The organism is Paracoccus sp. P2, assembly GCF_046335115.1.
In the GTDB taxonomy this organism is placed as follows: domain Bacteria; phylum Pseudomonadota; class Alphaproteobacteria; order Rhodobacterales; family Rhodobacteraceae; genus Paracoccus; species Paracoccus pantotrophus.
The window spans coordinates 165,747-222,088 of sequence record NZ_JBGOSN010000003.1 but is presented as its reverse complement, the minus strand read 5'-3'; the positions used below and the strand labels follow the sequence as shown (position 1 = coordinate 222,088).

53 protein-coding genes (2 of these 53 cut by a window edge) are annotated in these 56,342 nt (G+C 68.1%); 37 read left to right on the top strand and 16 right to left on the bottom strand.

The genetic code is table 11. The features are described from left to right. From ACDP63_RS03450 to lpxB, 7 genes are all read left to right on the top strand, one after another. Positions 1-780 carry the final stretch of a BatA domain-containing protein gene (locus ACDP63_RS03450; protein ID WP_409927688.1) on the top strand. 1,140 nt of this gene lie to the left of the window's left edge, so 780 of the gene's 1,920 nt are visible here — the last part of the coding sequence; the start codon falls outside the window, past its left edge; the stop codon is at positions 778-780. Further along, entirely contained in the window at positions 777-1,622 is an 846-nt protein-coding gene (locus tag ACDP63_RS03445) for a DUF4159 domain-containing protein (protein WP_333483977.1), read from the top strand. The genes ACDP63_RS03450 and ACDP63_RS03445 overlap by 4 nt, the downstream gene beginning before the upstream one ends. Beyond that, positions 1,619-3,721, top strand: coding sequence for a membrane protein (locus ACDP63_RS03440; RefSeq protein WP_024843381.1), 2,103 nt, complete (start codon positions 1,619-1,621; stop codon positions 3,719-3,721). Before ACDP63_RS03445 ends, ACDP63_RS03440 begins: the two co-directional genes overlap by 4 nt. Positions 3,722-3,786: 65 nt before the next feature. Continuing rightward, positions 3,787-4,278, top strand: coding sequence for a 3-hydroxyacyl-ACP dehydratase FabZ (gene fabZ, locus ACDP63_RS03435; protein ID WP_051419448.1), 492 nt, complete (start codon positions 3,787-3,789; stop codon positions 4,276-4,278). After that, positions 4,271-5,056, top strand: a complete 786-nt coding sequence (gene lpxA, locus ACDP63_RS03430) for an acyl-ACP--UDP-N-acetylglucosamine O-acyltransferase (RefSeq protein WP_024843379.1) — start codon at positions 4,271-4,273, stop codon at positions 5,054-5,056. The genes fabZ and lpxA overlap by 8 nt, the downstream gene beginning before the upstream one ends. Beyond that, on the top strand, positions 5,053-5,850 hold the full coding sequence (locus tag ACDP63_RS03425) for an LpxI family protein (RefSeq protein ID WP_024843378.1): 798 nt from the start codon (positions 5,053-5,055) through the stop codon (positions 5,848-5,850). Before lpxA ends, ACDP63_RS03425 begins: the two co-directional genes overlap by 4 nt. A 166-nt stretch (positions 5,851-6,016) precedes the next feature. Further along, entirely contained in the window at positions 6,017-7,180 is a 1,164-nt protein-coding gene (lpxB, locus tag ACDP63_RS03420; RefSeq protein ID WP_074990331.1) for a lipid-A-disaccharide synthase, read from the top strand. Here the strand turns inward: lpxB and ACDP63_RS03415 are convergent. From ACDP63_RS03415 to ACDP63_RS03405, 3 genes are all read right to left on the bottom strand, one after another. Beyond that, positions 7,155-7,505 (bottom strand): RidA family protein, encoded by a 351-nt coding sequence (locus ACDP63_RS03415; protein ID WP_024843376.1) that lies wholly within the window; start codon positions 7,503-7,505, stop codon positions 7,155-7,157. The two genes, lpxB and ACDP63_RS03415, sit on opposite strands and share 26 nt — an antisense overlap. A 27-nt stretch (positions 7,506-7,532) precedes the next feature. After that, complete coding sequence (locus ACDP63_RS03410) at positions 7,533-8,279, bottom strand: sulfite exporter TauE/SafE family protein (protein WP_028709851.1); 747 nt, start codon at positions 8,277-8,279, stop codon at positions 7,533-7,535. An 87-nt stretch (positions 8,280-8,366) separates the two neighbouring features. Continuing rightward, the gene (locus ACDP63_RS03405) at positions 8,367-8,570 is read right to left on the bottom strand and encodes a hypothetical protein (protein WP_409927687.1); all 204 of its coding nucleotides are present in this window, start codon (positions 8,568-8,570) and stop codon (positions 8,367-8,369) included. Positions 8,571-8,606: 36 nt separating this feature from the next. On the opposite strand from ACDP63_RS03405, the gene ACDP63_RS03400 reads away from it, so the two are divergent. From ACDP63_RS03400 to ACDP63_RS03380, 5 genes are all read left to right on the top strand, one after another. Further along, a complete protein-coding gene (locus ACDP63_RS03400; RefSeq protein WP_409927686.1) occupies positions 8,607-8,882 on the top strand; it encodes a hypothetical protein in 276 nt (91 codons plus the stop codon). Between the two features lie 354 nt (positions 8,883-9,236). Then, complete coding sequence (locus ACDP63_RS03395) at positions 9,237-10,223, top strand: sulfate ABC transporter substrate-binding protein (RefSeq protein WP_028709852.1); 987 nt, start codon at positions 9,237-9,239, stop codon at positions 10,221-10,223. A gap of 3 nt (positions 10,224-10,226) precedes the next feature. Then, entirely contained in the window at positions 10,227-11,066 is an 840-nt protein-coding gene (cysT, locus tag ACDP63_RS03390; protein ID WP_024843372.1) for a sulfate ABC transporter permease subunit CysT, read from the top strand. After that, a complete protein-coding gene (cysW, locus tag ACDP63_RS03385) occupies positions 11,059-11,946 on the top strand; it encodes a sulfate ABC transporter permease subunit CysW (protein WP_024843371.1) in 888 nt (295 codons plus the stop codon). The genes cysT and cysW overlap by 8 nt, the downstream gene beginning before the upstream one ends. 8 nt (positions 11,947-11,954) lie before the next feature. Further along, complete coding sequence (locus ACDP63_RS03380) at positions 11,955-12,674, top strand: sulfate/molybdate ABC transporter ATP-binding protein (RefSeq protein WP_074990321.1); 720 nt, start codon at positions 11,955-11,957, stop codon at positions 12,672-12,674. 22 nt (positions 12,675-12,696) lie between these two features. On the opposite strand, the gene ACDP63_RS03375 is transcribed toward ACDP63_RS03380, so the two are convergent. Beyond that, complete coding sequence (locus ACDP63_RS03375; RefSeq protein ID WP_024843370.1) at positions 12,697-13,218, bottom strand: hypothetical protein; 522 nt, start codon at positions 13,216-13,218, stop codon at positions 12,697-12,699. Further along, positions 13,215-13,790 (bottom strand): helix-turn-helix transcriptional regulator, encoded by a 576-nt coding sequence (locus tag ACDP63_RS03370; protein ID WP_024843369.1) that lies wholly within the window; start codon positions 13,788-13,790, stop codon positions 13,215-13,217. Before ACDP63_RS03370 ends, ACDP63_RS03375 begins: the two co-directional genes overlap by 4 nt. A 735-nt stretch (positions 13,791-14,525) precedes the next feature. On the opposite strand from ACDP63_RS03370, the gene ACDP63_RS03365 reads away from it, so the two are divergent. From ACDP63_RS03365 to phoB, 11 genes are all read left to right on the top strand, one after another. After that, positions 14,526-16,361, top strand: a complete 1,836-nt coding sequence (locus ACDP63_RS03365) for a hypothetical protein (protein ID WP_256233516.1) — start codon at positions 14,526-14,528, stop codon at positions 16,359-16,361. Positions 16,362-16,467: 106 nt separating this feature from the next. Further along, positions 16,468-18,495, top strand: a complete 2,028-nt coding sequence (locus tag ACDP63_RS03360) for a hypothetical protein (protein WP_024843366.1) — start codon at positions 16,468-16,470, stop codon at positions 18,493-18,495. After that, complete coding sequence (locus ACDP63_RS03355; protein WP_024843365.1) at positions 18,492-20,486, top strand: type I secretion system permease/ATPase; 1,995 nt, start codon at positions 18,492-18,494, stop codon at positions 20,484-20,486. The genes ACDP63_RS03360 and ACDP63_RS03355 overlap by 4 nt, the downstream gene beginning before the upstream one ends. Next, complete coding sequence (locus ACDP63_RS03350; RefSeq protein WP_024843364.1) at positions 20,483-21,814, top strand: HlyD family type I secretion periplasmic adaptor subunit; 1,332 nt, start codon at positions 20,483-20,485, stop codon at positions 21,812-21,814. The genes ACDP63_RS03355 and ACDP63_RS03350 overlap by 4 nt, the downstream gene beginning before the upstream one ends. A gap of 208 nt (positions 21,815-22,022) precedes the next feature. Next, complete coding sequence (gene aroC / locus ACDP63_RS03345; protein WP_024843363.1) at positions 22,023-23,123, top strand: chorismate synthase; 1,101 nt, start codon at positions 22,023-22,025, stop codon at positions 23,121-23,123. 255 nt (positions 23,124-23,378) lie between these two features. Further along, positions 23,379-24,407 carry a substrate-binding domain-containing protein gene (locus ACDP63_RS03340; protein ID WP_024843362.1) on the top strand — a complete coding sequence of 343 codons (1,029 nt, stop codon included), beginning with the start codon at positions 23,379-23,381 and terminating at the stop codon, positions 24,405-24,407. Between the two features lie 64 nt (positions 24,408-24,471). Then, on the top strand, positions 24,472-25,662 hold the full coding sequence (pstC, locus tag ACDP63_RS03335) for a phosphate ABC transporter permease subunit PstC (RefSeq protein WP_409927685.1): 1,191 nt from the start codon (positions 24,472-24,474) through the stop codon (positions 25,660-25,662). After that, positions 25,659-27,002, top strand: coding sequence for a phosphate ABC transporter permease PstA (pstA, locus tag ACDP63_RS03330; protein WP_409927684.1), 1,344 nt, complete (start codon positions 25,659-25,661; stop codon positions 27,000-27,002). The genes pstC and pstA overlap by 4 nt, the downstream gene beginning before the upstream one ends. Before the next feature lie 20 nt (positions 27,003-27,022). Further along, positions 27,023-27,820, top strand: a complete 798-nt coding sequence (gene pstB / locus ACDP63_RS03325) for a phosphate ABC transporter ATP-binding protein PstB (RefSeq protein ID WP_024843359.1) — start codon at positions 27,023-27,025, stop codon at positions 27,818-27,820. Positions 27,821-27,838: 18 nt separating this feature from the next. Further along, on the top strand, positions 27,839-28,549 hold the full coding sequence (gene phoU / locus ACDP63_RS03320) for a phosphate signaling complex protein PhoU (RefSeq protein WP_024843358.1): 711 nt from the start codon (positions 27,839-27,841) through the stop codon (positions 28,547-28,549). Between the two features lie 3 nt (positions 28,550-28,552). Further along, positions 28,553-29,242 carry a phosphate regulon transcriptional regulator PhoB gene (phoB, locus tag ACDP63_RS03315; RefSeq protein WP_024843357.1) on the top strand — a complete coding sequence of 230 codons (690 nt, stop codon included), beginning with the start codon at positions 28,553-28,555 and terminating at the stop codon, positions 29,240-29,242. 848 nt (positions 29,243-30,090) lie between these two features. On the opposite strand, the gene ACDP63_RS03310 is transcribed toward phoB, so the two are convergent. The 3 genes from ACDP63_RS03310 to tldD all read right to left on the bottom strand — a co-directional run bounded on the left by ACDP63_RS03310 (position 30,091) and on the right by tldD (position 35,043). Then, complete coding sequence (locus tag ACDP63_RS03310; protein WP_024843356.1) at positions 30,091-32,157, bottom strand: OmpA family protein; 2,067 nt, start codon at positions 32,155-32,157, stop codon at positions 30,091-30,093. 106 nt (positions 32,158-32,263) lie between these two features. Further along, positions 32,264-33,517: a DNA-processing protein DprA gene (gene dprA / locus ACDP63_RS03305; RefSeq protein ID WP_374326787.1), complete on the bottom strand. Its 1,254-nt coding sequence runs from the start codon at positions 33,515-33,517 to the stop codon at positions 32,264-32,266. A gap of 104 nt (positions 33,518-33,621) precedes the next feature. Continuing rightward, on the bottom strand, positions 33,622-35,043 hold the full coding sequence (gene tldD / locus ACDP63_RS03300; RefSeq protein ID WP_024843354.1) for a metalloprotease TldD: 1,422 nt from the start codon (positions 35,041-35,043) through the stop codon (positions 33,622-33,624). A 160-nt stretch (positions 35,044-35,203) separates the two neighbouring features. On the opposite strand from tldD, the gene coxB reads away from it, so the two are divergent. The 10 genes from coxB to ACDP63_RS03250 all read left to right on the top strand — a co-directional run bounded on the left by coxB (position 35,204) and on the right by ACDP63_RS03250 (position 44,102). Continuing rightward, the gene (gene coxB / locus ACDP63_RS03295; RefSeq protein ID WP_024843353.1) at positions 35,204-36,100 is read left to right on the top strand and encodes a cytochrome c oxidase subunit II; all 897 of its coding nucleotides are present in this window, start codon (positions 35,204-35,206) and stop codon (positions 36,098-36,100) included. A gap of 9 nt (positions 36,101-36,109) precedes the next feature. Continuing rightward, positions 36,110-37,027: a heme o synthase gene (gene cyoE / locus ACDP63_RS03290; RefSeq protein ID WP_024843352.1), complete on the top strand. Its 918-nt coding sequence runs from the start codon at positions 36,110-36,112 to the stop codon at positions 37,025-37,027. Beyond that, positions 37,027-37,284: a hypothetical protein gene (locus ACDP63_RS03285; RefSeq protein WP_024843351.1), complete on the top strand. Its 258-nt coding sequence runs from the start codon at positions 37,027-37,029 to the stop codon at positions 37,282-37,284. The genes cyoE and ACDP63_RS03285 overlap by 1 nt, the downstream gene beginning before the upstream one ends. Continuing rightward, complete coding sequence (locus ACDP63_RS03280) at positions 37,281-37,865, top strand: cytochrome c oxidase assembly protein (RefSeq protein WP_024843350.1); 585 nt, start codon at positions 37,281-37,283, stop codon at positions 37,863-37,865. Before ACDP63_RS03285 ends, ACDP63_RS03280 begins: the two co-directional genes overlap by 4 nt. A gap of 34 nt (positions 37,866-37,899) precedes the next feature. Next, positions 37,900-38,724 carry a cytochrome c oxidase subunit 3 gene (locus ACDP63_RS03275; RefSeq protein WP_024843349.1) on the top strand — a complete coding sequence of 275 codons (825 nt, stop codon included), beginning with the start codon at positions 37,900-37,902 and terminating at the stop codon, positions 38,722-38,724. A gap of 65 nt (positions 38,725-38,789) precedes the next feature. After that, a complete protein-coding gene (locus ACDP63_RS03270) occupies positions 38,790-39,461 on the top strand; it encodes an SURF1 family protein (RefSeq protein ID WP_024843348.1) in 672 nt (223 codons plus the stop codon). A 9-nt stretch (positions 39,462-39,470) separates the two neighbouring features. Beyond that, positions 39,471-40,859: a threonine synthase gene (gene thrC / locus ACDP63_RS03265; RefSeq protein WP_024843347.1), complete on the top strand. Its 1,389-nt coding sequence runs from the start codon at positions 39,471-39,473 to the stop codon at positions 40,857-40,859. Further along, a complete protein-coding gene (locus ACDP63_RS03260; protein ID WP_024843346.1) occupies positions 40,856-42,121 on the top strand; it encodes a M16 family metallopeptidase in 1,266 nt (421 codons plus the stop codon). Before thrC ends, ACDP63_RS03260 begins: the two co-directional genes overlap by 4 nt. After that, positions 42,121-42,702, top strand: coding sequence for a GNAT family N-acetyltransferase (locus ACDP63_RS03255; RefSeq protein WP_024843345.1), 582 nt, complete (start codon positions 42,121-42,123; stop codon positions 42,700-42,702). The genes ACDP63_RS03260 and ACDP63_RS03255 overlap by 1 nt, the downstream gene beginning before the upstream one ends. Beyond that, on the top strand, positions 42,702-44,102 hold the full coding sequence (locus tag ACDP63_RS03250; RefSeq protein WP_024843344.1) for an FAD-binding oxidoreductase: 1,401 nt from the start codon (positions 42,702-42,704) through the stop codon (positions 44,100-44,102). The genes ACDP63_RS03255 and ACDP63_RS03250 overlap by 1 nt, the downstream gene beginning before the upstream one ends. Here the strand turns inward: ACDP63_RS03250 and ACDP63_RS03245 are convergent. Continuing rightward, entirely contained in the window at positions 44,065-44,976 is a 912-nt protein-coding gene (locus tag ACDP63_RS03245) for a LysR family transcriptional regulator (protein WP_024843343.1), read from the bottom strand. The genes ACDP63_RS03250 and ACDP63_RS03245 overlap by 38 nt on opposite strands. Before the next feature lie 111 nt (positions 44,977-45,087). On the opposite strand from ACDP63_RS03245, the gene ACDP63_RS03240 reads away from it, so the two are divergent. Then, on the top strand, positions 45,088-45,513 hold the full coding sequence (locus ACDP63_RS03240) for a DoxX family protein (protein WP_024843342.1): 426 nt from the start codon (positions 45,088-45,090) through the stop codon (positions 45,511-45,513). Between the two features lie 182 nt (positions 45,514-45,695). Continuing rightward, positions 45,696-47,198 carry an acetyl-CoA hydrolase/transferase family protein gene (locus tag ACDP63_RS03235; RefSeq protein WP_024843341.1) on the top strand — a complete coding sequence of 501 codons (1,503 nt, stop codon included), beginning with the start codon at positions 45,696-45,698 and terminating at the stop codon, positions 47,196-47,198. 109 nt (positions 47,199-47,307) lie between these two features. Here the strand turns inward: ACDP63_RS03235 and ACDP63_RS03230 are convergent, their stop codons facing one another. From ACDP63_RS03230 to ACDP63_RS03210, 5 genes are all read right to left on the bottom strand, one after another. After that, the gene (locus ACDP63_RS03230) at positions 47,308-48,090 is read right to left on the bottom strand and encodes a MetQ/NlpA family ABC transporter substrate-binding protein (protein WP_024843340.1); all 783 of its coding nucleotides are present in this window, start codon (positions 48,088-48,090) and stop codon (positions 47,308-47,310) included. Positions 48,091-48,106: 16 nt separating this feature from the next. Beyond that, positions 48,107-48,781 (bottom strand): methionine ABC transporter permease, encoded by a 675-nt coding sequence (locus ACDP63_RS03225; protein ID WP_024843339.1) that lies wholly within the window; start codon positions 48,779-48,781, stop codon positions 48,107-48,109. After that, a complete protein-coding gene (locus ACDP63_RS03220; RefSeq protein ID WP_024843338.1) occupies positions 48,771-49,817 on the bottom strand; it encodes a methionine ABC transporter ATP-binding protein in 1,047 nt (348 codons plus the stop codon). The genes ACDP63_RS03225 and ACDP63_RS03220 overlap by 11 nt, the downstream gene beginning before the upstream one ends. Before the next feature lie 132 nt (positions 49,818-49,949). Next, positions 49,950-50,693, bottom strand: a complete 744-nt coding sequence (gene tpiA, locus ACDP63_RS03215) for a triose-phosphate isomerase (RefSeq protein WP_024843337.1) — start codon at positions 50,691-50,693, stop codon at positions 49,950-49,952. Positions 50,694-50,794: 101 nt separating this feature from the next. Continuing rightward, entirely contained in the window at positions 50,795-51,166 is a 372-nt protein-coding gene (locus ACDP63_RS03210) for a HesB/IscA family protein (RefSeq protein WP_024843336.1), read from the bottom strand. A 196-nt stretch (positions 51,167-51,362) separates the two neighbouring features. On the opposite strand from ACDP63_RS03210, the gene rpsD reads away from it, so the two are divergent. Continuing rightward, the gene (rpsD, locus tag ACDP63_RS03205) at positions 51,363-51,983 is read left to right on the top strand and encodes a 30S ribosomal protein S4 (protein WP_024843335.1); all 621 of its coding nucleotides are present in this window, start codon (positions 51,363-51,365) and stop codon (positions 51,981-51,983) included. A 150-nt stretch (positions 51,984-52,133) separates the two neighbouring features. Here rpsD and ACDP63_RS03200 read toward each other — a convergent pair whose 3' ends face one another. Both ACDP63_RS03200 and acnA read right to left on the bottom strand, forming a co-directional pair. Continuing rightward, positions 52,134-52,748, bottom strand: coding sequence for a hypothetical protein (locus ACDP63_RS03200; RefSeq protein WP_024843334.1), 615 nt, complete (start codon positions 52,746-52,748; stop codon positions 52,134-52,136). 230 nt (positions 52,749-52,978) lie between these two features. Continuing rightward, entirely contained in the window at positions 52,979-55,738 is a 2,760-nt protein-coding gene (gene acnA / locus ACDP63_RS03195; protein ID WP_024843333.1) for an aconitate hydratase AcnA, read from the bottom strand. A gap of 258 nt (positions 55,739-55,996) precedes the next feature. Between acnA and ACDP63_RS03190 the strand changes: the two genes are divergently transcribed. After that, on the top strand, positions 55,997-56,342 hold the beginning of the coding sequence (locus tag ACDP63_RS03190) for a DUF1223 domain-containing protein (protein ID WP_024843332.1). Its footprint extends 752 nt past the window's final position; only the first 346 of its 1,098 coding nucleotides appear in the window; its start codon is at positions 55,997-55,999; the stop codon falls past the right edge of the window.

Sequence of the window (56,342 nt, the reverse complement as noted above, 5' to 3'; positions counted from 1 at the left end):
GGCGGCGGGCTGCTGATCCGCTTTGCCGGGCCGCGCATGGCCGCCTCGGAACGGCTGGCCGAGGAGCCGTTGCTGCCGGTGCGGCTGCGCGCCGGCGGGCGCGATGTCGGCGGTGCCCTGGCCTGGGGCGAGCCGCGTAGCGTCGCACCCTTTGCCGCCGACGGGCCCTTCGCGGGGCTCTCGGTGCCGAACGATACGACCGTGCGCGCGCAACTCCTGGCCGAGCCGGCTCCGGACCTGGCCGACCGCAGCATCGCCCGGCTTTCGGACGGCACGCCGCTGGTGACGCGCACGGTTCTGGGGCAGGGGCAGCTGGTCCTGTTTCACACCACGGCAAACGCGGAATGGTCGAACCTGGCGATCTCGGGCCTGTTCGTCGAGATGCTGGACCGGCTGGTGCGCAGCGCACGGGCCAGCGCCGCCGCGCCCGAGGCGGACCGCGCCGAACAGCCCTTCTGGCTGCCGGAACTGGTGCTGGACGGTTTCGGCCGCACGACCGAGGCCGAGGGGTTGGCGCCGGTCGCCGCCGCCGATTTCGCGCGCGGCCCGGCGCCCGGCGCCCCGGCCGGGCTTTATCGCGGCGGCGAGCGGGTGGCGGCGCTGAACGCCGGCGGGCCGATGGCGCCGGCCGACTGGCCCGGCGCCCGTATCGAGCGCGGGGCGCAGGCGCCGGGCCTGGACCTGCGCGGCTGGCTGGTCGCGCTGGCGGCGGTCCTTTTCGCGCTGGATGCGCTGGGCAGCGCCTGGCTGGCCCGCGGCAGGCAGGGGGCGATGGCATGAGATGGCTTTTGACCTTTGCCGCGCTGGTCTGGGCCGGCGCGCTTTGGGCCCAGGACGATCCCGCGGCCCCGCCCGATCCCCAATTGGTGCGGGCCGCCGACGAGGTGGCGCTGGCCTATGTCGTGACCGGCGATGCCGAGGTCGATGCCGCCTCCGAGGCCGGGCTGCGCGGCCTGTCCCATGTCCTGACCGCCCGCACCACGGTCGAGCCGGGCGCGCCCATCGGCATCGACCCGGAACGGGACGACCTGTCGCTGCTGACCTTTCTTTACTGGCCGGTGACCGAGGCGCAGGCCCCGCCCTCGCCCCAGGCCTATGTCCGGCTGAACCATTTCCTGCGCTCGGGCGGGATGATCCTTTTCGACACCCGCGACGGCGATATCGCGGGCTTGGGCGGGCCCGACGGCGGCGCCGCGCTTCAGGCGCTGGCGGCGCCCCTGGACATCCCGCCGCTGGCGCCGATCCCCGCCGACCACGTCATTACCCGCAGCTTCTACCTGCTCAGGGATTTTCCCGGCCGCTACCAGGGCCGCGAGGTCTGGGCCGAGGCGCCCCCCGCCGATGCCCAGGCGGCCGAGGGCGTGCCCTTCCGCAATCTCAACGACGGCGTCTCGCCGGTCATCATCGGCGGCAACGCCTGGGCCGAGGCCTGGGCGGTGGATGAGAACGGCCTGCCCATGTTCAGCATCGGCTCGGGCTTCGAGGGCGAGCGCCAGCGCGAGATGGCCTATCGTTTCGGCGTCAACCTGGTGATGTATGTGCTGACCGGGAACTACAAATCCGACCAGGTACACGTGCCCGCCCTGCTCGAGCGGCTGCGGCAGGAGGAGGTCGTGCAATGAGTGGCCTTGTCTTCGATCCGCTGCTGCCCTGGCCGCTGGTGGGCGGGCTGGCGGCGTTGGCGTTCCTGGTGGCACTGTGGTCGCTGTGGCGCGGCCTGCGCGGCTGGGCCTGGCGCGGCATCGCCGGGCTGGCGGCGGCGGCGGCGCTGGCCGGGCCGGCGCTGGAATCGGGCATCCGCCACAAGCTGTCGGACATCGTGGTCTTGCTCGACGACCGCAGCGCCAGCCAGTCCCTGCCGGGCCGCGCCGGACAGACCGATGCCGCCGTCGAGGAGCTGACCCGCCAGCTTTCCGCGCTGCCCGATACCGAGATCCGCCGCGTGACCGTGGGCGACGACCCGGACGGCACCCAGATCGGCACCGCCCTGACCCGCGCGCTGGCCGCCGAGCCGCAGGCCCGCGTCGCCGGCGTGATCGCCGTCACCGACGGGCTGGCCCATGACGCGCCGATGGTCCCGGCTTCGGCCCCCGCGCCGGTGCATGTGCTGCTGACCGGGCAGGCGCAGGACTGGGACCGCCGGCTGGTGATCGAGGAGGCCCCGGCCTATGGGCTGATCGGCAAGCCCGTCACCATCCGCCTGCGCGTCGAGGACCAGGGCGCGGTCCCGCCCGAGGTGGCGCAGACCCCCGCCCGGCTGCGCATCCTGCTGGACGGAGAGGAGATGCGCGCGCTCGACCTGCCGCCGGGTGTGACGCTGGATCTGCCGGTGGTGCCGGAACATGCCGGGCAGAACGTGGTTTCGATCGCATTCGACGCGCCCGAGGCCGAGGTGCCGGAACTGACCGACCGCAACAATTCGGCCGCCCTGCAGATCCAGGGCGTGCGCGACCGGCTGCGGGTGCTGCTGGTCTCCGGCGCGCCGCACGCGGGCGAACGGACCTGGCGCAACCTGCTGAAATCGGATGCGAACGTGGACCTGATCCATTTCACCATCCTGCGGCCGCCGGACAAGATGGACGCGGTTCCCGTCGAGGAAATGTCGCTGATCGCCTTTCCGACCCAGGAGCTGTTCATGGAGCGGATCCGGGATTTCGACCTGATCATCTTCGACCGCTACCGGGTGCGCGGCATCCTGCTGCCGCAATATTACGACAACATCCGGCGCTATGTCGAAGAGGGCGGCGCCATCCTGGTCTCGGCGGGCCCCGAGATGTCCTCGGTCGAAAGCCTGAACCTGTCGCCCCTGGGCGCGATCCTGCCCGCGCGCCCCACCGGCCGGATCCATGACGAGCCCTTCCTGCCGCGCCTGACCGACGAGGGCCAGCGCCATCCCGTTACCGCCGGCCTGCCCGGCGCCCCGGCCGAGGGTGCGCAAAGCCATTGGGGCCGCTGGCTGCGCATGTCCCAGGTCATTCCCGACCCGCGCGCCCAGGTGGTGTTGAGCGGCGCGCGGGACGAGCCGCTCTTGCTGCTCAGCCGGGTGGGCGAGGGGCGGGTGGCGATGCTGACCTCGGACCAGGTCTGGCTCTGGGGCCGCGGCTTCGAGGGCGGCGGGCCGCAGCTGGAACTGCTGCGCCGCATCGCGCATTGGTCGATGCAGGAGCCGGAACTGGAGGAGGAGGCGCTGCTGGCCGATGTCGGCCCCGGCCTGACGGTGACGATCACCCGCCGCACCATGAACGTGACCGCCGGCCCGGTGCGCATCACCCGCCCCGATGGCCAGACCGAGGAGGTCGCGCTGACCGAGGCCGGGCCGGGCCGCTTCACCGCGCGCTGGACGGCGCCGGGGCCGGGGCTCTACCGGCTGGCCGAGGGCGAGATCGGCCGGGTGCTGGCGCTTGGCCCCGCCGCGCCGCGGGAGTTCGAGGAAACCGTGGCCTCGGGCGCCGTGCTGGGCCCGCTGGCCGAGGCGACGCGGGGCGGGGTGCTGCGGCTTTCCGAGGGCATGCCCGGCCTGCGCACGGTGCGCGAAGGACGGCCGGCGCATGGCCGGGGTGTCGCGGGGCCCTGGATCGCCATCACGCCGCGCGAGGCGGCCTCGGTCAGCGGCATGACGCATCGCCCGCTGCTGCCCGGCTGGGCCTGGCTGGCGCTGATTGCCGGGCTGGCGCTGGCGGGCTGGCTGGCCGAGGGCCGCGGCGGGCTGCGCAGGGCCTGACACGGCGAAACTTGCCAAGTCCGCGCCCCGTTGCTAGGCAAATGAAAACATTCCAAGAGGACCGCATGGCCGCCGCCCCCAACGATGACCAGACCGCCTACATCCCGCCGACCGAAGTCGATCTGGCGATGATCAAGCGCATCTTGCCGCATCGCTATCCCTTCCTGCTGGTGGACCGCGTCCGCGACATCGTGCCGGGCGAAAGCTGCGTCGGCGTCAAGAACGTGACCTCGAACGAGCCGCATTTCGAGGGGCATTTCCCGCAGGAGCCGGTGATGCCCGGCGTGCTGATCATCGAGGCCATGGCGCAATCGGCCGCGGTGCTGGTCGGCGTCACGCTGGATCTCGCCGACAAGGGCATGGGCACCTATTTCATGTCGATCGACAAGTGCCGTTTCCGCCAGAAGGTCGTGCCGGGCGACGTGCTGGAACTGCACATGAAGACCCTGCGCGGCGGCGGCAAGATCTGGAAGTTCGAGGGCCGCGCCCTGGTCAACGGCCAGCTTGCCGCCGAGGCCGAGGTCATGGCCATGCTGAACCGTGGCGAGAATGGCTGAGACCCGCATCCATCCCTCGGCCGTCGTGGATCCCGCCGCGAGGATCGGCGAGGGATGCGAGATCGGCCCGTTCTGCGTTCTCGGCCCCGAGGTCAGCCTGGGCCGGGGCGTGGTGCTGAAATCGCATGTCGTGGTGGCGGGCGAGACCGCGATCGGTGACGAGACCACGGTCTTCCCCTTCGCCTCGCTGGGCGAGGTGCCGCAGGATCTGAAGTTCCGCGGCGAGCGCACGCGGCTGGAAATCGGCGCCCGCAACCGTATCCGCGAATATGTGACGATGAATCCCGGCACCGAGGGCGGCGGCGGCGTGACCCGCATCGGCGACGACGGGCTGTTCATGGCCGGCAGCCATGTCGCGCATGATTGCCGGCTCGGCGACCGGGTGATCCTGGTCAACAATGCCTCGGTCGCCGGGCATTGCGTGCTGGAGGACGACGTGATCGTCGGCGGGCTCTCTGGTGTGCATCAATGGGTGCGCATCGGCCGCGGCGCGATGATCGGCGCGGTGACGATGGTGACGGCCGACGTGATCCCCTTCGGCCTGGTGCAGGGGCCGCGCGGCCACCTGGACGGGCTGAACCTGGTGGGGCTGAAGCGCCGCGGCGCCTCGCGCGAGGAAATCCACGCGCTGCGCGACATGCTGGCGCATCTGGGCCGGGGCAGTTTCCGCGACACCGCCCGGCACCTTGCCGAGTCCGAGAACGGCCCGATGGTGCGTGAGGTGCTGGATTTCATCCTCGGCCCCTCGGACCGCAGCTTCCTGGCGCCCCATCCATGAGCCGCATCGCCCTGATCGCCGGCGAGGGCAACCTCGCCCCCGCCATTGCCGCGGCGCTGGACCGGCCGCTGGTCTATGCGCTGGACAACCTGAAGCCGCAGGTCGAGGCCAGGCCCTTTCGCCTCGAACGGCTGGTGCCCTTTCTGGACGAACTGGCCGAGCAGGGCGTGACCCAGGCGGTATTCGCCGGCGCCATCCGACGCCCCAGGATCGAGCCCGAGCTTTTCGACCCCCGGACCCTGACCATCGTGCCGCGCATCCTGATGGGGATGCAGTCGGGCGACGACGCGGCGCTGCGCGCGGTCCTGGACGTTTTCGAGGAAGCCGGCATATCCATTTGCTCCGTCGATCAGATCCTTCCCGATCTCGTGCCGGGCGAAGGTGTTCTGACGGGCGAGCCGAGCCCGCGCGACCAGAAGGATGCCGCCCGCGCCGCCGAGATCGTCGCCGGCCTCGGCGCGCTGGATATCGGCCAGGGCGCGGTGGTGGCGCAAGGGCTCTGCCTTGCCGTCGAGGCGCTGCCGGGCACCCAGGCCATGCTGGAATTCGCGCGGCTGCACGCGGGCCTGAAACCCGATCCCAACGGGCCGGGCGGCGTGCTCTACAAGGCGCCGAAACCCGGCCAGGACCGGCGCATCGACCTGCCGACCATCGGCCCCGACACCGTGACCCAGGCCGCCGAGGCCGGGCTTGCGGGGATCGCCTGGGAGGCGGGCAGCGTCATCCTGCTGGACAGGGCCGAGGCAATGCGCCGCGCCCAGGCGGCGGGACTGTTTCTCTGGGGGCGCGGATGACATGAGTATTTGGGCAACGGTGAAGCGAGCCTTTTTCACCGTTGCCCAAATACTCACGTGACGGTGCCGCGAAAGCGGCAGGAGGGTATTTGGGGAACGAAGAAGACCGGGGGATTTCTCTGTTCTTCAAATACCCATGTCGGGGCATGGCAAGCGGAGCGGCGCGATGAAATTCTTCCTGATCGCGGGCGAGCCTTCGGGCGACAATCTGGGCGGCGCCCTGATGGCTGGCTTGAAGCAGCTCGATCCGGGGGCCGCGTTCCTGGGCGTCGGCGGGTCCGCCATGGCGGCGCAGGGACTCGAGAGCCGTTTCCCAATGGAAGAACTGAGCCTGATGGGCATCTGGGAGGTGCTGCCGAAATACCGCGCGCTCAAGGCCCGGGTCGCCGAGACCGCCCGCGCCGTTGCCGAGGCCCGGCCCGATGCGCTGATCACCATCGACAGCCCGGATTTCTGCCTGCGCGTGGCGCGCCAGGCGCGGGCGCTGAACCCCGATTTGCGCACCATCCATTACGTTGCGCCCTCGGTCTGGGCCTGGCGGGCGGGACGGGCCCGGAAGATGGCCGAGGTGATCGACCATGTGCTGGCCATCCTGCCCTTCGAGCCGCCCTTGATGCAGGCCGCCGGCATGAGCTGCGATTTCGTCGGCCACCCCATCGCCGCCGAGCCGGTGGCGGGCGAGGCCGAGGCGGCGGGGTTTCGCGCCGCGAACGGCATCGCGCCGGATGCGCCGCTGGTCCTGTGCTTGCCGGGCTCGCGCCGGACCGAAGTGGGGCGCCTGGGCCCGCGCTTCGACGAGGCGCTGATCCGGCTGCGCGACCGGGTGCCCGAGATTCGCGTGGTGATCCCGACCGTGCGCGGCGTTTCGGGGCTGGTGCGCGACATGGCGCGGCGCTGGCCGACCGCGCCGGTGGTGGTCGAGCGTCCCGAGGAGAAGCGCGCGGCCTTCGCCGCTGCCGACCTGGCGCTGGCGGCCTCGGGCACGGTCAGCCTGGACCTGGCGGCCAACGACGTGCCCATGGTGATCGGCTATGACGTGGCGCCGCTCAGCCGGATGATCATCGGGCTGCTGCTGCGCACCGACACGGTGACGCTGGTCAACCTGGTCAGCGAGACCCGCGCCGTGCCGGAATACCTGGGCCGCAACTGCCAGCCGGGGCCGATGTCTCAGGCGCTGTTCCGGCTCATCGAGAATGGCGATGAGCGGGCCGAGCAACTGGCGGCGATGGCGCTGACCATGCAGCGGCTGGGGCGCGGCGGCGAGGCTCCGGGCCTGCGCGCCGCGCGTTCGGTCCTGGCGGCGATCAGTTCTGCGCCGCGGTCACGATGATCTCGACCTTGTAGTCGGGCGTCGCCAGCGCCGATTCGCCGGTGGCGCGGGCCGGGGCGTGGCCGGGGGCCACCCAGGCGTCCCAGACGGCATTCATTTCGGCGAAATCGGCCATGTCGGCCAGCCAGACCTGCGCCGAGAGGATGCGGGTCTTGTCCGAGCCGCATTCCGCCAGCAGCCGGTCGATCTGGGCCAGTACCTCGCGGGTCTGCTCGGCCACGGGCTCGCCGGGCTTGCCGACCTGGCCGGCCAGGTAGACGGTGCCGTTATGGATGACCGCCTGGCTCATGCGGGGGCCGGTCTCGATGCGTTTGATCGCGGACATGGAAAATCCTTTCGGGTTGGGCTGGCGTCAGAAGAGCCGCCAGAAGAACAGCGCCGTCATGCCAAAGCCGATGGCCGCGATCAATGCCCGCAGCGCCGGAACCGGGATGCGCCGCGCCACCGGCGCACCCAGATAGCCGCCCAGGATGGTGCCCAGGCTCATGACCGCAGCCGGCCACCAGGCGACCTGCCCGCCGGCCGCGAAGATCGCCAGCGAGATCACCGACAGCGCGAAGGACAGCCAGTTCTTCAGCCCGTTCATCTGGTTCAGCTGCGTCATGCCCCAAAGCGCGAACAGCGCCAGCAGCACGATGCCCAGCCCGCCGTTGAAATAGCCGCCATAGATGGCGACCGGCACCATGGTCCCGGCGCCGAAGGGCGCGACCGCATTGCGGTGCTGCGCCGCCCATTCCCGCACCTGCGCCCCCCAGATGAAGACCGAGGTCGCCGCCAGCAGCAGGAAGGGTACCAGCACCGCGAAGGCCTTGTTCGAGGAAACCAGCAGCAGGCAGGAGCCGACGATGCCTCCGGCCAGCGTCCAGAAGGTCAGGCGCAGCACCAGCGCCCGCTCGATCTGCGCGATCTCGCGGCGGAATCCCAGCGCGGCGGACAGATAGCCGGGCAGGGCGGCGACCGTGCTGGTGGCATTGGCCGAAACTACCGGCACGCCGCTGGCGACCAGCGCCGGGAAGGTGATGAAGGTGCCGCCCCCGGCGACGGCGTTCAGCATCCCGCCGAGAAAACCGGCGGCGAGCATCAGCAAGGTTTCGGTCATGCCGGACGGCTCCTGTTCGTGGTGGGCGCCCATGCTTAGCCTTGCAGGTCCGGGGCGTCCAGCCGTCCGCGGGGCCGGCGCTTTCGCTCAGAAGATGCCGGTCAGGTAAAGCAGGATGATGACGAAGATCGGAATGCCCAGAAGCCAGGCGATGATGCCTTTCATTATTTTCTCCCTTGCTGGCCGTAAGCGGAACGCGACCGGCGGGCGAGGGTTCCCGGTGCTGCCTTGCCCGGAAAAATCGCCCTTCGGTGGGAATGAACCGCGGCGCGGCGCGTAATCCCCTTGCAACCATCTGACGTTGCCCTGGATGAAAGGATAAAGCGCATGGCACCATTTCGCATGATTCTGACGGCGACCGCGTTCGCGGCGGCCCTTCCGGCCGCGGCTCTGGCGGATGACGACGACTTTCCCCGCTATTTCCACCGCGACGGGATCGAACGGCTGCTGCGTGGCCCAGACGGCTGGGCCTATCGCGGCTGGTGGCGCGACGACGACGACCGGCGCACCTTCCGCCATCGCGCATGGGGCGATGACGACGACGATGATCGCCCGCGGCGGCGGCGGGGTCGCGACGACGATGACGATGACGACGACGATTGAGGAGGGGGCGAGCCCGCCCGATCCGCAGGCAAGGCCGGCCCCGGATGGGCCGGCCTTGTCTCGTCAACGCCCCCGCTGCATGAGGGCCGGTCGCGGAAAGTTTTCCGAAAATTTGCTAAAACATTGATATTATGCAATAATAAAAACGATGGATAAACACGTCTTTATCTTGCAATAAACGATAAACTCTGTCGTAATTACGGTCATGAGGCTCCCGCAAGCAGAGCAAGGAGGACAAGCATCATGACCCGCATCGTTCCCGCAACCGACAATCCGACGGCCGGTGGCCGGTCGATTTGCGCTCGCGGCGCGCAGGGCTCCCGGTGCAGGAGGGCAGGTCCGGCGGCGCCGGGATTGCGGCGCATCGCGGCGATCGTGGTCAGCCTGGTCGGGCTGGGACTGGCCGGCCCGGTCCATGCCGACAACAGCCTGCTGAATGTCAGCTATGACCCGACGCGCGAGCTTTACCGCGAGGTGAACGCCGCCTTCGCCGCGAAATGGCAGGCCGAAGGGCATGCCGCGCCGACCATCGAGACCTCGCATGGCGGCTCGGGCGCGCAGGCGCGCTCGGTGATCGACGGGCTCAAGGCGCAGGTGGTGACGCTGGCGCTGGCCTCGGACATCGACCAGATCGCCTCCCGCGGCCTGTTGCCCGAGGATTGGCAGTCGCGCCTGCCGCATAACAGCGCGCCCTATACCTCGACCATCGTCTTCCTGGTGCGCGAGGGCAATCCCAAGGGCATCCAGGACTGGGGCGACCTGGTCAAGGAGGGCGTCGAGGTCATCACCCCGAACCCCAAGACCAGCGGCGGGGCGCGCTGGAATTATCTGGCCGCCTGGGCCTGGGCGCAGAAGAACGGCCAGGATCCCAAGGGTTTCGTGACCGAACTGTTCAAGCATGTCCCGGTGCTCGACAGCGGCGCGCGCGGCTCGACCACCACCTTCACCCAGCGCGAGATCGGCGACGTGCTGCTGGCTTGGGAAAACGAGGCCTATCTGGCGCTGAACGAGCTGGGCGAGGACCGGTTCGACATCGTCGTGCCCTCGGTCTCGATCCTGGCCGAGCCGCCGGTCGCCATCGTGGACAAGAACATCGCCGATGACGAGCAGAAGGCGCTGGCCGATGCCTATCTGGCCTTCCTCTATTCGCCCGAGGGGCAGGCGCTGGCCTACAAGCACTATTACCGCGCCTGGGACGACAGCGCCGCCAATCCCGAGGACGTGGCGCGCTTTCCGCAGCTCGATCTGGTGACCATCGCCGATTTTGGCAGCTGGAAACAGGCCCAGCCCGAACATTTCGGCGACGGCGGCACCTTCGACCAGATCTATTCGGGGCAATGACCGATGGCGCTGGCGTTCCGCTTGCAGAAATCCCCCATGCCGGGCTTCGGCCTCGGCATGGGCATCACCCTGGCCATGCTGTCGCTGATCGTCATCCTGCCGGTCGGCGCGCTGCTGGCCCGCGGCATCAGCTATGGGCCCGAGGCGGTCTGGGCCACGATCAACACGCCGCGGGTCTGGGCGGCGCTGTATCTGTCCTTCCGCCTGGCCTTCCTGGCCGCGCTGGTCAACCTGGTCTTCGGCACGCTGCTGGCCTGGGTGCTGGCGCGCTATGACTTTCCGGGCCGGCGGCTGGTCGATGCGCTGGTCGACCTGCCCTTTGCCCTGCCGACGGCGGTGGCGGGCATCGCGCTGACCGCGCTTTACGCGCCGAACGGCGTCTTCGGCAGCATCGTCCGCGATCTGGGCGGCAAGATCGCCTATACGCAATGGGGCATCCTGATCGCGCTGATCTTCGTCGGCCTGCCCTTCGTCACCCGCACCGTGCAGCCGGTGATCGCCGAGATCGAGCAGGAGGTCGAGGAAGCCTCGGCCACGCTGGGGGCGGGGCGGTTCCACACCCTGCGCCGGGTGATCCTGCCCCTGCTGCTGCCTGCGGCGCTGACCGGATTCGCGCTGTCGCTGGCGCGCGCGGTCGGCGAATACGGCTCGGTCATCTTCATCGCCGGCAACCTGCCGATGAAGACCGAGATCGCGCCGCTCTTGATCGTCATCAAGCTTGAAGAGTTCGACTATGACGGCGCGGCTGCCATCGGCATCGCCATGCTGCTGATCTCCTTCGCCATGCTGCTGGCGATCAACCTGATCCAGATCTGGAGCCGGCGGAGGATCGGCCATGTTTGACAACGCCCTGCACGCCGCCGGCGGCGAGAAAACCGCGCAATGGCGTCCGGTGGCCGAGGAAAGCCGGCCGGTACGCATCCTGCTGATCGCCCTGGCACTCGGCGGGCTGGCCGTCCTGGTGGTGGCGCCGTTGGCCGTGGTCTTTGCCGAGGCCCTTGCACGCGGCGCGGGACAGGCGCTCGCCTCTCTGGCCCGGCCCGAGGCGACCTCGGCCATCCGGCTGACGCTGATCGTCGCGGCGATCTCGGTGCCGGTGAATGCGGTCTTCGGCATCGCCGCCGCCTGGACGATCACCAAGTTCGACTTTCGCGGCAAGGCTTTCCTCATCACCCTGATCGACCTGCCGTTTTCCGTCTCGCCGGTGGTGGCGGGGCTGGCGCTGGTGCTCTTGTTCGGCACCAACAGCCTGATCGGCGGCTGGCTGGTCGCCAGCGGCCTGCCTGTCATCTTCGCCCTGCCGGGGATCGTGCTGGCCTCGATCTTCGTCACCTTCCCCTTCGTGGCGCGCGAGCTGATCCCGGTGATGATCGAACAGGGCCGCGCCGAGGAAGAGGCGGCGCTGACGCTGGGTGCCTCGGGCTGGCGCATCTTCCTGACCGTGACGCTGCCCAATATCAAATGGGCGCTGCTTTACGGCGTGCTGCTGTGCAATGCCCGCGCCATGGGCGAGTTCGGCGCCGTCGCGGTGGTCTCGGGCAAGATCCGCGGCCAGACCGCCACCATGCCGATCACCATCGAGATGCTCTACAACGAATATCTTTCGGTCGCCGCCTTCAGCTTGGCCGCGGTGCTGGCCCTGCTTGGCCTGCTGACGCTGGCGCTCAAGACCGTGCTGGAATGGCGCCATGCCGACCAGCTTGCCGCAACGCGCCGCCATTGAGGTGTCCCATGCATATCGAGATCGACGAAATCGCCAAGAGCTTCGGTGCAACCACCGCGCTGCACCCGGTCAGCCTGGCCATCCCCTCGGGGGCGCTGGTGGCGCTCTTGGGGCCCTCCGGCTCGGGCAAGACCACGCTTCTGCGCATCCTGGGCGGGCTGGAGTTCCCGACTTCGGGCCGGGTGCTTTTCGACGGGCAGGATGCGACCGGGCTGACGGTGCAGGAACGCCGCGCCGGCTTCGTCTTCCAGAGCTATGCGCTGTTTAGGCACATGACCGTGTTCGAGAACATCGCCTATGGGCTGCGCGCCCGCCCCCGCCGCTCGCGCCCCAACCGGGCCGAGATCGGGCGCCGCGTGACCCGGCTTCTGGACCTGATCCAGTTGCCGCAGATCGGCGGGCGCTTTCCCAGCCAGCTGTCGGGCGGCCAGCGCCAGCGCGTGGCATTGGCCCGCGCGCTGGCCATCGAGCCGCGGATGCTGCTCTTGGACGAGCCCTTCGGCGCGCTGGATGCCCGCGTGCGCAAGGAACTGCGCCAGGGCCTGCGCGAGATCCACGACAGCACCGGCCTGACCACGGTTTTCGTCACCCACGACCAGGACGAGGCGATGGAACTGGCGGACCTGGTGGTGGTGATGTCGATGGGCCGGATCGAGCAGGTCGGCCGCCCGCAGGACATCCGCGCCCGCCCGGCGACGCCCTTCGTGCGCGAGTTCATCGACGCCTGACGCGGCGATGCGGCGCGCGCCCTCAGTCGATCGGGTATTCGTATTGCCGCAGGAAGCGCCAGATGTTGCGGTTCAGCTGCGACAGCAACTCCAGATCCTGGTCCAGCCGCAGCATCTCGTCGTTGCCCAGGGTCTGCTTGCGGCCCATGTGGATGCGGTCGCGCCGGTCGGCGATCCGCATCAGGATGGTCGAGACCGAGCCGTCCTCTTGAAACGACCAAATGCTGTGGTTGTAGCGGTGCCGGACGGCGGACAGCCTGGCAAAGCGGGCTGTCAGCTCCAGCAGTTCCTGCTGCTCCTGCCCGGCGGGCAGGCGCAGTTTCGCAAGACGCTCGACCATCTCGATGCGGCCGCGCGTCGAGGAGACCGACAGAAAGACCACCACCGCCGCGCTCTTGTCCATCCCGGTCAGCCCGGCGAGCATGTGGATCAGCAGGCTTTCGGTATTGCTCCAGGCATAGTTGAGCCGCCCGACCCGCAGCAACACCGCATCGAGGTCGGGCTCGGCCGCGCCGGTCCCGGCGGGCGCCCCCGGCGCGGTCATGATCCCAATGCGCGATAACGCATGGCGGCTTCGGTGCGGTTGTGGGCGCCCAGCCGCAGGCTGGCATTGCGCAGGTGCAGCTTGACCGTATGGACCGACAGGCCAAGGCTGGATGCGATCCGCTTGTTGGACTGGCCGTCGGCGACCAGGCGCAGCACGTCCTGCTGGCGCTGGGTCAGGCCAAGCTCGTCCGGGACCGCGGCCGGCATCGCGACCCCGGCCGAGGAAATGATCTCGGGAAAGATGTAGTTGCCGCCATGGGCGACCAGCTTGATGACGGAAAGCCATACGTCCAGCCGGACGTTCAGCGGCAGGATGCTGGCTGCGCGCCGCCGCAGCGTGGCATCCTCGTAGCAGGCCCGGCCGAAGGCGCCGGTGCAAAAGGCGATGGCCAGCGCCACGTCGTTCAGGCCCAGCAGATAGGTGCGATCCTCCTCTGACAATCCGCGCATCGTCGGTTCGTCCAGAACCAGCAGCGTCGGCCATTCGCCGGTCAGTTCGGACAGGCTGCGAAAGTCGTCGAAGGATAGTGCAGCCGCCACGGTGATATGTCCCAGCTCCTGGCTGGTCACCGAAATCAGGCTGTGGGAAAAATTGCATTGTGTTCCGACAAAGAGAACCTCTGCCGTTCCACGCGCAGGCCGGTCAGACAGCGTACGGATTTCACTGGATACGCCATCGCAAGATGCCATGTTCATGTCATTCCTACCTTCTTGCGTATGGTTTTACTCCCCCGTCCCGGCCAGCCCTCCCAGGCCGACCGGACAGTTCAGCCTAGCAAGTTTTCGCCCGTCCTCAAAGGGAAGAGCGAGGGATAAGTTCAAGAATCACCACAACCTAGTTGTAAGTTCATCGGGTCGCTCCATCCAGGGTAGAGGCCCGCATCCGCACCTGTCCCTTTGGTGAGGACAGCCGGGGCCGGGTGCCGTGCCCCTGGCGAAAGGGATTAACCCGTTCGGGCGATCCGGAGAGGATGCGGTGCCGCCTGGCTATAGGCCCAAAGCGGATTCTTCGGGTATTCGGCCAGCCCCCCGCTAGCCTTTTCGTGCAGCTAGGCCGAATCGCTGGGCGAGGCGTAGCCTTCTTCAAGGTCGGCGATCCGGGGCAGTTCCGGGGCCGGTCGGACGGGGCCGCGCAAGGTGGTGTGCGGTTGTCCGTATCAGCAGCAAGACGGAAACGGTCGTGCCGTCGTGACGGTGGGCATTCGCCCGGCGACCGCAACCGGCTTGCCTTCATCCACCGCAACCGGGCGGGCAGGCGTGCTTGTGAAGGATCTGGCCGCATCTCCCCCGCCTCTAGAGGAGGAAATGACGATGGTTGGCAGCCGCAACATGAATCTCTTCGCCTGGCCGATCAACAACCAGGACCAGGACCAGGACCAGGATCAAGGCCAGGGTCAAGGTCAGGGTCAAGGGCAGGGCCAGGGTCAGGGCCAGTTGAACAAGCAGGCCCAGGGCCAGGATCAGGACCAGGGTCAAGGCCAGGATCAGGGTCAGGACCAAGGCCAGGGGCAGCATCAGAGCCAGAGCAACGCGAACGAAAACGCGAATGCCAATGCCAATGCGAACAGCAGCGCCTCGGAGACGCTTGCCTATAACGCTGCCGGCAACGTGGCAGGCAACCTGGCCGGCAATGCCGCCAAGAACAAGGCCGACAACGATGCCAGCAACGATGCGCGCAACGACGCCAACAACGACGCGCGCAACGATGCGACGAACGACGCCTATAACAAGGCGGTGAACACGGCCTATAACAACACCGATGTCGAGACCAACGTCTCGACCAATGTCAGCGTGGGCCTTGATCTGAATGGATGGCAGCCGACCGACAACGATTATGCCGACATCGACCTGAACAACGCGCATGGCAGCATGGGCGATCTTCTGGTCAATCGCGACGGCAATATCAGCATCGGCACCGATGACATCAATATCGAGAACGTGCTGAACCATGCCTTGAACGGCGGCGGCGCCGACGTGGGCATCATCATCCCGCAATCCGGGACGATGAACGACCAGGATGACCTGAGCGATGCCAATGTCTCCAACAATGCCGACTTCAACCAGAACGGCAGCGTCTATGGCGGCACGGCCACGGCCGAGCGCGGCATTGATGCCGGCAGCGAAGGTGGCCGGGGCGGCAGCGGCGGCAGCGCCGACGGCGGTTCGGGCGATGCGGATGCCGATGGCGGCAAGGCCATGGCCTCGGGCAGCCATTCCGATGGCGGCAACGGCGGCAAGGCCGCGGCCTGGGGCGGCGACGGCGACGGCGGCGGGGCGCTTGGGCTTGGCGTAGGCGCCGGCAAGGGCGGTTCGGCCGATGGCGGCGACGCGGCGGGCCTGGGTGCCGGCATCGGTGCCGGGCTCAGCGGTGACGCAAGCGGCGGCGATGCCGGGGCCGGCAGTCTGGCAGCTGCGCTGGGTGCCGGTGCCGGCGGGCCCGGCGGCTCTGGCGGCGCCGGCGGCGCCGGCGGCGGCACCGGCTCGGCCGATGCCGGTCCGACCGGCGCGCTTGGCCTGGGCCTGGTCGGCGTGGGCGTCAACAACGACAGCGGCAATGGCGGCGACACCGGCAACGGCGGCGACGGTGCCGACGGTGGCGCGGGCGGCGCGGGCGGCATCGGTGCCGGTATCGGTGCGGCGCTTTCCGCAGCGGCGGCCATGGCCGGCGACGCGACCTCGGGCGATGCCGGCGGCGCGGGCTTCGGCGCGGCCCTGTCGGCGGCCGGCAACGGCGGCCGTGCGGATGGCACGGGCGAAGGCTATGGCGATGCCACCGGCGGCAACGGCATGGGCGGCGCGGCCAATGGCACCACCGGCGGCGCCGGCGGCGCGGCCAGCTCGACCGGCGGCTATGCCCTGGGCGGCAACGGCATGAACACCAGCAGCGGCAATGGCGGTGCCGGCGGCCAGGTGATGTCGGGCGACGGTGGCTATGCTCATGCCGGCACCTGGGGGTCGAACAATGGCGATGACGGCTATGTCAACGGCTACTCGACCGCCTCGGCCGACTCGATCCTGGATACCACGGCGTTCAACCAGAGCATCGTGATGGGCGCGAACGTGCTGGGCAACACCGTCGACATGACCGTGGTCGGCGGCGATCTCAGCTCGACCGTGGTCGGCCAGGACGACCTGGGCTGACGGGCCCCGTGACGAACTGCCTGCGCAGGGTCTTCCTGCGCAGGTTTCCGTTTAATTGATTTCCCTCGGCCTAGCCGGAATTGTTTTATCGAGGAAGGTGGCAGACATGCTGGTGATCGACGCGACAGAAGAAGCGATCTGGCACTTCATCGGAGTTTTTCACCTCGCGGAAGAACATGGACGGATGCGGATCGAATATGATCGGCTGACGGCCAAGAAGGTCGCTCCCGACCTTGGTCCGGTCGATGCGATCCAGCAATGGGCCGGCCATCCCTATCAGCCGCTCGATTACCAGCCCGATATCCGCTATGTGCCCCCCTATCGCCCCGGCGAGGGGCTTTCGGCCGATCCGGCGCCGCCCGTCCTGGCGCTGGACCACCATTTCCCGCGGTCCTCGGTCTCGCCCGAGGGGATGTCCGCCAACAAGCCCGATGCCGCGGTGCCCTGGACTGCCAAGCCGCCGGGCGGGGTGGTGACGCCGGTGCCGGAATGGGTTCTGCCCGTGCCCGGTTCCGTCGCCGTCATCGTGGTCCAGAAGACGCGGCTGGCCGATGGCGACCGGGTGAATGCCGATACCATGCGCGAGGGGCTGGTCGATCAGCACCTGCTGGCGGCGCGGCTGGAGGCGCTGGCGGCGCAGGCCGAGCAGCTGGGCCTTGCCCTGCCGGTGGCGATGCCCGCCGACGAGCCCGCCTTCCGCCTGATCGCCGAGACCTTCCGCCAGACCGACCTGCCCGAAACCGAGCTTGCCGGCGCCGAGATCCATGCGCGCCAGGGCGCCGATGTCGAGGGCCAGTACCAGAACGGCGTCAAGGTCGATGCCCGCCCCGACATCGACGCGCTCATGCCCGCCTATCGCAAGGAGGTGGCGGCCGAGCAGGCGCGCGAGGCGCAGGAAGGCGCCCCGGTCACAAGCCGCGACGGGCCGAGCTCGGCCGGCCCCACCAACGTTTCCGGCCCCGGCGTGACCGGGCAAGGCCATGACCTGGTCCTGGGCAACAACACGCTGATCAACCAGGTCACGATCCATTCCGCCGCGGTGACGGCGCCGGTGGTCGCCGTGGCGGGGGGCGTCTATAGCTACAACCTCATCAGCCAGACCAATGTCTGGAGCGATTCGGACGTGCTGGGCGGCCTCTCGGCCGCCGCGCAGGGCCAGGCCACAAGTCCGACGCTGGGGCTGAACTTCGCCAGCTACACCAGCTTCTCGAACCCGATGCTGGTGCCGCAGGGCGACGACGATGCGCCGCAATACTGGGTGACGGCGACGCTGGAGGGCAGCCTCATCAGCATGAACTGGATCGAGCAGTTCAACCTGATGTCGGATAACGACATCGCCTCGATCACGCTTCAAGCGAACAAGACCCTGCTGCTGATGGGCGAGAACGGCGCGCTGAACCACGTCTCGCTGCTGGAACTGGGGATGAGCTACGATCTCATCATCGTCGATGGGCAGGTCATCAACCTGAACGCGATCTTGCAGACCAACGTGCTGCTGGACGACGACCGCATCATGGTCAGCGATGGCCATGGCGGCAGGATCAGCTCGGGCGACAATCTGCTGATCAACGATGCGACCATCCATCAGGTCGGCCTGGCGGGGGTGGTCGCGGCCGGCGCGGACCATGCCGCGATGCTGGCGGGGGCGGCGGCGGGCGATGTCAGCCTGCCGCAAGCGGTGCTGAACGACCCCGCCTTCCAGGGCCTGGACCTGGTGCGGGTGCTGCATATCAAGGGCGACATGGTTTCGTTGAACCTGGTGCGGCAGACCAACGTGCTGGGCGATGCCGACCAGATCGAGGTCTATCGCGACGACCTTTTGCAGGCGGGAGGCGAGATCAGCGTCGTCACCGGCTCGAACCTGCTGGTGAACGCGGCGGTGATCGCCGAGTTCGGCGTCGATGCCACGATCTATTCCGGCGGCGAGCATTATTCCGACGCGCTGCTGCACCAGGCCGAACTGGTCGCAACCCACGATCCGCTGATGCCCACCCCGCCGCCCGGCCTGGCCAGCGAGGCGGTGCTTTTCCTGGCCGAGGGGATGCTCGGCGACGATGCCGGTGACGGTGATTTCGTGCCGATCGGCACGAATGCCGATGTGCCCGCCGACATCATGCAAACGGTGCTGGCATGATCCGATCCGACAAGACCAGCGAGCGGCTGGTGCTCGAACCCGAGATGTGCGTCGATTGGCAGGGGAAGGGCAAGTCCCGCCCGCCGGCATCCAAGCCCATGGGCACCGGCCCCACCATCGAGCGGCAGGCCGGGCGCATTCCCCCGGCGCCCGCCACGGCGCAGCCAAAGGGCGGCTCTGCCTTCCACAAGCGGGTGTCCGAGCCCGATATCGCCGGGGCGCTGGGGGCGACGATCCGCCGGATCTGGGCCAATATCCTGGGGGTGCTGCTGTTCAGCGGCGTCTCGAACATGCTGGTGCTGGCGATCCCGATCTATCTGTTCCAGATCTCGGACCGGGTGCTGACCAGCCGCTCGATCGACACGCTGGTCATGCTGACGGTGGTGATCATCGGCGCCGTGCTGCTGCAGGTGGTGTTCGACGCCATCCGGCGCGGCATGCTGCTGCGCAGCTCGGTCGACATCTCGGCCCGGCTGGGCGCGCCGATCCTGTCGGCGGCGGCGCGGGCCTCGCTGCAAAGCGCCGGGCAGGAATACCAGACGCTGGGCGATCTGCAGCAGGTGCGCAGCTTCCTGGTCTCGGGGACGCTGCTGTCGCTGCTGGACCTGCCCTTTGCGCCGCTGTTCATCCTGGCGATCTTCCTGGTCCATCCGCATCTGGGCCTGATGGTGCTGACCACGGCCGTGCTGCTGATGGCCATCGCGATGATGAACCAGCGCGCCACCGCGAAATCCTTTGCCGAGGCGAACCGGCATCTCAGCCGCGCCAACCTGCACCTGGATTCGATGATGCGCAATTCGCAGATCATCAACGCGTTGGCGATGATCCCCGAGGCCGTGACCATCTGGGGCCGCGACGCCGCCAGCTCGATGACGGCGCAGGTGCGGGCCCAGGACCGCAACATCGCCTTCGCCGGTGCCTCGCGCGCGGTGCGGCTGCTGACGCAGGTGGGGCTGCTGGGCTGGGGCGCCTATCTGGCGCTGCGCGGCGAGATCACCGGCGGCATGGTCATTGCCGCCTCGATCATCGCCGGCCGCGCGCTGGCCCCCATCGAGGGCGCCATCGAGGGCTGGAACCACGTGCTTCTGTCGCGCGCCGCCTATGGCCGCATCTCGGCGCTGCTGAAATCCTCGCCGCTGAACCAGCAGCGGCTGAGGCTGCCCCATCCCGAGGGCCGCCTGGATGTCGAGCGGCTGCTTTACGTGCCGAACGGGACCAAGCGGGTGGTGCTGAACGCGATCACCTTTTCGCTGAACCCCGGCGCCTCGCTGGCCATCGTCGGCAATTCCGGCGCCGGCAAGACGACGCTGGGCAAGATGCTGGTCGGCTCGATCCTGCCCACTTCGGGCAGCGTGCGGCTGGACCTGATGGACCTGCGCAACTGGGACCAGCGCCAGCTGGGCCAGTGCATCGGCTATCTGCCGCAGGACGTGCAGCTGTTCCCCGGCACCATCAAGGACAATATCGCCCGCATGCGGCCCGATGCCCGCGACGAAGAGATCTACCAGGCCGCGGTGCTGGCCGATGTCCATGACATGATCGCCAAGCTGCCCGAAGGCTATGAGACCATCGTGGCCGCCGACGGATCGCCGCTTTCGGGCGGGCAGAAGCAGCGCATCGGCCTGGCGCGGGCGTTTTTCGGCAGCCCCCGCCTGGTGGTGCTGGACGAGCCGAACTCGAACCTGGACACGGCGGGGGACCGCGCGCTGTCCAGGGCGATGGCGCTGGCCAAGAAGGACGGGATCACCATGATCGTCGTGACCCAGAAATACCAGCTGCTCCAGGACGTGGACAATATCATGCTGCTGGCCGACGGGCAGATCGCCGCCTTCGGTGCGCGCGATCAGATGCTGGAGCGGCTGGCGAGCCGCAAGCCGCCGGGCAACCAGCCCCCCGCCATGGCCCCGCAGCCGCAGGCAGCCCAGCCGCAGCCGCAGGCCGCGCCGGGCAATCGGGCCGCGACCCCCCCTGCGCCGGAGGCAGGCCAATGACCAGCAGATCCGACCCCGATGGCCTCTATGACCGGGTGCCCCGCTCGGTGACGCGGCACCTGGTCTTTGGCATCGCCCTGCTGGTGCTGTCCCTGGGCGGGTTCGGTACTTGGGCGTTCCGGGCGCCGCTTGCGGCGGCGGTGATGGCGCCGGGCAGTTTCGTCGCCACCGGCCGCAACAAGATCGTCCAGCACCTGGAAGGCGGCATTATCCGCGAGATCCTGGTCGACGAGGGCGAGGAGGTGGTCGAGGGCCAGGTGCTGATCCAGCTCGACCGCACCGCCGCCATCGCCAACCGGCGCGAGCTGGAATTGCGCCGCGCCCGGCTCGAGGCGATCAGCGCCCGGCTGCGGGCGGAATATGAAGGGGCCGAGGCGCTGGTCTTCGACGGCTTCCTGCAGGAACACCAGGACGAGCCCAGCTTTGCCGCCATCATGGCCGAGCAGCAGGCAGCCTTTCGCGCCGCCCGCGCCCGGCTGGATGGCGAGATCATCCTGCTGCAAAGCAATATCGCTGCCAGCCGTTCGCGCATCCAGGGCTACGAGGGGCAGCTGGCCGCCATCGAGACCCAGCTTGCCTTGCTGCGCGAGGACCACGGCGCCCGAGACACGCTCTTGCAGCGCGGGCTGGTGCGGCGCAGCGATGTCAACGTCCTGGCACGGGCCATCGCCGATGCCGTGGGCGAGGCCGGCCGCATCACGGCGCTGATCGCCGAGACGGAAGAGGCCATGCGCAAGGCCGAAAGCGAGATCGAGCAGGCCCTGACCCAGCACAAGCAGGCCGCGCTGAACGAAAGCCAGGGCATCGAGGCCGAGCTGGACAGCGTCCGCGAGCAATCGATGAAGGCGCAGGACGTGCTGGAGCGCGCCTATATCACCGCGCCGGTGTCGGGCACCATCGTGCGCATGCATTACCATACGCCCGGCGGCGTGATCGAGGCGGGCAAGCCGATCCTGGAAATCCTGCCGCAGGATGCGCCGCTGATCATCGAGACCTATGTCGCGCGCACCGACATCGACGAGATCGAGATCGGCCAGAAGGCGGCGGTGCGGCTGACCTCGCTGAACCAGCGCACCACCCCGGTGCTTCAGGGCCACCTGGTCTATGTCTCGGCCGATGCGCTGACCACGCAGGCCGAAGGCATCCAGCGCGAGGTCTATGTGGTGCGCATCGACCTGCCGCCCTCGGAGCTGGGGCGGGTGCATGGCTTCCGGCCGACGCCGGGGATGCCGGCGGAGGTCATGATCGAGACCTCGGCCCGGACCTTTGCGCAATATCTGGTCAAGCCGATCGAAGACAGCCTGTCGCGGGCCTTCCGCGAGAACTAGGGCCGGCGGCGCGGCAGGCCGATCCTTGCCGCCGGTTTGGCGATTTGCGGTGCTGCACCCGCCCTTTCCTTGAAAGGAAAGGATAATTTTTCGCCTTGCAGCCGGGTTTTCGCTGTCGCCCTTGCCGGTCGGGCCGGCGGCGGGCCGAGCTGGGGATTGCCCCTTGCCCGGCCTGCGGCTATCGCAGGCAAAAAGGGGTCCGGCAATCATGAGCTTCAACACCTTCGGTCGCGTCTTCACCTTCACCACCTGGGGCGAAAGCCATGGCCCGGCGCTGGGCGTCACGGTGGACGGCTGCCCGCCCGGCGTGGCGCTGGACGAGGGCTGGATCCAGCAATTCCTGGACCGCCGCCGGCCCGGCAGCTCGAAATTCACCACCCAGCGGCAGGAGCCGGACCGGGTGCGCATCCTGTCGGGGGTGTTCGAGGGCAAGACCACCGGCACGCCGATCCAGCTGATGATCGAGAACACCGACCAGCGCAGCAAGGATTACGGCGAGATCGCCCAGGCCTTCCGCCCCGGCCATGCCGATATCGCCTATCACCTGAAATACGGCATCCGCGACTATCGCGGCGGCGGGCGTTCCAGCGCGCGCGAGACGGCGGCGCGGGTCGCGGCGGGCGGCGTCGCGCAGGCGGTGCTGCGCGAGCTGGCGCCGGGGCTGCGGATCACCGGCTACATGGTGCAGATGGGCGAATTGCACCTGGAGCGGGCGAATTTCGACGCGGCCGAGATCGGCAGGAACCCGTTCTTCCTGCCCGATGCCGCGGCCGTGCCGGCCTGGGAGGATTACCTCAACGCCACCCGCAAGGCGCAGGACAGCGTCGGCGCCGCCGTCGAGGTGCTGGTCCAGGGCTGCCCGCCCGGCCTCGGCGCGCCGGTCTATGCCAAGCTGGACACCGACCTGGCCGCCGCGATGATGTCGATCAATGCGGTGAAGGGGGTCGAGATCGGCGAGGGCATGGCGGCGGCCGCGCTGACCGGAACCGCCAATGCCGACGAGATCCGCATGGGCAACGACGGGCCGCGTTTCCTGTCGAACCATGCCGGGGGCATCCTGGGCGGCATCTCGACCGGGCAGGACATCGTGGTGCGATTCGCCGTCAAGCCGACCAGTTCGATCCTGACCCCGCGCCGCACCATCAACCAGAAGGGCGAGGAGATCGAGCTGATCACCAAGGGCCGCCACGATCCCTGCGTCGGCATCCGCGCCGTGCCCATCGCCGAGGCCATGGCCGCCTGCGTGATCCTGGACCACCTGCTGCTCGACCGGGCGCAGACCGGCGGCCAGCGCGGCCGCATCGGCTAGGCAGGGCGCGGATGCGCGGGGCAGGCAAGGGGAACGCCGTTCCCCTCTTGTCCCGCTGCGCGGGCCAATTCACCCCATGGGGTATTGGGAAAACGGAGAAAGCCGGATCGTGGCGGGCTGCGCCTTTCATTGTTTTGCAAATACTCCCCCCTGATTGTTACGAAACTGACACATTCCTTTCGCATAACCGTCGCGTCGCCGTTCTAGAGAGCGGGCAGGCCGCAACGGCCCCATGGAAATGTCAGGAGTGATCCTATGAAATCCGCGAAATTCACCGTGTCGGCGCTGGCCCTGATCGCCGCCTCGGCCACCGCCGCCACCGCGCGCGACCAGATCCAGGTCTCGGGCTCGTCCACGGTGCTGCCCTATTCGACCATCGTGGCCGAGGCCTTTGGCGAGAACACCGATTTCCCGACCCCGGTGGTCGAATCGGGCGGCTCCTCGGCCGGGCTGAAGAAATTCTGCGAGGGCGTGGGCGAGAACACCATCGACATCGCCAATGCCAGCCGCCCGATCAAGGATAGCGAGATCGAGGCCTGCAAGGCCGCCGGCGTGACCGAGATCATGGAGGTCCGCATCGGCTATGACGGCATCGTCTTTGCCAGCGACATCGCCGGCAACGACTTCGCCTTCACTCCGGCCGACTGGTTCAATGCGCTGGCTGCCGAAGTCGTGGTCGACGGCAAGGTCGTTCCGAACCCCCATACCAAGTGGAGCGACATCCGCGCCGAGCTGCCCGACCAGGAGATCCTGGCCTTCGTGCCCGGCACCAAGCACGGCACCCGCGAGGTCTTCGAGGAGAAGGTGATCGCCGCGGGCTGCGAGGAATCGGGCGCCGCCGAGGTGCTGAAGGCCGAGAAGGGCGAGGACGAGGGCGAAGCGGCCTGCATGGCGCTGCGCACCGATGGCAAGTCCATCGACATCGACGGCGACTATACCGAGACCCTGGCCCGCATCCAGTCGGCCAAGAACGGCATCGGCGTCTTCGGCCTGTCCTTTTATGAGAACAATACCGACAAGCTGAAGGTCGCGACCATCGCCGGCGTCACCCCCTCGACCGAGACCATCGCCGCGGGCGAATACCCGGTTTCGCGGCCGCTGTTCTTCTATGTCAAGAAACAGCATATCGGCACCGTGCCGGGGCTGAAGGAGTTCGCGGAATTCTTCGTCTCGGATGAGCTGGCCGGGCCGGAAGGGCCGCTGGCCGCCTATGGCCTGGTGGCCGATCCGGAACTGGCGGCGACCCAGGCGGCCGTCGCCGACGAAGCGACGCTCGCCCAATGATCTGCCGGGCGCGGGGCATGCTGCTGCCCCGCGCCCCTTCCGTTTCCCTGGCTTGAGGGCTCACATGCCTGTCTCATGGACCTTGCTGATCGTCCTTGCCCTTGCCGGCGCGGGCTATTTCGTCACCCGCGCGCGCGTCGTCGCGCTGGCCGGGGGCGATGTGCGGCGGCTGCATTCGCGGCCCAGGTATCACGGCTGGAACGCCGCCTTGCTGACGGCGCTGCCGGCACTGTTCCTGATCGCCATCTGGCGCTTCGTGCAGCCGGCCGCGAATGCGACGCCCGTCGCCATCCTGGCGCTGGTACTGGCCGCCGCCGGGCTGGCCTTGGCGCTTGTCCGCAACGCACCGGATTTTCGCGCCCGCAACGCGGTCGAGGCCATGGTCAAGGGCCTGCTGATCCTGTGTTCCAGCATCGCCATCCTGACCACCGCCGGGATCGTCTTTTCGATGCTGTTCGAGACCGGGCATTTCTTCCAGAAATATCCCTGGCAGGATTTCTTCTTCGGCACCACCTGGTCGCCGCGCTTCGGCGGCGGCTCGCAGCTGGGCATCCTGCCGCTGCTGTGGGGCACGCTCTACATCTCGCTGATCGCGCTGGCGGTGTCGGTGCCGATCGGGCTGTTCGCGGCGATCTACATGTCCGAATACGCCTCGGCCAGGCTGCGCAGCGTGGCCAAGCCGATGATCGAGGTGCTGGCCGGCATCCCGACCATCGTCTATGGCCTTTTCGCGCTGATCACCGTCGGCCCGATGCTGCGCGACTGGTTCGCCCAGCCGCTGGGCCTGGGCAATTCCGGCTCGTCGGTGATGACGGCGGGGCTGGTCATGGGCATCATGCTGATCCCCTTCGTCAGTTCGCTGTCGGATGACATCATCAACGCCGTGCCGCAAAGCTTGCGCGACGGCGCGCTGGGGCTTGGCTCGACGCAATCGGAAACCGTGCGCAAGGTGGTGCTGCCCGCCGCCCTGCCGGGCATCGTCGGCGCCGTGCTGCTGGCCGCCTCGCGCGCCATCGGCGAGACGATGATCGTCGTGCTGGGCGCGGGGGCCGCCGCCCGCATGGACCTGAACCCGTTCGAGGCCATGACGACGATCACCGTCAAGATCGTCAGCCAGCTGACTGGCGACAACGATTTCGCCGCGCCCGAGACGCTGGTGGCCTTTGCCCTGGGCCTGACCCTTTTCGTCATCACGCTGGGGCTGAACATCGTCGCCCTCTACGTCGTGCGCAAATACCGGGAGCAATACGAATGAGCGACGCAACCCTGCAAGGCGCGCAGCCCCGGCCCTCGCTGCTGGTCGCCGATCCGCGCTCCCGCAAGCGCAACGCCGCCGAGGCGCGGTTCCGCGCCTATGGGCTGGGCGCCATCCTGGTCTCGATGGTGATGCTGGTGATCCTGCTGTTCACCATCATCACCGGCGGCATCGGCGCCTTCCGCCAGACCTACCTGGAGATCCCGGTCGCGCTGGACGCGGCGCAGCTGGACAAGAACGGCAACCGCGACCCGGACGACCTGCGCAAGGTGCTGACCCTGACCTATGGCAAGATCCTGGAGCAGTCGCTGCAACAGGCCATCGCCGACAAGGGCATCGCCATCGCCGAGCTGTCGGACAAGGATGTCTCGAACCTGATCTCGAAAGAGGCCTCGGCGCAGCTGCGCAACCGCGTGCTGGCCGATCCCGAGCTGATCGGCCAGACCGTCGAGGCGCGCGTGCTGGTGAATGGCCGGGTGGACGGCTATTACAAGGGCCGCGTCAGCATGGAAAGCGCGGCGCGTGACGCCAATACCTCGCCGGCGCAGCTGCAGCTTGCCGATGCGCTGAAGGCGCAGGGCATGCTGGCGACCCAGTGGAACTGGTCCTTCCTGACCAGCCCCGATGCCTCGGACCAGCGCCCCGAGGCGGCGGGCGTCGGCATCGCCATCCTCGGCTCGCTCTACATGATGCTGGTGGTGCTGGTGCTGTCGGTGCCGATCGGCGTCGCCGCCTCGATCTATCTCGAGGAATTCGCGCCCAAGAACCGCTGGACCGACATCATCGAGGTCAATATCTCGAACCTGGCCGCGGTGCCCTCGATCGTCTTCGGCATCCTCGGACTTGCCGCCTTCATCAACTTCGGCGGGCTGCCGCAATCGGCGCCCATCGTCGGCGGCCTGGTGCTGACGCTGATGACGCTGCCGACGATCATCATCGCCACCCGCGCGGCGCTGAAGGCGGTGCCGCCCTCGATCCGCGACGCGGCGCTGGGGGTGGGGGCGTCCAAGATGCAGTCGGTGTTCCACCACGTCTTGCCGCTGGCCATGCCGGGCATCCTGACCGGCACCATCATCGGCCTGGCCCAGGCCCTGGGCGAAACCGCGCCGCTTCTGCTGATCGGCATGGTGGCCTTCGTCAAGAACTATCCCTCGGCCCCGCCGGACGGGCTGTTCGAACCCGCCTCGGCCTTGCCGGTCCAGGTCTATAACTGGACCCAGCGCGCCGACCCGGCCTTCATCGAGCGTGCCTCGGGGGCGATCATCGTGCTGCTGGTGTTCCTGTTTTGCATGAACCTGCTTGCCATTCTCCTGCGCCGCAAGTTCGAGCGCCGGTGGTAATCTCGGGAAGGAGACCCGATATGAACGACATGAGACTTCTGGAGCGCAGCGTGGACCAGTCGGAAATCAAGATCTCGGCGCGGGACGTGCAGGTCTGGTATGGCGAAAAGCACGCGATCAAGGACGTGAACGTCGACCTCTTGGACAAGACCGTGACCGCCTTCATCGGTCCTTCGGGCTGCGGCAAGTCCACCTTCCTGCGCTGCCTGAACCGCATGAACGACACCATCGACATCAGCCGGGTCGAGGGCAAGATCACGCTCGACGGCGAGGACATCTATGACAAGCGCGTGGACCCGGTGCAGCTGCGCGCCCGCGTTGGCATGGTGTTCCAGAAGCCGAACCCCTTCCCCAAGTCGATCTATGACAACGTGGCCTATGGCCCGCGCATCCACGGCCTGGCCCGCAACCGCGCCGAGCTGGATGAGATCGTCGAGAAATCGCTGCGCGGTGCGGCGCTGTGGAACGAGGTCAAGGACCGGCTGAACGATCCCGGTACCGGGCTTTCGGGCGGCCAGCAGCAGCGGCTTTGCATCGCCCGCGCCGTGGCGACCCAGCCCGAGGTTCTGCTGATGGACGAGCCCTGCTCGGCGCTGGACCCCATCGCCACCAGCCAGGTCGAGGAGCTGATCGACCAGCTGCGCGCCCAGTTCTCGGTGGTGATCGTGACCCATTCCATGCAGCAGGCGGCCCGCGTCAGCCAGAAGACCGCCTTCTTCCACCTCGGCAACCTGGTGGAATACGGCAATACCGACGACATCTTCACCAATCCGCGCGATCCGCGCACCGAAAGCTATATCTCGGGCCGCATCGGCTAGGCCGGAAAGGGAGCTGACATGAACAACGAACGCCATATCCTCTCGGCCTTCGACCGCGATCTGGAAACCGTGCAGGCGCTGGTCGTCAAGATGGGCGGCATGGTCGAAAGCGCCATCCACGACGCCGCCATCGCGCTGGAAACCCGCGACGGCGAACTGGCCGACGACATCCGCCGCCGCGACAAGGCCATCGACGAACTGGAAGTCCAGATCAACGAGGAGGCCGCGCGGCTGATCGCGCTGCGCGCGCCGCGGGCCACCGACCTGCGCATGGTGCTGTCCGTCATCAAGATCTCGCATATCCTGGAGCGGGTGGGCGATTACGCCAAGAATATCGCCAAGCGCAGCAACGTGCTGGCCGACATGCCCGCCATCGACGGCGCCGGCATGGCGCTGCGCCGCATGTCCGCCACGGTCGAGGCGATGATGAAGGACGCGCTGGACAGCTATATCCAGCGCGACGCGGCGCTGGCCGCCGACGTGCGCAAGCGCGACCTGGAAGTGGACCAGATGTATAACGCGCTGTTCCGCGAGTTCCTGACCCATATGATGGAGGATCCGCGCAACATCACCGCCTGCATGCACCTGCATTTCATCGCCAAGAATATCGAGCGCATGGGCGACCACGCCACCGGCATCGCCGAGCAGGTGATCTATCTGGCCACCGGCGAGCTGCCCGAGGATCCGCGGCCCAAGGGCGAAAGCGTTCCGCGCATGGAGGGGGCCTGATCCATGGCGCAGACCCAACCCTGTGTTCTGGTCGTCGAGGACGAGGGCGCACAGCGCGAGGTGCTGAAATACAACCTCGAGGCCGAGGGCTTCGACGTGGTGCTGGCCGAGAACGGCGACGAGGCGATGCTGCTGGTGGCCGAGGAACAGCCCGACCTGATCGTGCTGGACTGGATGCTGCCCAATGTCTCGGGCATCGAGGTCTGCCGCCGGGTCAAGGCCGATCCCTCGACGCGCCAGATCCCGATCATCATGCTGTCGGCGCGCTCGGAGGAGGTGGACCGGGTGCGCGGGCTGGAAACCGGCGCCGACGATTACGTGGTCAAGCCCTATTCGGTGGTCGAGCTGATGGCGCGGCTGCGCACCCAGCTGCGCCGCACCCGCCCGGCCTCGATGGGTGAAAGGCTCAGCTTCGGCGACATCATCCTGGACGCGGCCGAGCATCGGGTCTTTCGCGCCGGCCAGCCGCTGCACCTGGGCCCGACCGAGTTCCGCCTGCTGTCCACGCTGATGGAAAAGCCGGGCCGGGTCTGGACGCGCGAGCAATTGCTGGACCGGGTCTGGGGCCGCGATATCTATGTCGACACCCGCACCATCGATGTCCATGTCGGGCGTTTGCGCAAGGCGCTGATGGCCCATGGCGGCGACAACCCGGTGCGCACGGTGCGCGGCACCGGCTATTCGCTGGGCTGAGGCAGAATACGGCACCATGCGCGCCGCCGCCGGCATGCGTGCAGGCGACGGGGACGATGGGCCCGTTCATGGGGTCGGTTTGCCCGGCATCGTCCCGGCCGGCGTGCGCGTGCCGCATATCAAGGATTGCGGTAAACCCCAAGGGCGGGATGCAGAACTGTTGGCGGTGCTTCCCCCGCAGCGTCGTGTTTTCCAGAGTCCGTTCGGGTTGGCCCGGCTTGGCGGGCGTGTCGCCGGCACGGCTTGCTGCCTTTGGCCAGGGGCGCGCTTCAGGCTCCCCCGGTCCGCTGGGGGCTTGGGCCGCCTGGCTTCCTGTCGCACCCGCGGGCGCGAATATCGCGAGCAAGGCGGCCGAATGAGACGCCCGCCTGCGCCGCACTCGCGCACGCGAATATCGCTGCATGATGGTGTTGGCCGGGGAGGCCTCGACATGCACCCGCGCGTGCACGAATATCGCGGGTCGTCTCGCCCCCCCCCGGGCCATGGTCATGGATCGCACCCGCGCGCACGAATACCGTCCTTGAACGCGCATCCCATGGGATTGCACCATGACCTGTCGTATCCGCGGCGCGCGAATACCGCCATGTTTGCTGGGAAAAATGCGTTCGCCATCACATTGCCGTATTCGCGGCCACAGGCAGAGGGGGCCGAGGGGGCGGTCGTCGGACCAGTCAGAACCGGCCTTGCATCGGTCCCGTACTTGCGCCTGCGCCGCGGGCAGGCCGCGGTGCCAGGATTCCAGCGGGTTTGGCGAGTGAAGCCGTCCGTGCCGGCCGCGTTGGGCTATCCGATCCGGCCCTCGCGGGATTGCCAAAGGCCGCGGGCATCTGCCCGCGGCCTTCCCGCGCTCAGTTCTGCGCCAGCAGCTGCGTGATGCGGCGCACGGCGACGCGGCGGTTCTGCCGCTCGGGCCCGTCGGTCGGCACCAGCAGGAACTGCTCGCCATAGCCCTGCACCACCATGTTTTCGGGCGGCACCTGGAAATATTCGGTCAGCGCCAGCGCCACCGATTCCGCCCGGCGATCCGACAGGGCCAGGTTCGCGGCGTCCGAGCCGACCGCATCGGTATAGCCCTCGATCATGTAGATCTCGCGCGGGTTCCGGTCGATGCTGTCGCGGATCACCTTGCCCAGGGTCGCCAGTTGCTGCGCCTGATCCGGGGTGATGGCCGAGGATCCGGTGTCGAAGGTGATCTCGGGCACGTTCACCGGCGCGACCAGCGCGCGCACCTCGGGGATATTGCGGATCTGGCCCAGGCTGAAGCGGCGATCCACCGCCGCCTCGCGGCTGAGCGCCTCGCGCAGCGCGGCCTCGTCCAGCCGCTCGCGGTTGATGCGCACCGGCGGCGGCGCGGGCAGGGTCGAGATCTGCACCGGCTGCGCCTGGGTATCGTCGATCAGCCGGGTCTCCGTGCCATCGGCGCGCAGCAGGGTGCGGCGCAGGATGTTCATGTTCGCGTCGCGGATGGTGACCACCCGGCTGCCGTCGGCGCGCAGCACCGTGGTGCGGGTCGAGCCGTCGTCGAAGGTTTCCGTCTGCACGTTCGATCCCGGACGGTAAAGCAGGGCGTTGTCGTCCTTGATCACCTGCTGGCTGCCGTCGGGCAGGGTGACGACCACCCGGTCGCCGGTGTTCAGCGCCACCTGGCGGTCGTTGGACAGCATCTTGCCGACCGCCATGCCGGCCGCCCCGGCCAGCAGCAGCTTGGCGATGTCCTTGACGGTGTCGTCGTCATCGTCGCGGCGGGCCTCCTGGGCTTGCGGATCACCGGCCGGCTGCTGCTGTTGCTGCTGCATGCCCTGCATGACCGAGGTGGCGAATTCCTCGGCCGAGCTGCGGGCGTTTTCCTCGGTGATCTGCACCTCGTTCAACTGGCCCTGCGCCGGCTCGGCATCGCCGGCGGCCAGGGCGGCTGCTGCCGCGGGGGCCGTTTCCTCGGCGGCGCGCTGCGCGACGGCGTTGGGCTGGGCCTGGGCTTCGGGCGCCTGCACCTCGGCGGCCTGTTCTGCCGGGGCTTGTTCGGATTGGGCTTGCTCCGGCGCGGTCTGTTCGGGCTGGCCGTCGGCCTGTTCCTGCAAGCGGCGCTCCAGCTCTTGTGCATCGGGGCGCGGTTCTTCGCCCGCGGCCTGCTCGTCGGGCAAGGCCTGGTCCGAAGGCTGTTCCGAGGGCCCGCCCGATTCGGACCCGCTTTGTTGCGCCTGTTCTTGCAGGCGGCGCTCCAGTTCCTGCGCGTCGGGGGTCTGAGACGGCTGGGCCTCGTCCGCGCGGGCCGGATCGACCTGCGGTTGCGCGGCACCATGCGTCTCTGTCTGCGGCTCGGCCTCTTGGGCGGATTGCGGCTTTTCGGGCGTGGCCTCGGCTTCCAGGGCCTCCTTCAGCGCCTCGGCGTCCGGGACCGCCGCCGGCTGCCCGGCCTGGCCGGTATCCTGCGGCGTGGCTGCATCCTGCTGCGGTTTCTGCGCCGGGGCCGGATCGGCCGGGCTCACGGCTGCGGGCGTGTCCGGCTTGGGCGCGGGGGCAGGCGTGGGCTGGTCCTGCGCAGCGGCCTCGCCTTGCGGGGGGGCGGGCTCGTCCTGGGTTTGCGGTTCTGCAGCGGGTTCCGCGGCGGTTTCCTGCGCGGGGGATTCGCTTGCCGAACTGGCGCCCTGCACCTGCGGATCGCCGGGGCTCGGGGCCTCGGCCTGCGGTTGGGCCTGCGGCTGTTCGGCCGGCGCCGGAACCGGCTCTGCCGCGGGTTCGGGCGCGGATTGCGGCTCTTGCGCCTGCCCCGCCTCGGCCTCCTGCTGCTGGTCCGGAGGCAGGATGACCTGCTCGTCGGCGCCTTGGGTCTGCTGGTCCTGTGCCACCGCCAGCTGCGGGGCGATCAGGGACAGGCAGGTCACCATCGCGGTCGTGGTCTTGTAGATGCGGCGCATGTCGGTCCTCTTTTCCGATGGTCGCTTGATCCCGGATCAACCGGCGGCGATCGGTGCGGTTCCCCAACAAGCGCGTGACTGCCCCGTGATCGGAGCGGCGAGGGCCTCAGCCGCCGCTCAGCGCCAGCCGGCCGCCTGCCATGCGCTGCACCCGGCCCGACAGTTCCAGCGCCAGGATCGCGGGGGCGAGGATGGCGGCCGGGACTCCCAGGTCGCGGATCAGCATGTTTTCCTCGGTCGGGCTGGGGCTCAGCCGCGCCAGTATCCGCCGCTCCAGGTCCACCGGCCCGCCGGCGTCGCGCGGCCGGCCCGTGACGACCTGGCGCGGGATGCCATGACCCAGTTCCGCAAGCCGGCGGGTGACGGCGGCGGGTTGCGTGACCCGCCCGGCCGACGGGGCGACAGGGACGGGGGCAGGGGTTGCTGCCGCGGGTTGCTCTGCCGCCGCCGGCTGGGCGACCCTGGGGCCGTTCGATTGCAGCGCCGCCAACACATCGGCCGAATTGCGCACCAGAAGCGCACCGTCGCGGATCAGCGCATTGCAGCCGGCGGCCCGCGCATCCATCGGATGCCCCGGCACCGCCATCACCTCGCGCCCCTGGTCCAGCGCGCAGCGCGCGGTGATCAGGCTGCCCGAGCGATGCGCCGCCTCGATCACCACCACGGCGCGCGACAGGCCCGAGATGATGCGGTTGCGGGCGGGGAAATGCCGGGCCACCGGTTCGGTACCGGGCGGCTGTTCGGTCATCAGCAGGCCGGTTTCGCAGATCGCCTCGGCCAGGGCCGCGTTTTCGCCGGGATAGATCATGTCGATGCCGCCGGCCATGACGGCGATGGTGCCGCCGTGCAGCGCGGCTTCATGCGCGACGGTGTCGATGCCGCGCGCCAGTCCCGCGATCACCGCCGCGCCCGATTGCGACAGGCCTGCGGCCATGCCGCGCGCCATGCGCAGGCCAAGGGAAGAGGCGTTGCGCGCCCCGATCACCGCCACCGGCACGCGGTCCAGCACCGCCATGTCGCCGCGCAGCCACAGCACCGGCGGCGCCTCGGCCACCTCGCGCAGCAGGGCGGGATAATCCCGGTCGCCCCAGGTCACGAGCCGGGCGCCGGCGCGCCGGCCGGCCGCGATCTCGGCCTCGGCGACCGAAAGGGGGCAAGGGGTGTAATCCTGGATCCCCGCGGCCTGCGCCATGGCGGGCAGGGCGGCCAGCGCCGCCTGGGCGCTGCCATGTTCGCCCAGCAGCCGGTGAAAGGTCGCCGGCCCCACCTTGCGGGAACGGATGAGGCGCAAGGCGGCAAGCCCCTCCCCTTTTGGGCGGGGTCCGTGGTGGGGGTCCAAGGAAAGCTGCCTTGCCATCATGTTCCATGCCTCTGCCTGATCCGCAGGCCGAAACATCGCATGGCAAAGGTTAAGAATGGGTTAGCCGGCGAAGAATTTCTTCAACCCATTGGAATCAAGGCGATTCAGGCGGCCGATCCGCCGATGGTCAGCCCGCCGATGCGCAGCGTGGGCAGGCCGACGCCGACCGGAACCCATTGTCCCTGCTTGCCGCAATTGCCGATTCCCGGATCCAGCGACAGGTCGTTGCCGATGGCGCGGATCTGCTGCAACGCGGTCGCGCCGTCGCCGATCAGCGTCGCGCCGCGGATCGGATCGCCCACCTGGCCGTTTTTGACCCGATAGGCCTCGGTGCAGGAGAACACGAACTTGCCGTTGGTGATGTCCACCTGCCCGCCGCCGAAGCCGACCGCATAGATCCCGTCCTCCAGTCCGGCCAGGATCGAGGCCGGATCCTCGGACCCCGCCAGCATGAAGGTGTTGGTCATGCGCGGCATGGGGGCATGGGCGTGGCTCTGCCGGCGCCCGTTGCCGGTGGCGGCGACCCCCATCAGCCGGGCATTCTGCCGGTCCTGCATGTAGCCGACCAGGATCCCGTCCTCGATCAGCACGTTGCGGCCGGGGGGCGTGCCCTCGTCATCGACCGAGATCGAGCCGCGCCGGTCGGGAATAGTGCCGTCGTCGACCACGGTCACGCCGGGCGCGGCGACGCGCCTGCCCATCAGCCCGGCAAAGGCGGAATGCCCCTTGCGGTTGAAATCGCCCTCGAGCCCGTGGCCCACCGCCTCGTGCAGCAGGATGCCGGGCCAGCCGGGGCCCAGCACCACATCCATCACACCCGCGGGCGCGGGCACCGAGCGCAGGTTGACCAGCGCGATGCGCAGCGCCTCGCGCACCAGCCCCTGCCAATGCTCGGGCGCGACCAGGCCGGAAAGGCCGATGCGCCCGCCGCCGCCCGCGGTCCCGGTTTCGCGCCGCGCGTTCGATTCGACGATGACCGAGACGTTCAGCCGCGCCATGGGGCGGATGTCGGTGGCCAGCCCGCCCTCGGGGCGCAGGATCGCCACCTCCTGCACCGAAGTCGCGATGCTGGCCGAGACCTGGACCACCCGCGGATCCAGGTCGCGGGCGAATGCGTCGATTTGCCGCAGTAATGCGACGCGGGCGGCAAAGGGCACCTCTTCGGCCGGGTCGATGGCGGCATAAAGCGGCCGGATTTCGCCTTGCGGTGGCAGGGCCAGCGTGCCGCCGCCGGCGCCGACGGCCAGGCGCACGGTTTCGGCCGCCTTCTTCAGCGCGGCCTCGTCGATCTCGGTCGAATGGGCGTAACCCGTCACCTCGCCACGCACCGCGCGCAAGCCAAAACCCTGTTCGGCGTCATAACTGGCGGTGCGCAGCCTTCCGTCGTCGAAGACCAGCGCCTCGGACCGGGCGCGTTCCAGAAAAAGCTCGCCGTCATCCGCCCCCGCCAGGGCGTCGCGCAGGATACGCAGCGCGCGGTCCTGATCGAGATGCGTCCGAAAGGGCGAAAAGGCAACGTCTGTCATGGAACCGGTCCTTGTCATGCGGACCGGCCTAGGGCTTTTTTGGCAAGAAGTCGATAGGTATGGCTTGCCCGTCGGGGTAAGATATGGTTCTGGTGCAGGACCGAATGCTGGTGGCTCCGGGACAGGGGCCTGCCGGTGGCATAATAGGCAACGGGATGGGATGATGGCAATTGCGACCAAGCGCCGCGGGGTGGCGGCGGTGATGAGCCTGGGAGTTGCGACACTGGCGGCCGTGCCGGCCCTGGCGCAGGACGTGCTGGGCGATCTGCCGGTGATCGGCAAGCCGGTGAATGGCGGGATGAACTTCCAGCCGGCGTCGAGCCCGCTGGCGCAGGATCAGCAATGGCTGGATCATTTCGTACTCTACATCATCACGGCCGTGACGATCTTCGTCTGCCTGCTGCTGCTGATCTGCATCGTGCGCTTCAACCGCCGGGCGAATCCGGTGCCGGCGCGCTTTACCCACAACACCCCGATCGAGGTGATCTGGACCCTGGTCCCGGTGCTGATCCTGGTCGCCATCGGCGCCTTCTCGCTGCCGATCCTGTTCCGCAGCCAGGAGATGCCGAACGATCCCGACCTGGTCATCAAGGCCATCGGCCACCAGTGGTACTGGTCCTATGAATATCCCAACGACGGCGTCGCCTTCGATGCGCTGATGCTGGAGAAGGAAGCCCTGGCCGATGCCGGTTATTCCGAGGACGAATACCTGCTGGCCACTGACAATGCCGTCGTGGTTCCGGTCGGCAAGAAGGTTCTGGTGCAGGTGACGGCGACCGACGTGATCCACGCCTGGACCGTGCCCGCCTTTGCCGTCAAGCAGGACGCCGTGCCGGGCCGCATCGCGCAGCTATGGTTCTCGGTCGACCAGGAAGGCGTCTATTTCGGCCAGTGCTCCGAGCTTTGCGGCATTAACCACGCCTATATGCCCATCGTGGTCAAGGCGGTCAGCCAGGAGAAATACGACGCCTGGCTTGCCGGCGCGCAAGAGGAATTCGCCGCCGACGCCTCGGACTACCTGCCCGCCAGCCCCGTCAAGCTGGCCTCGGCAGAGTAAGGCCGGGCCGTGGCCGATATCAACGCATACGAGGGGCCCGCCGAGGCGGGCTTCGGCGATTATGTGGCGCTGCTGAAGCCGCGCGTCATGTCGCTAGTGGTGTTCACGGCCTTCGTCGGGCTGTGGATCGCCCCGCAGCCGGTCAACCCTTTCGTTGCCTTCTGCGCGGTGCTGTTCATCGCGCTGGGGGGCGGGGCCTCGGGTGCCCTCAACATGTGGTATGACGCCGACATCGACGCGGTGATGCGCCGCACCGCGGGCCGTCCCGTGCCCTCGGGCCGCGTCTCCTCGGGCGAGGCGCTGGCGGTCGGCATCGCGCTCTCGGGCCTGTCGGTGATGATGCTGGGGCTGGCGGCGAACTGGTTCGCGGCCGGGTTCCTGGCCTTCACCATCTTCTTCTATGCCGTGGTCTACACGATCTGGCTGAAACGCTCGACGCCGCAGAACATCGTCATCGGCGGTGCCGCGGGGGCCTTTCCGCCGATGATCGGCTGGGCCTGCGCCACCGGCGGCATCGGCCTCGAGTCGCTCTTGATGTTCGCGCTGATCTTCTTCTGGACGCCGCCGCATTTCTGGGCCTTGGCGCTGTTCATGAAGGACGACTATTCCAAGGCCGGCGTGCCCATGCTGACCGTGACTCATGGCCGCAAGGTAACGCGCTGCCATATCTTCGCCTATACGCTGGTACTGGCGCCCTTTGCGATCTGGCTGGGCTTCACCTCGGTCGGCGGGCCGCTCTACCTGGCGGTCTCGGCGGTGCTGAACCTGCTGTTCATCGCCGGCGGCTGGCAGATCCTGCGCCGCAGCGAGGACCAGGCACAGGCCGATGGCTACCGGGTCGAGAAACGCTATTTCCGCCTGTCGCTCTATTACACCTTCCTGCATTTCCTGGCGCTGCTGGTGCAGCATTGGATCGGGGGGTGGTGATGCTGCCCCAGGTCGAACACGAGTTGCACAAGCGCCGCCGCAGCCGCAACATCGGGCTTCTGGTCGTGCTGCTGGGTTTCGTGGCGCTGGTCTTTGGCCTTTCGGTGGTCAAGATCACCCAGGGCGACATGATGCAGGGCTATGACCACCGCCCGCGCGCCTCGATGCTGCCGCCCGATCCCGATCCGCCGGCCCCCAATGCCGCCCCGGTCGCAGCGCCGGGCACGCCGGCGGCCCATCAGGAGGCAAGCCAATGAGCGGGAAACCGAGGTCGAACGGGCGCACCGTGGCCATGCTGGCCGGCGTCGTCGTGGTGATGGGCGCGCTGTCCTGGGCGGCGGTGCCGTTTTATTCCTGGTTTTGCCAGGTGACGGGCTTTGCCGGCACGACCAACGTGGCCGAGTCCGCCTCGGACACCGTGCTGGAGGAAAAGATCCGCGTGCGCTTCGACGCCAATGCCGACAGCAACCTCGGCTGGACCTTCCGCCCCATGCAGCGGGAAATGGAACTGCGGATCGGCGAGAACGCCATTGCCTTCTACGAGGCGATCAACAATACCGACCAGCCGGTCACCGGCACCGCCAGCTATAACGTGGCGCCCGATGCCGCCGGCTATTTCTTCAACAAGATCGAATGCTTCTGCTTTACCGAGCAGACCCTGCAACCGGGTGAGCGGGTCGAGATGCCGGTCAGCTTCTTCGTCGATGCCGACCTGGTCAACGATCGCGACGCGGGCCGGATCCGCGACATCACCCTGTCCTATACCTTCCACCGGACCGATCCTCCCGCGCCCAGACAGGCGGCGCTGGACGCGAAAACGGAACCGACCGTAAACTGAGCAACAAGAACCAGCAACAGCCGGGAACGCAGCCATGGCCCATGTAAAGAACCACGATTATCAGATCCTGCCGCCCTCGATCTGGCCCTTCCTCGGCGCGATCGGCGCCTTCGTGATGCTGACTGGCGCGGTCGCCTGGATGAAGGGAATCACGGTCTTGGGGCTGCCGGTCGAGGGGCCGTGGATGTTCCTGATCGGCCTGGCTGCCGTTCTTTACACCATGTTCGGCTGGTGGGTCGATGTCGTCAACGAGGGCGAGTCGGGCGAGCATACCCCGGTGGTGCGCATCGGCCTGCAATACGGCTTCATCCTGTTCATCATGTCCGAGGTGATGTTCTTCGTCGCCTGGTTCTGGGCCTTCATCAAGAACGCCATGTATCCGATGGGGCCGGACAGCCCGATCAAGGACGGCGTCTGGCCGCCGGAGGGCATCGTCACCTTCGATCCCTGGCACCTGCCGCTGATCAACACGCTGATCCTGCTGCTTTCGGGCGTCGCCGTGACCTGGGCGCACCATGCCTTCGTGCATGACGGCGACCGCAAGACCACGATCAACGGGCTGATCGTCGCGGTGATCCTGGGCATCTGCTTCACCGGGCTGCAGGCCTATGAATACAGCCATGCCGCCTTCGGCCTGGCCGACACGGTCTATGCCGGCACCTTCTTCATGGCCACCGGCTTTCACGGTGCGCATGTCATCATCGGCACGATCTTCCTGTTCGTCTGCCTGATCCGCCTGCTCAAGGGCCAGATGACCCAGCAGCAGCACGTCGGCTTCGAGGCCGCCGCCTGGTACTGGCACTTCGTCGATGTGGTCTGGCTGTTCCTCTTTGTCGTGATCTATATCTGGGGCCGCTGATCCCGACTGACATTTCCACGGCGCGGGGCAGATGTTCCCGCGCCGTTTGCTTTGGAGGCCCGCCCATGCGCCGTTACCTGTTCCCGCTGATCGTCGGCGTGCTGGGCTGCGCCATCCTGATCTCGCTGGGCATCTGGCAACTTCAGCGGCTGGACTGGAAAGAGGGGCTGATCGCGCAGATCCAGCAAAGGATCGAGGGCGCCCCCGTGCCCCTGCCGGCGGCGGTGGACCCGTCGATGAAATACCTGCCGGTGCTGGTCTCGGGCCAGACCACGGGCGAGGAGATCGACGTGCTGTCGGGCACGCGCGAGGCGGGCGGCGGCTATCAGATCGTCTCGGGCTTTCTGACCGATGACGGGCGCCGGATCCTGCTCGACCGCGGCTTCGTCGATCAGGACCACAAGCGCGACCCGCGCCCGCCCACGCGGCTGGAGGTGGCGGGCAACCTGCATTGGCCCGACGAGAAGGGCAGCGCCACGCCCGCGCCCAACCTGGCCGAGAACGTCTGGTTCGCCCGCGACGTGCCGGCCATGGCCGCGCAGCTGGGGACCGAGCCGATCCTGGTGGTCGCGGCCGAGGTCCGCGGCGATGCCCAGGGGGTGCGGCCGATCCCGGTGGCGGTCGAGGGCATTCCGAACAACCACCTGAGCTATGCCGTGCAATGGTTCATGATCGCTGCGGTTTGGGCAGGGATGACAGTGGCGCTGATCTGGCGTATCAGGCAGCGGCAATACTAGGGGGACGCGATGCGTTACGTTTCGACACGGGGCCGGGCTCCGGTCCTGGACTTCGAACAGGCGATGATGACCGGGCTGGCGCGCGACGGCGGGCTGTACCTGCCCGAGGCGATCCCGATGTTCTCGGCCGACGAGATTGCCCGCTTCGAGGGCCTGCCCTATGAAGAGGTCGCGCGCCGCGTCACCAGCCCCTTCGTCGGCGAAAGCTTCAGCGATGCGGAACTGCGCGATGCCATCGCGCGGGCCTATCATGGCTTCGACCATGTCGCCCGCGCGCCCTTGGTCCAGCTTGCGCCGGGCCATCACCTGCTCGAGCTGTTCCACGGCCCCACGCTGGCCTTCAAGGATTTCGCCATGCAGCTGATCGGCCAGCTGTTCCAGCTGGCGCTGGCGCGTTCGGGGCAGCGGGTCACGATCCTGGGCGCGACCTCGGGCGATACCGGCTCGGCCGCGATCGAGGCGTTCCGCGGCCTGTCGAACGTCGATGTGTTCATCATGTATCCGCATGGCCGCGTCAGCGAAGTGCAGCGCCGCCAGATGTCCACGCCCGCCGACGCCAACGTCCATGCGCTGGCGGTGGACGGCACCTTCGACGATTGCCAGGCGCGGCTCAAGGATCTGTTCAACGACCACGGCTTCCGCGATGCGGTCGGGCTTGCCGGCGTCAACTCGATCAACTGGGCGCGGGTGCTGGCGCAGATCGTCTATTACTTTACCGCCGCCGTCAGCCTGGGCGCGCCGCGGCGCGAGGTGGACTTCACCGTGCCGACCGGGAATTTCGGCGATGTCTTCGCCGGTTCCATCGCCAAGGCCATGGGCCTGCCCATCGGCAAGCTGGTCGTCGCCACCAACCAGAACGACATCCTGCACCGGGCGCTGACCAGCGGCGAATACCGCGTCGGCACCGCCCGGCCCTCGATCAGCCCCTCGATGGACATCCAGGTCAGCTCGAATTTCGAGCGCGCGCTGTGGCTGGCCTACGACCACGACGGCAATGCCGTGTCGCGGCTGATGGAAGAGCTGAAATCCGGCGGCTTCGCCATCAGCCAGGGCGCACTTCAGGCGCTGCGCGAGACCTATGTCTCGGGCCGCGCCTCCGAAGAGGAGACGATGGCGATGATCGCCACCATCCGCGAGGAGACGGGCGAGGTGATCTGCCCGCATACCGCCGTTGCGGTGAAGGTGGCGCGCGAGCATCTGCGGCCGGGCGTGCCGATGATCTCGCTTTCCACCGCGCATCCGGCGAAATTCCCCGACGCGGTCGAGGCGGCCGTGGGCATCCGCCCGCCCCTGCCGCCGCATATGGCCGACCTTTTCGACCGCGACGAGCGCATCACCCGGATTGCAAACGACGCCGAGGCCATTAAATCGCTGATCCTTGAACGGAGAACAGCTTGAATCAGATCCGCATCAGCACCCTGCCCAACGGCCTGCGCGTCGTCAGCCGCGACATGCCCGGCCTGCACTCCGCCGCCATCGGCATCTGGGTCAATGCCGGCTGCCGCGACGAGCGCGCCGAGCAGAACGGCATTGCCCATTTCCTGGAACACATGGCCTTCAAGGGCACGGCGCGGCGCAGCGCGCTGGAAATCGTCGAGTCGATCGAGAATGTCGGCGGCTATATCAACGCCTATACCTCGCGCGACGTGACCTCCTATTACGCGCGGGTGCTGGCGGGGGACGTGGAGCTGGCGCTGGACGTGATCTCGGACATCGTGATGAACCCGGTGTTCGACCAGCGCGAGATCGAGGTCGAGCGCGGCGTGATCCTGCAAGAGATCGGCCAGGCGCTGGACACGCCCGACGACGTGATCTTCGACTGGCTGCAAGAGGCGGCCTATCCCGACCAGCCCATGGGCCGCACCATCCTGGGCCCGGCCGAGCGGGTCAGCCGCTTCGACCGCGCCGACCTGTCGGGCTTCATCACCGAGCATTACGGTCCCGAGCGCATGATCGTCGCCGCCGCCGGTGCGGTGGACCATGACCGCATCCTGCGCCAGGTCGAGGCGATCTTCGGCCATCTGCCGGCCCGCAAGCTGACCACGCGCGAGCCCGCCCGCTGGCAGGGCGCCGAGGCGCGCCGCGTCAAGGGGCTGGAGCAGGCGCATTTCGCGCTGGCCTTCGAGGGGCCGGGCTATCAGGCGCCGGATTTCTATGCCGCGCAGATCTGGACCTCGGCGCTGGGGGGCGGCATGTCCTCGCGCCTGTTCCAGAAGCTGCGCGAGGAAAAGGGCCTGTGCTATTCGATCTTCGCGCAGTCCGGTTTCCACGACGATACCGGCATGGTGACGATCTATGCCGGCACCTCGGGCGAGCAGATCGCCGACCTGGCGACGCTGACCGTGGACGAGTTGAAGCGGTCGGCCGAGGACATGACCGAGGCCGAGGTGGCCCGCGCGCGCGCCCAGCTCAAGGCCGGGCTGCTGATGGGGCTGGAAAGCCCGACCGGCCAGGCCGAGCGCATGGCGCGGTCGCTGGCGATCTGGGGCCGGGTGCCGGACCCGGCCGAGGTGGCCGAGCGCATCGACGCCGTGACCGTGGCCGACATCCGCGCCCATGCCGAGCGTCTGATCGCCCATGCCCGCCCGGCACTGGCGCTTTACGGGCCGGTCGCGGGCGCGCCCACGCGCGAGGTGCTGGCCGAAAGGCTCGCCGCCTGATGTTCTCGCGCCGCCGTCCGCCGCGCCTGGAAACCGAGCGGATGGTGCTGCGCCTGCCTGCCCATGCGGATTTCGCCCCATGGGCCGCGCTGCGGGCCGAAAGCCGCGCCTTCCTGACCCCGTGGGAGCCGGTCTGGGCGCCCGACCACCTGACCAAGCGCGGCTTCACCAACCGGGTCTATTGGGCGCAGCGCGCCAGCCGCAACGGCACGGCTCTGCCCCTGTTCCTGATCCGGCGCGACGGGGCGCTCTTGGGGGCGATCACGCTGGACAACATCCGCCGCGGCCCGGCGCAATCGGCGACCATCGGCTACTGGATCGGCCAGCCCTTCGCCCGGCAGGGTTACATGCGCGAGGCCATCGGTGCGCTGGTCCAGCATGCCTTCACCGAGATGGACCTGAGCCGGATCGAGGCCGCCTGCCTGCCGGAAAACACCCCGTCGCGCGGCGTGCTGGAACGTTCCGGCTTCAAATACGAGGGGGTGGCGCAAAGCTACCTGCAGATCAACGGCCGCTGGCGCAACCATGTGCTTTACGCCAACCTGCGCCACGACCGGCGTGGCAAGACCGAGGTGCGCTGATGCTGAACCCTGCCGACGAGACGCTGGCTGCGACGCTGCCCGAGGGCGTGCTGCGCGAGGTCGCGCCCGCCTATCTGGAGGAGCCGCGCGGCCGCTGGCGGGGACAGGCGGGGCTGGTCGCCGCGCCGCGCAATACCGATGAGGTTGCCGCCGTGGTCCGCGCCTGCGCCGAGGCTCGCGTCGCCATCGTGCCGCGCGGCGGTGGCACCGGCCTGGTCTCGGGCCAGGTGATGCCCGAGGGGCCGGCGCCACTGATCCTGTCGCTGGAGCGGATGACCGCGCTGCGCGGCATCTGGCCCGAAGAAAACGTGCTGGTGGCCGAGGCCGGCATGACCCTGCAGGCCGTGCGCGACGCGGCCGAGGCGGCGGGGCGGCTGTTCCCGCTGTCGCTGGCGAGCCAGGGCACCGCGGCCATCGGCGGCTGCCTTGCGACCAATGCCGGCGGCGTCACCGCGCTGCGCTATGGCACGGCGCGGGCGCTTTGCCTGGGGATCGAGGCGGTGCTGCCCGACGGTTCGGTCGTCCACGACCTGAAGCGGCTGCGCAAGGACAATACCGGCTATGACCTGCGCGACCTCTTGATCGGGGCCGAGGGCACGCTGGGCATCGTCACCGCCGCCAGCCTGAAGCTGGTGGTGCCGCCGCCGGGGATCGGCACCGCCATGCTGCAGGTGCCCTCGCCCGAGGCGGCGCTGACGCTCTTGTCGCTGGCCGAGGGGCGCATGGCCGGCGGCGTCACCGCCTTCGAGCTGATCGGCGGGCAGGGGCTGGCCTTCCTGGCCGAGGTGCTGCCCGAGATCCGCCAGCCGCTGCCCGGCGCCGAATGGTCGGTGCTGATCGAGGTCGGCCTGCCCGAGGGGCTGGCCCCCGAGGCGGCGCTGGAGGGGCTGCTGGTCGACGCGATGGAGCGCGGCCTGGTCTCCGACGGGGTGATCGCGCAATCGGGGGCGCATGCGGCCGGTTTCTGGCATCTGCGCGAACATATCCCCGAGGCGAACCGCCGCATCGGCGCCGTCGCGAGCCACGATATCAGCCTGCCGCTGTCGGAAATCGCCGGCTTCATCCGCGAGGCGGGCGCGCGGCTTGCGGGCGAGGGGCTGCGCATCAACTGCTTCGGGCATCTGGGCGACGGCAACCTGCATTACAACCTGTTCCCGGCGCCCGGCCGCAATCGCGCGGATTACGACGACCGGCGCAAGGCGCTGTCGCTTCTGGTGCATCAGATGGTGGTGGATCGCGGCGGCTCCTTCTCGGCCGAACACGGGGTCGGGCGGCTGAAGGTCGGCGACCTGGAACGCTGGGGCGATCCGGCGCGCCTCGAGGCCATGCGGGCGATCAAGGCCACGCTGGACCCGCTGGGCATCATGAATCCGGGCGCGGTGCTTTCAGCAGAGGCGTAAGCCGCGCCCGAAGGTGGTCCAGATAGGCCGAAAGCCGCGGCGGCATGAAGGGCTGCGGCAGATACAGTGCTTGGATGTCCAGCTGCGGCCGCTGGAAATCCGGCAGAAGCCGCTGCAGCCGGCCCTGGGCCACGTCCTGCGCCACGACGAAGCTGGGGATCAGCGCCACGCCCTCGCCCTCCAGCACCAGCTTCCGCACTGCCTGGGCGCTGTTCACGGTAATGCGGCCGGGCAGGGGGATGCTGACCGCCTTGCCCTCGATCAGGAAGATCGCCCGGCCGGGATTCTGCGTATTGCTGTCGCGGATATTCGCATGCTCGCGCAGATCCTCGGGGCGGGCGGGGCGCGGATGCCGGTCCAGATAGGCGGGGCTTGCCACCGCCCAGGCCTCGGCCTGGCCGATGCGGCGGGCGATCAGGCTGGAATCGGCAAGCTGGCCGATGCGCAGCGCCAGGTCGAAGCCCTCGGCCGCCAGGTCGACATAGCGGTCTGTCAGGTTCAGGTCGATCTCGATCCCCGGATGGCCGGCGGTGAAGTCGCGGGTCAGGGTGGTGGCGAACATCTCGCCGAAGGCCACCGGGGCGCTGATGCGCAGCCGCCCGGTCAGGACGCCGTCCTCGGCATGGGCCTGCGCGTCCAGTTCCTCGACCGCCGCCAGCACCCGGCGGGCCGCCGCCAGATAACGCTCGCCCGCGGGGGTCAGCGACAGGGCGCGGGTGGTGCGGTTCAGAAGCGTGACGCCCTGCTGCCCCTCCAGCGCCGCGACATATTTGCTGACCAGCTTGTTCGAGATCCCCAGCCGCTCGCCCGCCCGGGTGAACGAGCCGGCATCGACCACGGCGACAAAGGCGCGGATGCCGTCGATCCTGTCCATTCCATCCCCGCATCGGCGACAATATTTCCATGAATATGGCAATTTTCGCGACAATCGCCAAGGTCTATCTGTCGGGCAACGGATACGCGAACAGTTGCAAGGAAACACATCATGACCGACCTTAGCCAAAGCGCCCCGGCCCTGGCCGAGCGCAATGCCGACATCGCCGCTTTTGTCCTGCGGGTCTCGACCGGGATCTGGTTCCTGGTCCATGGGCTGATCAAGCTGCTGGTCTTCACCCCCTCGGGCACAGCCGGCTATTTCCAGTCCATCGGCCTGCCGGGCATCCTGGGCCCGCTGACCATGCTGGCCGAGATCCTGGGCGGGCTGGCGCTGATCGCCGGCATCTTCACCCGGCAGGTCGCGCTGGCGCTGGCCGCCGTGCTGCTGGGTGCGGCCTGGTTCGGCCATGGCGGTGCGGGCTTCACCTTCAGCAATCCGGGCGGCGGCTGGGAATATCCGCTGCTCTGGGCCGTGACCATGGTGGCGCTGGCGCTGCTGGGCGACGGGGCCTGGTCGCTGGGCCGGCGTCGCTGAGCCCTCGCCGCTGAGCCCTCGCCGCTGAGCCCTCGCCGCTGAGCCCTCGCCGCTGAGCCCGGCGCGAAACGATCTTGCCCAGGCTGGCCTTCGGGCCGGCCTTTCCTTGCGTGCATGGCTGGGTTGATTTGTCAGTCCTGCGCGATGGCTCTAATCATCGCCCGAGTTTCAGGGAGGCTGCCATGACCGAGGATCACCTTCACCGCATCCGCCACAAGCCCCTGCGCGAGCGCGTGGTCAGCGCCGAAGAGGCCGCGAGCCTGATCCGCGACGGCATGGTGCTGGGCATGTCGGGATTTACCCGCGCCGGCGAGGCCAAGGCGGTGCCGCTGGCGCTGGCCGAACGCGCCAAGGCCCAGCCGCTGAAGGTGACGCTGATGACCGGGGCGTCGCTCGGCAACGACCTCGACAAGACTCTGGCCGAGGCCAAGGTGCTGTCGCGCCGCATCCCCTTCATGTCCGACCCGGCGTTGCGCCGCGCGATCAACGCCGGCGAGGTGATGTATATCGACCAGCATCTTTCCGAGACGGTCGAGCAACTGCGCACCGGCCAGCTGCCGCCGGTGGACATCGCCATCGTCGAGGCGGTGGCGATCACCGAGACCGGCGGCATCGTCCCCACCACCTCGGTCGGCAATTCGGCAAGCTTCGCGCTGCTGGCCGAGAAGGTGATCGTCGAGATCAACCTGAGCCAGCCCGAGGCGCTGGAGGGGCTGCACGACATCTATATCCCCACCTATCGCCCCACCCGGACGCCGATCCCGGTGGTGACGCCGGAAAGCCGGGTCGGCTTTCCCTTCATCCCGGTGCCGCCCGAGCGCATCGCGGCCATCGTGGTCTCGACCAAGCTCGACTCGTCCTCGACCATCGAGGCGCCGGATGCCGAGACCCGGGCCATCGCCGGCCACCTGACCGAATTCCTGAAGAACGAGGTGGCGCATTCCCGGCTGCCGGGCCACCTGCACCCGCTGCAGGCCGGCATCGGCACCATCGCCAATGCGGTGCTGCACGGTTTCATCGACAGCCCGTTCCACGACCTGACCATGTATTCGGAAGTCCTGCAGGATTCGACCTTCGACCTGATGGATGCCGGCAAGATGGTCTTTGCCTCGGGTTCCTCGATCACGCTGTCGGCGCCGAAATACCGCGACGTGATGGCGCGGTTCCACGAGTTCAAGCCCCGGCTGGTGCTGCGCCCGCAGGAGATTTCCAACCACCCCGAGGTGGTGCGGCGGCTGGGGCTGATCTGCATCAACACGGCGCTGGAATTCGACCTTTACGGCAACGTGAACTCGACCCATGTCATGGGCACGCAGATGATGAACGGCATCGGCGGCTCGGGCGATTTCGCACGCAACGCCTATCTGTCGGTTTTCGTGACGAAATCCATGGCCAAGGATGGGCGGATCTCCTCGGTGGTGCCGATGGTCAGCCATGTCGACCATACCGAGCATGACGTGGACATCCTGGTCACCGAGCAGGGGCTGGCCGATCTGCGTGGCCTTGCGCCGCGCGAGCGGGCGCGGGTGGTCCTGCAAAACTGCGTGGCCCCGGAATGGCGGGATGCGCTGGCGGATTACCACGACCGGGCGCTGGCGCGGGGCGGCCATACGCCGCATCTGATCGAGGAGGCGCTCAGCTGGCACGACCGGCTGCGCCGCACCGGCAGCATGCGGCCGGAATGAGCAAACGCCCCGCTTGACCGGCGGGGCGTTTCCTTGTGGCGCGGGGGATGGGGGCTCTGCCCCCGTCGCGTGCCGCGACTCCCCCGGGGTATTTAGGAAACAGAGAAGGTCACCAGGCAGGGATGACGGCACCCTGGTATTTCTCCTCGATGAACTGCTTCACCGCCGGGTCGTGATAGGCTTCGACCAGTTGCCTGGCCCATGGGGCGTCCTCGTCGCCCTGGCGCACCACGATGATGTTGGCATAGGGGCTGTCGGGTTTTTCCATGGCGATGGCGTCTTCGTTCGGGTTGAGGCCGGCATCCAGCGCGTAGTTGGTGTTGATCACGGCGATGTCGGTATCGGCCAGTGCGCGCGGCAGCTGCGCGGCGTCGAGTTCCAGGAACTTGAGGCTTTTCGGGTTGCCGGTCACGTCGAGCGGCGAGGGGGTGAGGCCGGTGTCCTCGGCCAGCGTGACGATGCCCTTGTCCTGCAAAAGCAGCAGGGCGCGGCCGCCATTGGTCGGGTCGTTCGGGATCGCGACCTTGGCGCCTTCGGGCAGCTCGTCCAGCGATTTCAGCTTTTGCGAATAGACGCCCATCGGCGTGGTGATGGTCTTGGCGATGCTGACCAGCGCGAAGCCGCGATCCTTGATCTGGTTGTCCAGATAGGGCTGGTGCTGGAAGCTGTTGGCCTGCAGGTCGCCATCGGCCAGCGCCTGGTTCGGCACCACGTAATCGGTGAATTCGACGATGTCGATGGTCAGGCCCTTGTCCTTGGCGACCTTGGCGACTTCCTCCATGATCTCGCCATGTTCGCCCGGCGAGACGCCGACCTTGATCTCCTCGGCCGCGGCCATGCCGGCGGCGAGGGCGAATGCCGAGGTCAGGGCGGCGAGGCTGAATTTGCGCATGGGATGTCCTTTCCGGTTATCGGCCCCGGTTGCGGGGCGCGCGCTTGTCGAAACGGGCGGCGATCCATTCGCCGGCCGATTGCACCAGTTGCACCAGCACGATCAGGATCACCACCACCGCCAGCATCACCTCGGGCATGAAGCGCTGGTAGCCGTAGCGGATGCCGAGATCGCCCAGGCCCTCGCCGCCGACCGCGCCGACCATGGCCGAATAGCCGATCAGGCTGACCACGGCGAGCGTCAGGCCCAGGATGATGCCGGGCATGGCCTCGGGGATCAGCACCTTGCGCACGATCTGGCCGGGCGTGGCGCCCATGGCGCGGGCGGCCTCGATCAGCCCGGCATCGACCTCGCGGATGGCGGTCTCGATCAGGCGGGCGATGAAGGGCGCGGCCGCGATGGTCAGTGGCACGATGGCGGCGGTGGTGCCGATCGAGGTGCCGGCGATCAGCCGCGTGAAGGGGATGATCGCCACCACCAGGATGATGAAGGGCGTCGAGCGCGCCGCGTTCACGATCAGCCCCAGCACGGTGTTCAGCCAAGGCGCCGAGAGCAGCTCGCCCCGGCGCGAGGTGGCCAGGAACACGCCCAGCGGCCCGCCGATCAGCGTGCCGAGCAGCGTGGACAGGGCGACCATGTAGAGCGTCTGCAGCGTCGCCTGCCAGAGGATCGGGATCAGGTTAGCCGACATAGCCAAGCACCTCGGTCAGAAGCCCGTGTTCTTCCAGGAAGCGGCGCGATTCCTCCAGCCGCTGGGCGGGCAGGGCGACGATCAGGCTGCCGAAGGGCCTGGTGCCGATCTCCTCGATGGCGCCGGCCAGGATGTTGACGCTGACCCCGCGTTCCGAGGTCAGCCGCGCCAGCATCGGGTCGGTCGCATGGCTGCCGATGAAGGTGATCTGCACCACCGCTTCGGCCTCGGGGCCCTGCGGCGCGTCCCGCATCTGGCCGGCGACGAATTGCGGCACCGCGACGCCGGTCACGCCGGTCAGGAACGAGCGCGTGGTGGGATGGGCGGGTTTCGAGAAGACCGCGTAGGTCTCGCCCGCCTCGACGATGCGGCCGCCCTCGATCACCGCGACATGGCTGCAGATGTCGCGCACCACCGCCATCTCATGGGTGATGAGCAGGATGGTCAGGCCAAGCTCGCGGTTGATGCGCTGCAGAAGCTCCAGCACCTGCCGGGTGGTGTCGGGGTCGAGGGCCGAGGTCGCCTCGTCCGACAGCAGCACGCGCGGCCCGGTGGCCAAGGCCCGGGCGATGCCGACCCGCTGCTTCTGCCCGCCGGAAAGCTCGGCCGGGTAGCGGCCGGCCTGGGCGGTCAGGCCGACGCGCTCGATCAGCTCCGTGACGCGGGGGGCGATCTTCGCGCGGTCCTCTCCGGCGATCTCCAGCGGCAGGGCGATGTTCTCGGCCACGGTGCGGCTGGCCAGCAAGTTGAAATGCTGGAAGATCATGCCGACCTCGCGCCGGATGCGGCGCAGGCTCGCGTCCGAGGCGGCGCCCACGTCGCGCTCGTTCACGATCACCTTGCCGGCGCTGGGGCGTTCCAGCCCGTTCACCATGCGCAACAGCGTCGATTTGCCGGCGCCGGACCGGCCGATGATGCCGGTGATCGCGCCCTGCGGCACGTCCAGCCAGATGTCGTGCAGCGCCACCACGTCGCCGCCGCCCTTTTGCGGATAGCGGCGCGTCACGCCCTGGAATGAGATTGCCGGCTCTGTCATCGCCCCTGCCTTGAATGTCAGGCGAGACCTATGCCCGCCGGGCCGGGCTTGGCAAGGGGCAGGCGCCCGGCAAAAGGGCAACGCCATTCCAAACCGGAGGGTTCGGATGGAATGGCGTTCCTTTCGCCGGCGTTACGCTGCGGAAAGCGCGGCGATGATCGGGCCGAAATCCTCGGCCTTGAGGCTGGCGCCGCCGACCAGCGCGCCGTTCACATGCGGAATGGCAAAGATCTCGGCCGCATTGCCGGGCTTGACCGAGCCGCCATAGAGCAGCGCCATGTCGGCACCGTCGGCGAAGCGCGCCGAGAGGCGCTCGCGCATCAGGGCATGGACCTCGGCGATCTGGTCGGAAGTGGGCGTGCGGCCGGTGCCGATGGCCCAGACCGGTTCATAGGCGATCACCGTGTTGGCGGCCGTGGCACCATCGGGAACCGAGCCGGCAAGCTGGGCCGAGATCACGTCGAGCGTCTGGCCGGCGTCGCGCTGCGCCTCGGTCTCGCCGACGCAGATCACCGCGACGAGGCCCGCCTCATGCGCGGCGACGGATTTGGCGGCGACCTGGGCGTCGGTCTCGGCATGGTCGGTGCGACGCTCGGAATGGCCAAGGATCACATGGCTCGCGCCCGCGTCCCTGAGCTGCGCGGCGGCGATGTCGCCGGTATGGGCACCCGCGGTCTTGGCGTGGCAGTCTTGGCCGCCGAGGGCGATCTTGCCCTGCGCGCTGGCGGCCATGGCATGGAGCAGGGTGGCAGGCGGGCAGATCAGCACGTCGCAGCCCGGCGCCGGGTGATCGGCGAGCAGCCGGCCGATCTCGGCCAGTGAGGCCAGGGTTCCGTTCATCTTCCAGTTGCCGGCGGCAAGTTTGCGCGGGGCCATCTGCCTCTCTCCCTTTTCATGATCTGGCAGGGGATTAGGCCGGGGATTTCGCGCGATCAAGCCGGCAGGGCGATGTGGGCGCTAACTTGCGGCAAAAAGGTTCAAACCTTGGCGCGCGAACCTTCCAGCGGAGCGAAGTTGACCGATTCGCCGCAGCCGCAACTGTCGGTGACATTGGGGTTGCGGAACCTGAAGCCGGATTCCAGCAGGCCGGATTCATAATCGATCTCGGTCCCGAACAGGAACATCTGCGCGGTGGGGGCGATCAGAACCCGCGCTTCGCCCTGTTCGACCACCTCGTCGCCGGGCGAGGCGGTCTCGGCCAGCTCCATGGTGTATTCCATGCCGGCGCAGCCGCCCTTCTTCAGGCCGATGCGCAGGCCGCTGGCGGATTTCTGCGCCATCAGCCGGGCGATCTGCCGCTCGGCCGCCTGGGTGATGGTCACGGGGGATTTGCCGGGGATCGAAAACATCTCGGGCCCTTTTCTGTTCGCTGCCTTTCATTTAGGAGCATCGGGGCCGCGGCTCAAGGGGTGCTTGACACCGGGCGCCGGGCGGCTATAAGCGCCGCTTCATTGGTGTTGGTGGACCCCGCAAGGGGAATCCTGTCGGGCAATATGCCAAAGGACAACGCCCTTCGAGAACAGAACATAAAGAAGGAGATCAGCGATGACCAAACGCACCGCTGCCAAGTACAAGATCGACCGCCGCATGGGCGAGAACATCTGGGGCCGCGCCAAGTCGCCGCTCAACCGCCGCGAATACGGTCCCGGCCAGCACGGCCAGCGCCGCAAGGGCAAGCTGTCGGATTTCGGCACCCAGCTGCGCGCCAAGCAGAAGCTGAAGGGCTATTACGGCGACCTGACCGAGAAGCAGTTCCGCCGCATCTATGCCGAGGCCGAGCGCGTCCGGGGCGACACCGGCGAGAACCTGATCGGCCTCTTGGAGCGCCGCCTGGACGCGGTGGTCTATCGCGCCAAATTCGTGCCGACCATCTTCGCCGCCCGCCAGTTCGTGAACCACGGCCATGTCGAGGTGAACGGCAAGCGCGTGAACATCGCCTCCTACCGCGTCAAGGAAGGCGACGTGATCTCGGTCCGCGAGCGGTCGCGCCAGCTGGCCATCGTGCTGGAATCGGTCGGCCTGGCCGAGCGCGACGTGCCGGACTACCTGGAAGTGGACCACAACAAGATGACCGCCACCTTCGTGCGCACTCCGGCCCTGGGCGATGTGCCCTATGCCGTGCAGATGGAGCCGAACCTGGTCGTCGAATTCTACGCCAAGAACTGATCCTTCCGGGATCACAGGATTTCAGGGCCGTCCCTTCGGGGGCGGCCTTCGCTTTTCCGGCGCCGTCCCAGGGGTATTTTAGGAACGAAGAAGCCGGGGTGCCGGAAGAGTATTTGCAAAACGGTGAAACGCAGCGCCGGCGGCGGGGCGCTATTCCTCGGCGCAATACCACAGGCTTCCACCCACGGCGGCCGAACCGATCACCAGCGAGCCCACTGCCACCGGCGAGGCCGCCATGCCCATGGCCGCCGCCCCCGCCGCCTCGAGCGTGCCGACCATCTGCCCCGAGGTTGCGGCCAGGATCGTGGCGCCGGGCCGCTGCGTCACCGCGTCATAGCCGGCGACCGCCAGCGCATTGGCATTGCGGAAGGTTGCCTGCCGCGCCGTGTTCACCCGTTCGCAAAAGGTCTTGCGACATAGCGCATTCCCTTTGCGCGGCCCCTTCTGCGCGCCGATATAGGTGTCGTGCTGCTTGTCCCAGAGCAGGCAATAGCTGCCGTCGTCCGCCATCTGGTTGCGCCGCAGGATCTCGCGCAGGGTGACGTAGCCGGGACAGGAGATCCGCCCCCAGCCGGAGAAATTCTTCTCCAGCCGGCCGACATTCGCGCGAAACGCGTCATCGCGGACATAGTTGATCGCCGTCTGCTCGCCGGCGATCGAGGTCTCGCAGGTCCAGAGCCGCTCGTTCCCGGCCGGATTCTCTTGTGCGCCTGCCGGCGCCGACAATCCCATCGCTCCGATCAAAGCCACCGCCAGCCCGCGCATCGCTTTCCCCTTATCAGTCCCTGCGTGCCGATTTGCCAGAATGCTCCGCCGCCATGCAAGCCGCTCGCTCTACGCTTGCCCGATTGTGAACGGCGCTGCGTTTCACCGTTTTGCAAATACTCTTCCGGCAGCCTGGCTTCTTCGTTCCTAAAATACCCCTGGGACGGCGCCGGAAAAGCGAAGGCCGCCCCCGAAGGGACGGCCCGTCATTCTTGTCCGATGGCGCTGGATCAGGCTTTCGCCAGGTTGCGCAGCACGTAATGCAGCACGCCGCCGTTCTCCAGGTATTCGATCTCGACCTCGGTATCGACGCGGGCCTTGAGCTGGATCACCTTCTCGCTGCCATCGGCATAGCGGATGGTGCAGGCGACCTGAGACAGCGGCTTGAACTCGCCCGCCAGCCCGTCGATCGAGATCACCTCGTCGCCCTTGAGCCCCAGCGTCTTGCGGTTCTCGCCGCCGGTGAACTCGAAGGGGATCACGCCCATGCCGACCAGGTTCGAGCGGTGGATGCGCTCGAAGCTCTCGGCGATGACCGCCTTGACGCCCAGCAGGTTGGTGCCCTTGGCCGCCCAGTCGCGCGACGAGCCGGCGCCGTATTCGACGCCGCCGAAGATGACCAGCGGCGTGCCCTGCGCCTGATATTCCATCGAGGCGTCGAAGATCGAGGTCTGCTGCCCGTCCGGGCCCAGGGTATAGCCGCCCTCGACCCCGTCCAGCATCTCGTTGCGGATGCGGATATTGGCGAAGGTGCCGCGCATCATCACTTCGTGGTTGCCGCGGCGCGAGCCGTAGCTGTTGAAGTCCTTGGGCGCGACCTGGCGCTCGGTCAGGTATTTGCCGGCCGGGGTGGTCGGCTTGAACGAACCCGCGGGCGAGATGTGGTCGGTGGTGATCATGTCGCCCAGGATCGCCAGGATGCGGGCGCCGTCGATATTGCTGATCTGGCCCGGCTCCTTGGACATGCCGCGGAAATAGGGCGGGTTCTGGATATAGGTCGAGGTCGGCGGCCAGTCATAGGTCTCGCTGTCGGTGATCTCGACCGCCTGCCAGCGCTCGTCGCCCTTGAACACGTCGGCATATTTCCTTTGGAAGGCCTCGCGGGTGACGGTGGCCTCGACCAGTTCCGCGACCTCCTGCGAGGTCGGCCAGATGTCCTTGAGGTAGACATCCTTGCCCTCGGGGGTCTGGCCGATCGGATCCTTGGTCAGGTTGATGTTCACGTCGCCGGCGATGGCATAGGCCACGACCAGCGGCGGCGAGGCCAGGTAGTTCGCGCGCACGTCGGGCGAGATGCGGCCCTCGAAGTTGCGGTTGCCCGACAGCACGGCGGTGGCGACCAGGTCGTTGTCATGGATCGCCTTGGAGATCGCCGCATCGCCCAGCGGCCCCGAGTTGCCGATGCAGGTGGTGCAGCCATAGCCGACCAGGTTGAAGCCGATGGCGTCCAGATCCTCCTGCAACCCGGCCGCCTCCAGGTATTCGCCCACCACCTGCGAGCCGGGCGCGAGCGAGGTCTTGACCCAGGGCTTGCGGGTCAGGCCGAGCGCGCGCGCCTTGCGCGCCACCAGGCCGGCGCCGATCATCACATAGGGGTTCGAGGTATTGGTGCAGGAGGTGATCGCCGCGATCACCACCGAACCGTCGCGGATGGTGTAGTCCTTGCCCTCGACCGCCACGGACTTGCGCACGTCGGTGCCCGAAGTGGCGACCACGCCGCCGCCTTCCTCGACCATTTCCTCGGCCGCGGCCGACATGTCCACGCCGCGATATTCCGCCACGGTCTTGTAGAAGGCGCGGGCGGCCAGGTTCAGCGGCGTGTAGTCCTGCGGGCGCTTCGGACCCGAGATCGCGGGGACGATATCGCTCATGTCAAGGTGCAGCGTGTCGGTATAGACCGGCTCGTAATCCGCGCCGCGCCAGAAGCCGTTCTGCTTGGCATAGGCCTCGACGAGCGCGATGCGCTCCTCGTCGCGGCCGGTGTTGCGCAGGTAGCGCAGCGTCTCGGCGTCGATGGGGAAGAAGCCGCAGGTCGCGCCGTATTCGGGCGCCATGTTGGCGATGGTGGCGCGGTCCGCCAGCGGCAGGTGGTCTAGCCCCTCGCCGTAGAATTCGACGAACTTGCCCACCACGCCCTTCTTGCGCAGCATGGCCACGACCTTCAGCACCAGGTCGGTTGCCGTGGTGCCTTCCATCATCTTGCCGGTCAGCTTGAAGCCCACGACCTCGGGGATCAGCATCGAGACGGGCTGGCCCAGCATCGCCGCCTCGGCCTCGATCCCGCCGACGCCCCAGCCCAGCACGGCCAGGCCGTTGACCATGGTGGTGTGGCTGTCGGTGCCGACCAGCGTGTCGGGATAGGCGACGGTCTCGCCCGCCTGGTCGGTATCGGTCCAGACGGTCTGGGCCAGGTATTCCAGGTTCACCTGGTGGCAGATGCCGGTGCCGGGCGGCACCACGCGAAAGTTGTTGAACGCCTTTTGCCCCCATTTCAGGAAGGTATAGCGTTCCAGGTTGCGCTCATATTCCAGCTCGACGTTGCGCTGGAAGGCGCGTGGGTTGCCGAAATCGTCGATCATCACCGAGTGGTCGATGACCAGGTCCACCGGGTTCAGCGGGTTGATCTTCTGTGCGTCGCCGCCAAGCGCCTTGATGCCGTCGCGCATCGCGGCCAGGTCCACCACCGCCGGGACGCCGGTGAAGTCCTGCATCAGCACGCGGGCCGGGCGATAGGCGATCTCGCGCGGGTTCTGGCCACCCTGCCGCGCCCATTCGGCGAAGGCCTTGATGTCCTCGACGCTGACCGTGCGGCCGCCGTCCTCGAAGCGCAGCAGGTTTTCCAGCACCACCTTGAGCGAGGCCGGCAGCTTCGAGAAATCGCCCAGGCCGGCCTGGGTGGCGGCGTCGATCGAGTAATAGGCATAGCTCCGAGAGCCCACCTGAAGCTGGCGGCGCGTCTTGGCGGTATCGGTTCCGGTTTCGATGGGCATGGACTCGGCTCCCTATCCTTGAAAAAGGTGGCTGAATGGCGGTGCTGCCTGCCATTTGCCCCTTTTCGGCATGGGGTTCAAGGGGGCGGGGCAGACTTTGTATGCCATTGTATGCCAAATTCCTGCTGCGGCGGCAAGATGTGGGTTTTGCATCACGGTCACGCGGAGGGAACGCGGCACTAACAAAGCATTGATTTGTCGTTCCCCTGCCCGGCGGTTTAGCTGTTGCGGATCGGAAGGGCCGGGAAAACGGGCGATATGACGGCAAGGCGCATCAAGAGGACGGCTTGGGGGCAGGGACGAAGCGCGGCGATCCTGCCGGGGCTGGCCTGCGCCCTGTGGGTGTTGCTGGGCGGATTTGCCGCGCCGGCCCTGGCGCAGGACGCGGGGGTCGCGGCGGCCACCGAGCCCGCAGCCGCAGCCGCGCCGGAAGCTTCGCCGGCGCCCTCGGGGACAGGCGGCGATGCGGCGGCCTTTGCGCCCCCGGCCCCGTCCGCCGTCGCCACCGAGGAAGAGGATGATGATGGCATCATCGGCCTGATCGAGGCCCCCGAAGGCGCGCCGGGCGTGCCCGCCGAGGGCATGCCGCCGGTCATCGACCCCG

Bases quoted from the DNA above. Each gene is read 5' to 3' on its own strand.
- ACDP63_RS03445 (WP_333483977.1), top strand. From the start codon at position 777: ATGAGATGGCTTTTGACCTTTGCCGCGCTGGTCTGGGCCGGCGCGCTT.
- ACDP63_RS03440 (WP_024843381.1), top strand. From the start codon at position 1,619: ATGAGTGGCCTTGTCTTCGATCCGCTGCTGCCCTGGCCGCTGGTGGGC.
- fabZ (WP_051419448.1), top strand. From the start codon at position 3,787: ATGGCCGCCGCCCCCAACGATGACCAGACCGCCTACATCCCGCCGACC.
- lpxA (WP_024843379.1), top strand. From the start codon at position 4,271: ATGGCTGAGACCCGCATCCATCCCTCGGCCGTCGTGGATCCCGCCGCG.
- ACDP63_RS03425 (WP_024843378.1), top strand. From the start codon at position 5,053: ATGAGCCGCATCGCCCTGATCGCCGGCGAGGGCAACCTCGCCCCCGCC.
- lpxB (WP_074990331.1), top strand. From the start codon at position 6,017: ATGAAATTCTTCCTGATCGCGGGCGAGCCTTCGGGCGACAATCTGGGC.
- ACDP63_RS03415 (WP_024843376.1), bottom strand. From the start codon at position 7,505: ATGTCCGCGATCAAACGCATCGAGACCGGCCCCCGCATGAGCCAGGCG.
- ACDP63_RS03410 (WP_028709851.1), bottom strand. From the start codon at position 8,279: ATGACCGAAACCTTGCTGATGCTCGCCGCCGGTTTTCTCGGCGGGATG.
- ACDP63_RS03400 (WP_409927686.1), top strand. From the start codon at position 8,607: ATGGCACCATTTCGCATGATTCTGACGGCGACCGCGTTCGCGGCGGCC.
- cysT (WP_024843372.1), top strand. From the start codon at position 10,227: ATGGCGCTGGCGTTCCGCTTGCAGAAATCCCCCATGCCGGGCTTCGGC.
- cysW (WP_024843371.1), top strand. From the start codon at position 11,059: ATGTTTGACAACGCCCTGCACGCCGCCGGCGGCGAGAAAACCGCGCAA.
- ACDP63_RS03380 (WP_074990321.1), top strand. From the start codon at position 11,955: ATGCATATCGAGATCGACGAAATCGCCAAGAGCTTCGGTGCAACCACC.
- ACDP63_RS03375 (WP_024843370.1), bottom strand. From the start codon at position 13,218: ATGACCGCGCCGGGGGCGCCCGCCGGGACCGGCGCGGCCGAGCCCGAC.
- ACDP63_RS03365 (WP_256233516.1), top strand. From the start codon at position 14,526: ATGACGATGGTTGGCAGCCGCAACATGAATCTCTTCGCCTGGCCGATC.
- ACDP63_RS03360 (WP_024843366.1), top strand. From the start codon at position 16,468: ATGCTGGTGATCGACGCGACAGAAGAAGCGATCTGGCACTTCATCGGA.
- ACDP63_RS03355 (WP_024843365.1), top strand. From the start codon at position 18,492: ATGATCCGATCCGACAAGACCAGCGAGCGGCTGGTGCTCGAACCCGAG.
- ACDP63_RS03350 (WP_024843364.1), top strand. From the start codon at position 20,483: ATGACCAGCAGATCCGACCCCGATGGCCTCTATGACCGGGTGCCCCGC.
- aroC (WP_024843363.1), top strand. From the start codon at position 22,023: ATGAGCTTCAACACCTTCGGTCGCGTCTTCACCTTCACCACCTGGGGC.
- ACDP63_RS03340 (WP_024843362.1), top strand. From the start codon at position 23,379: ATGAAATCCGCGAAATTCACCGTGTCGGCGCTGGCCCTGATCGCCGCC.
- pstC (WP_409927685.1), top strand. From the start codon at position 24,472: ATGCCTGTCTCATGGACCTTGCTGATCGTCCTTGCCCTTGCCGGCGCG.
- pstA (WP_409927684.1), top strand. From the start codon at position 25,659: ATGAGCGACGCAACCCTGCAAGGCGCGCAGCCCCGGCCCTCGCTGCTG.
- pstB (WP_024843359.1), top strand. From the start codon at position 27,023: ATGAACGACATGAGACTTCTGGAGCGCAGCGTGGACCAGTCGGAAATC.
- phoU (WP_024843358.1), top strand. From the start codon at position 27,839: ATGAACAACGAACGCCATATCCTCTCGGCCTTCGACCGCGATCTGGAA.
- phoB (WP_024843357.1), top strand. From the start codon at position 28,553: ATGGCGCAGACCCAACCCTGTGTTCTGGTCGTCGAGGACGAGGGCGCA.
- ACDP63_RS03310 (WP_024843356.1), bottom strand. From the start codon at position 32,157: ATGCGCCGCATCTACAAGACCACGACCGCGATGGTGACCTGCCTGTCC.
- dprA (WP_374326787.1), bottom strand. From the start codon at position 33,517: ATGATGGCAAGGCAGCTTTCCTTGGACCCCCACCACGGACCCCGCCCA.
- tldD (WP_024843354.1), bottom strand. From the start codon at position 35,043: ATGACAGACGTTGCCTTTTCGCCCTTTCGGACGCATCTCGATCAGGAC.
- coxB (WP_024843353.1), top strand. From the start codon at position 35,204: ATGATGGCAATTGCGACCAAGCGCCGCGGGGTGGCGGCGGTGATGAGC.
- ACDP63_RS03285 (WP_024843351.1), top strand. From the start codon at position 37,027: ATGCTGCCCCAGGTCGAACACGAGTTGCACAAGCGCCGCCGCAGCCGC.
- ACDP63_RS03280 (WP_024843350.1), top strand. From the start codon at position 37,281: ATGAGCGGGAAACCGAGGTCGAACGGGCGCACCGTGGCCATGCTGGCC.
- ACDP63_RS03275 (WP_024843349.1), top strand. From the start codon at position 37,900: ATGGCCCATGTAAAGAACCACGATTATCAGATCCTGCCGCCCTCGATC.
- ACDP63_RS03270 (WP_024843348.1), top strand. From the start codon at position 38,790: ATGCGCCGTTACCTGTTCCCGCTGATCGTCGGCGTGCTGGGCTGCGCC.
- thrC (WP_024843347.1), top strand. From the start codon at position 39,471: ATGCGTTACGTTTCGACACGGGGCCGGGCTCCGGTCCTGGACTTCGAA.
- ACDP63_RS03255 (WP_024843345.1), top strand. From the start codon at position 42,121: ATGTTCTCGCGCCGCCGTCCGCCGCGCCTGGAAACCGAGCGGATGGTG.
- ACDP63_RS03250 (WP_024843344.1), top strand. From the start codon at position 42,702: ATGCTGAACCCTGCCGACGAGACGCTGGCTGCGACGCTGCCCGAGGGC.
- ACDP63_RS03245 (WP_024843343.1), bottom strand. From the start codon at position 44,976: ATGGACAGGATCGACGGCATCCGCGCCTTTGTCGCCGTGGTCGATGCC.
- ACDP63_RS03240 (WP_024843342.1), top strand. From the start codon at position 45,088: ATGACCGACCTTAGCCAAAGCGCCCCGGCCCTGGCCGAGCGCAATGCC.
- ACDP63_RS03235 (WP_024843341.1), top strand. From the start codon at position 45,696: ATGACCGAGGATCACCTTCACCGCATCCGCCACAAGCCCCTGCGCGAG.
- ACDP63_RS03230 (WP_024843340.1), bottom strand. From the start codon at position 48,090: ATGCGCAAATTCAGCCTCGCCGCCCTGACCTCGGCATTCGCCCTCGCC.
- ACDP63_RS03225 (WP_024843339.1), bottom strand. From the start codon at position 48,781: ATGTCGGCTAACCTGATCCCGATCCTCTGGCAGGCGACGCTGCAGACG.
- ACDP63_RS03220 (WP_024843338.1), bottom strand. From the start codon at position 49,817: ATGACAGAGCCGGCAATCTCATTCCAGGGCGTGACGCGCCGCTATCCG.
- tpiA (WP_024843337.1), bottom strand. From the start codon at position 50,693: ATGGCCCCGCGCAAACTTGCCGCCGGCAACTGGAAGATGAACGGAACC.
- ACDP63_RS03210 (WP_024843336.1), bottom strand. From the start codon at position 51,166: ATGTTTTCGATCCCCGGCAAATCCCCCGTGACCATCACCCAGGCGGCC.
- rpsD (WP_024843335.1), top strand. From the start codon at position 51,363: ATGACCAAACGCACCGCTGCCAAGTACAAGATCGACCGCCGCATGGGC.
- ACDP63_RS03200 (WP_024843334.1), bottom strand. From the start codon at position 52,748: ATGCGCGGGCTGGCGGTGGCTTTGATCGGAGCGATGGGATTGTCGGCG.
- acnA (WP_024843333.1), bottom strand. From the start codon at position 55,738: ATGCCCATCGAAACCGGAACCGATACCGCCAAGACGCGCCGCCAGCTT.